This is a genomic window from Anaerocolumna sedimenticola (assembly GCF_009931695.1).
GTDB lineage: Bacteria > Bacillota > Clostridia > Lachnospirales > Lachnospiraceae > Anaerocolumna > Anaerocolumna sedimenticola.
On record NZ_CP048000.1, the window covers coordinates 625,001 to 682,671 of the forward strand.

41 protein-coding genes, 1 tRNA gene, 3 rRNA genes, 3 pseudogenes and 2 riboswitches (2 of these 50 running past the window's edge) are annotated in these 57,671 nt (G+C 36.9%); of the genes and pseudogenes, 10 read left to right on the top strand and 38 right to left on the bottom strand.

The window, feature by feature from the left end; genetic code table 11:
- From Ana3638_RS02675 to Ana3638_RS02740, 14 genes are all read right to left on the bottom strand, one after another.
- Nucleotides 1-992: ribosomal RNA gene (locus Ana3638_RS02675) — 23S ribosomal RNA — on the bottom strand; it reaches 1,967 nt to the left of the window's first position.
- A 206-nt stretch (nt 993-1,198) separates the two neighbouring features.
- Nucleotides 1,199-1,265 (bottom strand) — tRNA-OTHER (locus tag Ana3638_RS02680).
- 113 nt (nt 1,266-1,378) lie between these two features.
- Nucleotides 1,379-1,496: ribosomal RNA gene (gene rrf, locus Ana3638_RS02685) — 5S ribosomal RNA — on the bottom strand.
- Nucleotides 1,497-1,763: 267 nt separating this feature from the next.
- Nucleotides 1,764-3,468, bottom strand: a 16S ribosomal RNA gene (locus Ana3638_RS02690).
- Together the 16S, 23S and 5S rRNA genes with 1 tRNA gene alongside form the textbook arrangement of a ribosomal RNA operon.
- An 898-nt stretch (nt 3,469-4,366) precedes the next feature.
- Nucleotides 4,367-5,272 (bottom strand): deoxyribonuclease IV, encoded by a 906-nt coding sequence (locus tag Ana3638_RS02695; protein WP_202621556.1) that lies wholly within the window; start codon nt 5,270-5,272, stop codon nt 4,367-4,369.
- 493 nt (nt 5,273-5,765) lie between these two features.
- Nucleotides 5,766-7,526: a glycoside hydrolase family 2 protein gene (locus Ana3638_RS02700; protein ID WP_161836677.1), complete on the bottom strand. Its 1,761-nt coding sequence runs from the start codon at nt 7,524-7,526 to the stop codon at nt 5,766-5,768.
- Nucleotides 7,527-7,722: 196 nt separating this feature from the next.
- On the bottom strand, nt 7,723-8,751 hold the full coding sequence (locus Ana3638_RS02705; RefSeq protein ID WP_161836678.1) for a hypothetical protein: 1,029 nt from the start codon (nt 8,749-8,751) through the stop codon (nt 7,723-7,725).
- Entirely contained in the window at nt 8,751-9,578 is an 828-nt protein-coding gene (locus tag Ana3638_RS02710) for a carbohydrate ABC transporter permease (RefSeq protein ID WP_161836679.1), read from the bottom strand. Before Ana3638_RS02710 ends, Ana3638_RS02705 begins: the two co-directional genes overlap by 1 nt.
- Nucleotides 9,575-10,468 (bottom strand): carbohydrate ABC transporter permease, encoded by an 894-nt coding sequence (locus Ana3638_RS02715; protein ID WP_161836680.1) that lies wholly within the window; start codon nt 10,466-10,468, stop codon nt 9,575-9,577. The genes Ana3638_RS02710 and Ana3638_RS02715 overlap by 4 nt, the downstream gene beginning before the upstream one ends.
- A gap of 127 nt (nt 10,469-10,595) precedes the next feature.
- On the bottom strand, nt 10,596-11,987 hold the full coding sequence (locus tag Ana3638_RS02720) for an ABC transporter substrate-binding protein (protein WP_161836681.1): 1,392 nt from the start codon (nt 11,985-11,987) through the stop codon (nt 10,596-10,598).
- Between the two features lie 617 nt (nt 11,988-12,604).
- Nucleotides 12,605-13,528 (bottom strand): ArsR/SmtB family transcription factor, encoded by a 924-nt coding sequence (locus tag Ana3638_RS02725; protein ID WP_161836682.1) that lies wholly within the window; start codon nt 13,526-13,528, stop codon nt 12,605-12,607.
- 356 nt (nt 13,529-13,884) lie between these two features.
- Entirely contained in the window at nt 13,885-14,088 is a 204-nt protein-coding gene (locus Ana3638_RS02730) for a cold-shock protein (RefSeq protein ID WP_161836683.1), read from the bottom strand.
- Between the two features lie 314 nt (nt 14,089-14,402).
- Nucleotides 14,403-15,884 (bottom strand): methyltransferase domain-containing protein, encoded by a 1,482-nt coding sequence (locus Ana3638_RS02735; protein ID WP_161836684.1) that lies wholly within the window; start codon nt 15,882-15,884, stop codon nt 14,403-14,405.
- Between the two features lie 89 nt (nt 15,885-15,973).
- Nucleotides 15,974-16,279: a DUF1905 domain-containing protein gene (locus Ana3638_RS02740; protein WP_161836685.1), complete on the bottom strand. Its 306-nt coding sequence runs from the start codon at nt 16,277-16,279 to the stop codon at nt 15,974-15,976.
- 334 nt (nt 16,280-16,613) lie between these two features.
- On the opposite strand from Ana3638_RS02740, the gene Ana3638_RS02745 reads away from it, so the two are divergent.
- Both Ana3638_RS02745 and Ana3638_RS24575 read left to right on the top strand, forming a co-directional pair.
- Entirely contained in the window at nt 16,614-17,750 is a 1,137-nt protein-coding gene (locus Ana3638_RS02745) for a sodium ion-translocating decarboxylase subunit beta (protein ID WP_161836686.1), read from the top strand.
- Between the two features lie 91 nt (nt 17,751-17,841).
- Complete coding sequence (locus Ana3638_RS24575; RefSeq protein ID WP_202621557.1) at nt 17,842-17,988, top strand: hypothetical protein; 147 nt, start codon at nt 17,842-17,844, stop codon at nt 17,986-17,988.
- A 68-nt stretch (nt 17,989-18,056) separates the two neighbouring features.
- Here Ana3638_RS24575 and nox read toward each other — a convergent pair.
- Nucleotides 18,057-19,387 (bottom strand): annotated as a pseudogene (nox, locus tag Ana3638_RS02750) (H2O-forming NADH oxidase).
- Between the two features lie 205 nt (nt 19,388-19,592).
- Here nox and Ana3638_RS24865 point away from each other — a divergent pair.
- The 3 genes from Ana3638_RS24865 (at nt 19,593) to Ana3638_RS02765 (ending at nt 22,117) form a co-directional block, all read left to right on the top strand.
- A complete protein-coding gene (locus Ana3638_RS24865) occupies nt 19,593-20,255 on the top strand; it encodes a hypothetical protein (RefSeq protein WP_246240729.1) in 663 nt (220 codons plus the stop codon).
- Nucleotides 20,186-21,172, top strand: a complete 987-nt coding sequence (locus tag Ana3638_RS02760; protein WP_161836688.1) for a DUF4474 domain-containing protein — start codon at nt 20,186-20,188, stop codon at nt 21,170-21,172. Before Ana3638_RS24865 ends, Ana3638_RS02760 begins: the two co-directional genes overlap by 70 nt.
- Nucleotides 21,173-21,316: 144 nt before the next feature.
- Nucleotides 21,317-22,117, top strand: a complete 801-nt coding sequence (locus tag Ana3638_RS02765) for a metallophosphoesterase (protein ID WP_330587822.1) — start codon at nt 21,317-21,319, stop codon at nt 22,115-22,117.
- A gap of 236 nt (nt 22,118-22,353) precedes the next feature.
- Here the strand turns inward: Ana3638_RS02765 and Ana3638_RS02770 are convergent, their stop codons facing one another.
- Nucleotides 22,354-23,013, bottom strand: coding sequence for a Crp/Fnr family transcriptional regulator (locus tag Ana3638_RS02770; protein WP_161836689.1), 660 nt, complete (start codon nt 23,011-23,013; stop codon nt 22,354-22,356).
- 455 nt (nt 23,014-23,468) lie between these two features.
- Here Ana3638_RS02770 and Ana3638_RS02775 point away from each other — a divergent pair, with 455 nt between their 5' ends.
- Nucleotides 23,469-24,173: an ATP-binding protein gene (locus Ana3638_RS02775; RefSeq protein ID WP_161836690.1), complete on the top strand. Its 705-nt coding sequence runs from the start codon at nt 23,469-23,471 to the stop codon at nt 24,171-24,173.
- A 322-nt stretch (nt 24,174-24,495) separates the two neighbouring features.
- Here the strand turns inward: Ana3638_RS02775 and Ana3638_RS02780 are convergent, their stop codons facing one another.
- The 5 genes from Ana3638_RS02780 to Ana3638_RS02800 form a co-directional block, all read right to left on the bottom strand.
- Nucleotides 24,496-25,467: a CAP domain-containing protein gene (locus Ana3638_RS02780; RefSeq protein WP_161836691.1), complete on the bottom strand. Its 972-nt coding sequence runs from the start codon at nt 25,465-25,467 to the stop codon at nt 24,496-24,498.
- A gap of 254 nt (nt 25,468-25,721) precedes the next feature.
- Nucleotides 25,722-28,262 (bottom strand): cation-translocating P-type ATPase, encoded by a 2,541-nt coding sequence (locus tag Ana3638_RS02785; RefSeq protein ID WP_161836692.1) that lies wholly within the window; start codon nt 28,260-28,262, stop codon nt 25,722-25,724.
- A 142-nt stretch (nt 28,263-28,404) separates the two neighbouring features.
- A riboswitch (NiCo riboswitch) is annotated at nt 28,405-28,490 on the bottom strand.
- An 81-nt stretch (nt 28,491-28,571) separates the two neighbouring features.
- On the bottom strand, nt 28,572-29,747 hold the full coding sequence (locus Ana3638_RS02790; RefSeq protein WP_161836693.1) for a cation diffusion facilitator family transporter: 1,176 nt from the start codon (nt 29,745-29,747) through the stop codon (nt 28,572-28,574).
- A gap of 181 nt (nt 29,748-29,928) precedes the next feature.
- Nucleotides 29,929-30,020, bottom strand: a riboswitch (NiCo riboswitch).
- Between the two features lie 95 nt (nt 30,021-30,115).
- The gene (locus Ana3638_RS02795; RefSeq protein ID WP_246240732.1) at nt 30,116-32,011 is read right to left on the bottom strand and encodes an ABC transporter ATP-binding protein; all 1,896 of its coding nucleotides are present in this window, start codon (nt 32,009-32,011) and stop codon (nt 30,116-30,118) included.
- On the bottom strand, nt 31,971-33,725 hold the full coding sequence (locus Ana3638_RS02800) for an ABC transporter ATP-binding protein (RefSeq protein ID WP_246240735.1): 1,755 nt from the start codon (nt 33,723-33,725) through the stop codon (nt 31,971-31,973). Before Ana3638_RS02800 ends, Ana3638_RS02795 begins: the two co-directional genes overlap by 41 nt.
- 192 nt (nt 33,726-33,917) lie before the next feature.
- Between Ana3638_RS02800 and Ana3638_RS02805 the strand changes: the two genes are divergently transcribed.
- Together Ana3638_RS02805 and Ana3638_RS02810 are read left to right on the top strand one after the other, a co-directional pair.
- Nucleotides 33,918-34,469, top strand: coding sequence for a prolyl-tRNA synthetase associated domain-containing protein (locus Ana3638_RS02805; RefSeq protein WP_161836695.1), 552 nt, complete (start codon nt 33,918-33,920; stop codon nt 34,467-34,469).
- A 259-nt stretch (nt 34,470-34,728) separates the two neighbouring features.
- A complete protein-coding gene (locus Ana3638_RS02810; RefSeq protein WP_161836696.1) occupies nt 34,729-35,190 on the top strand; it encodes a YaiI/YqxD family protein in 462 nt (153 codons plus the stop codon).
- Between the two features lie 74 nt (nt 35,191-35,264).
- Here the strand turns inward: Ana3638_RS02810 and Ana3638_RS02815 are convergent, their stop codons facing one another.
- From Ana3638_RS02815 to Ana3638_RS02835, 5 genes are all read right to left on the bottom strand, one after another.
- Nucleotides 35,265-36,887, bottom strand: a complete 1,623-nt coding sequence (locus Ana3638_RS02815) for a dipeptide ABC transporter ATP-binding protein (protein ID WP_246241065.1) — start codon at nt 36,885-36,887, stop codon at nt 35,265-35,267.
- A gap of 8 nt (nt 36,888-36,895) precedes the next feature.
- Complete coding sequence (locus tag Ana3638_RS02820) at nt 36,896-37,690, bottom strand: ABC transporter permease (RefSeq protein ID WP_246240738.1); 795 nt, start codon at nt 37,688-37,690, stop codon at nt 36,896-36,898.
- Nucleotides 37,691-37,871: 181 nt separating this feature from the next.
- Nucleotides 37,872-38,810: an ABC transporter permease gene (locus Ana3638_RS02825; protein WP_161836697.1), complete on the bottom strand. Its 939-nt coding sequence runs from the start codon at nt 38,808-38,810 to the stop codon at nt 37,872-37,874.
- A gap of 60 nt (nt 38,811-38,870) precedes the next feature.
- A complete protein-coding gene (locus Ana3638_RS02830) occupies nt 38,871-40,442 on the bottom strand; it encodes an ABC transporter substrate-binding protein (protein ID WP_202621558.1) in 1,572 nt (523 codons plus the stop codon).
- A gap of 283 nt (nt 40,443-40,725) precedes the next feature.
- Nucleotides 40,726-43,164: a GH36-type glycosyl hydrolase domain-containing protein gene (locus Ana3638_RS02835; protein WP_161836698.1), complete on the bottom strand. Its 2,439-nt coding sequence runs from the start codon at nt 43,162-43,164 to the stop codon at nt 40,726-40,728.
- A 692-nt stretch (nt 43,165-43,856) separates the two neighbouring features.
- Here Ana3638_RS02835 and Ana3638_RS02840 point away from each other — a divergent pair.
- Entirely contained in the window at nt 43,857-45,596 is a 1,740-nt protein-coding gene (locus tag Ana3638_RS02840) for a DUF6583 family protein (RefSeq protein WP_161836699.1), read from the top strand.
- Nucleotides 45,597-45,828: 232 nt separating this feature from the next.
- Nucleotides 45,829-46,560, top strand: a complete 732-nt coding sequence (locus Ana3638_RS02845) for a hypothetical protein (protein WP_161836700.1) — start codon at nt 45,829-45,831, stop codon at nt 46,558-46,560.
- A 291-nt stretch (nt 46,561-46,851) separates the two neighbouring features.
- Here Ana3638_RS02845 and Ana3638_RS02850 read toward each other — a convergent pair.
- From Ana3638_RS02850 to Ana3638_RS02905, 12 genes and pseudogenes are all read right to left on the bottom strand, one after another.
- A pseudogene (locus tag Ana3638_RS02850) lies at nt 46,852-47,022 on the bottom strand (IS5/IS1182 family transposase); the annotation flags it as partial.
- 353 nt (nt 47,023-47,375) lie between these two features.
- The gene (locus tag Ana3638_RS02855) at nt 47,376-48,191 is read right to left on the bottom strand and encodes a M55 family metallopeptidase (protein WP_161836701.1); all 816 of its coding nucleotides are present in this window, start codon (nt 48,189-48,191) and stop codon (nt 47,376-47,378) included.
- Nucleotides 48,192-48,344: 153 nt separating this feature from the next.
- Complete coding sequence (gene asd, locus Ana3638_RS02860) at nt 48,345-49,433, bottom strand: aspartate-semialdehyde dehydrogenase (protein WP_161836702.1); 1,089 nt, start codon at nt 49,431-49,433, stop codon at nt 48,345-48,347.
- Between the two features lie 340 nt (nt 49,434-49,773).
- Nucleotides 49,774-50,241, bottom strand: coding sequence for a MerR family transcriptional regulator (locus tag Ana3638_RS02865; protein ID WP_161836703.1), 468 nt, complete (start codon nt 50,239-50,241; stop codon nt 49,774-49,776).
- Between the two features lie 181 nt (nt 50,242-50,422).
- The gene (gene dusB, locus Ana3638_RS02870; protein WP_161836704.1) at nt 50,423-51,400 is read right to left on the bottom strand and encodes a tRNA dihydrouridine synthase DusB; all 978 of its coding nucleotides are present in this window, start codon (nt 51,398-51,400) and stop codon (nt 50,423-50,425) included.
- Nucleotides 51,401-51,537: 137 nt separating this feature from the next.
- Nucleotides 51,538-52,311, bottom strand: coding sequence for a type III pantothenate kinase (locus Ana3638_RS02875; protein WP_161836705.1), 774 nt, complete (start codon nt 52,309-52,311; stop codon nt 51,538-51,540).
- A 176-nt stretch (nt 52,312-52,487) separates the two neighbouring features.
- On the bottom strand, nt 52,488-52,820 hold the full coding sequence (locus tag Ana3638_RS02880; protein WP_161836706.1) for a DUF6145 family protein: 333 nt from the start codon (nt 52,818-52,820) through the stop codon (nt 52,488-52,490).
- A gap of 28 nt (nt 52,821-52,848) precedes the next feature.
- The gene (locus tag Ana3638_RS02885) at nt 52,849-53,769 is read right to left on the bottom strand and encodes a LiaF transmembrane domain-containing protein (protein ID WP_161836707.1); all 921 of its coding nucleotides are present in this window, start codon (nt 53,767-53,769) and stop codon (nt 52,849-52,851) included.
- A 133-nt stretch (nt 53,770-53,902) separates the two neighbouring features.
- On the bottom strand, nt 53,903-54,754 hold the full coding sequence (locus Ana3638_RS02890) for a biotin--[acetyl-CoA-carboxylase] ligase (protein ID WP_161836708.1): 852 nt from the start codon (nt 54,752-54,754) through the stop codon (nt 53,903-53,905).
- A gap of 121 nt (nt 54,755-54,875) precedes the next feature.
- Nucleotides 54,876-55,810: pseudogene (gene argF / locus Ana3638_RS02895) on the bottom strand (ornithine carbamoyltransferase).
- A gap of 94 nt (nt 55,811-55,904) precedes the next feature.
- The gene (locus tag Ana3638_RS02900; RefSeq protein ID WP_161836709.1) at nt 55,905-57,092 is read right to left on the bottom strand and encodes a patatin-like phospholipase family protein; all 1,188 of its coding nucleotides are present in this window, start codon (nt 57,090-57,092) and stop codon (nt 55,905-55,907) included.
- A 115-nt stretch (nt 57,093-57,207) separates the two neighbouring features.
- Nucleotides 57,208-57,671, bottom strand: partial view of an LTA synthase family protein gene (locus tag Ana3638_RS02905; RefSeq protein ID WP_161836710.1) — the 3' end only. It continues 1,411 nt past the right edge of the window; 464 of the gene's 1,875 nt are visible here — the last part of the coding sequence; its start codon lies beyond the right edge, outside the window; it ends in the stop codon at nt 57,208-57,210.

Genomic DNA, 57,671 nt, shown 5'->3' on the forward strand with positions numbered 1-57,671 from the left:
CTCGTGTAGTCTGACTCCTGATCATCATCTGTATGGCATTCGGAGTTTGATAATCTTCGGTAAGCTTTGACGCCCCCTAGGATATTCAGTGCTCTACCTCCATCAGACTAAATCAAGGCTAGCCCTAAAGCTATTTCGAGGAGAACCAGCTATCTCCGGGTTCGATTGGAATTTCTCCCCTACCCACACCTCATCACCACCCTTTTCAACGGATGTGTGTTCGGTCCTCCACCACCTTTTACGGCAGCTTCAACCTGGACATGGGTAGATCACCCGGTTTCGGGTCTACATACACTGACTAAATTCGCCCTGTTCAGACTTGGTTTCCCTTCGGCTTCAGTCTTTTCGACCTTAACCTTGCCAGTAAATGTAACTCGCCGGACCGTTCTACAAAAAGTACGCGGTTCACCTTTAAATAGGTGTTCCACAGCTTGTAAACACAGGGTTTCAGGTTCTCTTTCACTCCCCTCCCGGGGTTCTTTTCACCTTTCCTTCACAGTACTATGCACTATCGGTCACTAAGTAGTATTTAGCCTTGGGGGGTGGTCCCCCCGACTTCCCACAAGGTTTCTCGTGTCTCGTGGTACTTCGGATCCCGCTCGCTGTCTTCCGGTTTCGCTTACGAGGCTTTCACTCTCTCTGGCTGGCTTTCCCAAAACCATTCTGCTACCGTACGACTCACTTGTTGCGGTCCATAACCCCGAAGAATAAATTCTTCGGTTTAGGCTGTTTCCATTTCGCTCGCCGCTACTTTGGAAATCGAGTTTTCTTTCTTTTCCTCCGGGTACTTAGATGTTTCAGTTCCCCGGGTTCCCTCTATTAAGCTATGGATTCACTTAATAGTAACGGAGGAATACTCCGCCAGGTTTCCCCATTCAGAAATCTGCGGGTCAAAGGATATTTGCTCCTCACCGCAGCTTATCGCAGCTTATCACGTCTTTCATCGGCTCTTAGTGCCAAGGCATCCACCCTGCGCTCTTATTAGCTTGACCTGTTACGTCTCTGCCTAGCGTGACAGATTCGTTGGTCTTTGGTTTAAATATTTTTAGATGTCTTGTCTCATAATCTTTCGATTATAAATCAATTTAATGTGTAGTTTTCAAGGTACAATCTATTCCCATTACTGGGTTTCGTTTCTTTTGAAAGATGAGATTGGATTATATAGTTATAATCGAATATCTTCTTATGATAAGAAACAAGTAGTTTAATGAGAATTGAACTCATGCCTCCTGTTGCCAGGCGCTCTTCCACTGAGCTATAAGCTATTCTATTTAATTTTACTTATTTATCTGTTTCGCTAATCAAACAATGTTTTTAATTAAATAATGCTGTTCTTATATTTCTGCAACATTAACGAAACAGTGACTTATTTTTTATAATCCGGCAGCCACCTACTCTCCCATACCGTCTCCAGTATAGTACCATCGGCCGCTTACGTCTTAACCATCGTGTTCGGGATGGGAACGGGTGTGTCCCATAAGCGCATCACCACCGGAAATTTTCTTTATTAAATTCATTCATGTCAACGTCGGGTTATTATCTTATCAAATTAAATTCATAAAGTCAACTTGTAGTTTTTACCAACTTATTTATTTTAAATTAACATATTAATAACATTCACTTTGACACACCAGTCACGGATCTACGATTATATCAACTCACATACCGTAAGTCAACTTGCAGATTATTCCATGTACGACTGATTAATGACACAAAATCCTTAATAACTCAACAGTAAAACAACCCTTACTCCAATTCCTTAGAAAGGAGGTGATCCAGCCGCACCTTCCGATACGGCTACCTTGTTACGACTTCACCCCAGTCATTGGCTCCACCTTCGGCAGCTCCCTCCCTTATCACTAAGCACGACTGACTTCGTATTTCTTTGCCACTCAGCATCTATCATGCTTCCTGGTACGTTACATACCTCTTAGTATGTTACATTCCTCTTGGCATCGTATTCTTTTTTCGAATATAATTGAACTCATTTCATTCGTTCAATTATCACGACGTCATGCTTACTGATAAGGGTTGGGTCACTGACTTCGGGCATATCCAACTCCCATGGTGTGACGGGCGGTGTGTACAAGACCCGGGAACGTATTCACCACGACATTCTGATTCGCGATTACTAGCGATTCCAGCTTCATGTAGTCGAGTTGCAGACTACAATCCGAACTGAGATGACCTTTTTGGGATTTGCTCCACTTCACAGCTTCGCTTCCCTTTGTAGTCACCATTGTAGCACGTGTGTAGCCCAGATCATAAGGGGCATGATGATTTGACGTCATCCCCGCCTTCCTCCAGGTTATCCCTGGCAGTCTCTCTAGAGTGCCCGGCCGAACCGCTGGCTACTAAAGATAGGGGTTACGCTCGTTGCGGGACTTAACCCAACATCTCACGACACGAGCTGACGACAACCATGCACCACCTGTCTCCTCTGTCCCGAAGGAAGACCGACGTTACTCGGCTGTCAGAGGGATGTCAAGACCTGGTAAGGTTCTTCGCGTTGCTTCGAATTAAACCACATGCTCCACCGCTTGTGCGGGTCCCCGTCAATTCCTTTGAGTTTCATTCTTGCGAACGTACTCCCCAGGTGGAATACTTAATGCGTTTGCGACGGCACCGAAGCCCTTTTGGGCCCCAACACCTAGTATTCATCGTTTACGGCGTGGACTACCAGGGTATCTAATCCTGTTTGCTCCCCACGCTTTCGAGCCTCAACGTCAGTTACAGTCCAGTAAGCCGCCTTCGCCACTGGTGTTCCTCCTAATATCTACGCATTTCACCGCTACACTAGGAATTCCACTTACCTCTCCTGCACTCCAGTTACATAGTTTCAAATGCAGTCCCAGGGTTGAGCCCTGGGCTTTCACATCTGACTTACATAACCGTCTACGCTCCCTTTACACCCAGTAAATCCGGATAACGCTTGCCCCCTACGTATTACCGCGGCTGCTGGCACGTAGTTAGCCGGGGCTTCTTAGTCAGGTACCGTCATTATCGTCCCTGCTGATAGAGCTTTACATACCGAAATACTTCTTCACTCACGCGGCGTCGCTGCATCAGGGTTTCCCCCATTGTGCAATATTCCCCACTGCTGCCTCCCGTAGGAGTTTGGGCCGTGTCTCAGTCCCAATGTGGCCGTTCACTCTCTCAAGCCGGCTACTGATCGTCGCCTTGGTGAGCCGTTACCTCACCAACCAGCTAATCAGACGCGGGTCCATCTTATACCGATAAATCTTTTCGCACTGCTCCATGCGAAGCTGTGCGCTTATGCGGTATTAGCAGTCGTTTCCAACTGTTATCCCCCTGTATAAGGCAGGTTACCCACGCGTTACTCACCCGTCCGCCACTCAGTCACTTTAGCTTCACCCCGAGGGGATCCGCTAAAGTGCTTCGTTCGACTTGCATGTGTTAAGCACGCCGCCAGCGTTCATCCTGAGCCAGGATCAAACTCTCAAATTTAAGTGTTAGGTTTTGTTTGCTAACGAACTGACGGGCATATCGAAAGCTTGCTTTCGGATATGTTCGGCTGCTTCGTTTTACAAGGTCACGGCCACGGTAGCGAACGACGTTGTCGTGAGCTGTGGTTGTGACTGCAAACAAAACAACTTAATTAAGTTGTTTAATCTTTTCAGAATTAACATTGGCTGTTTTAAATCTAAGATTCAAACAATCGTTAATTTCCGTGAAACATTCGCTTCCTTAGAACCGAAGTTTCATTTTACTGTTTTTAGGTTGTACCAATCATTTACACAATTGATACCGTTCTTTGATGATAAAATCATCATGAAAATTTTATTAGAATTTTCAGGGTTGTTTCACTGTTCAGTTATCAAAGTTCATCGCTCTTCAGATTACTACCAAAGGTTATTCCCTTATGGATTTGTTTCTCTGTTTTTCGAGCGCTTATCTACTATAACATATCCAGAATTGTTTGTCAACAACAATTTATTTCTTTTATTTTCTGAATATTTCTTGCTATTGTTTTAGCAAGGAAGTAAATATTATCATGTTGTCATACTTTTGTCAACAACTTTTTTCTTATTTCTTATTGTTTTTACTGCAAGACTTTTTTTATACTTATGATGCAGTTTTACAAATATAACACTTTATAAATTGTTTGTCAATAACAAAATATTCATTTTATTATCTGACTATTTTGTCCTATTCTTAAGGACGGAAACATAGGATAACATTTTACGACATTTTTGTCAACACCTATTTTTATATTTTTTAAATAATTTAATTATTTTCTTTTGTTTAATTAAATCTCCATTACCATTAATAAATGGTTAGTCTCAAAGTTATGCTTTTACAATATATTGTTATTTAAGATTATACCCTAATTTAATTACCATAATCATCTATATGTGTCTAATATATCCTTAATTAAATTGGGGTTATATTCTTTCTTTTTAAACATATCAATTTCTAACTTATAAGGAGGAAAGGATTTTTTCATATTGTCCGGATTAGTTACATAGGGAGTCTCCAATATTTTAGGTATTTCTTCAAATTCTTTATGATGCACAATATAATTCAGGGCATCAAAACCGATTTGACCCATACCTATATTTTCATGGCGGTCCTTTTTTGATCCAAGAGTATTTTTACTATCATTGATATGAAAAACGGCAATTTGATCTTTACCTATTAATTTATCAAATTCTTCAATAACCCCATCAAAGTTCTGAACAATATCATAACCCGAATCAAAAGTATGACAGGTGTCAAAACAAACACGCAATTTATCATTATATTTTACACCATCATAAATGCGGGCAATTTCTTCAAAGCTTTTACCAACCTCGCTGCCTTTGCCTGCCATGGTTTCCAGAGCAATATTAACTTTTGTATCTTGGTCCAGGACTTCATTAATTCCCTTTATAATTTGAGCCGTTCCAACCTCTGCCCCTTCTCCTACATGGGACCCTGGATGGAGTACCATACAACTGCTGTTTAAAGCTTCTGCCCTTTTTAATTCTGAAGCCAGAAATTCAGTCGCAAGAGAAAAAGTGTCATCCTTAACCGAATTTCCTAAATTAATGATATAAGGTGCATGTATGATAATATCCGAAATTCCATATTCTTTCATATATTCCAATCCGGCATGAATATTTAAGTCTTCTATTTTCTTACGTCTTGTATTCTGTGGTGCACCGGTATAAATCATAAATGTATTTGCGCCATAACTATCTGCTTCCTTGGCAGAACCAAGTAGCATTTCTTTTCCGCTCATTCCGACATGGGAACCAATCTTCAGCATCTAAATTCTCCATTCTCTTTTCTGTATTTTTTTCTTGACTATTTTTTTATTAATTAGACATTATTAATTTCATTTATTATTATAAAAATTATTGCACTGTAACAAATTACATTTATAGATTATTAGCGAATTTAATTTAATCTAATAACACTTATATAATATTAGCTATATTCATAGAAACCAATTGCTTTTATATTAAAACTATGTGTACCAAAATCCAACAATCAAATATTTAATAAATTAAAATCTGAAATAATAAGCAGTTGGGACGCACGATTTGGCTATCTTAATAGTATTTAATAAACGCAAAATATATTTGGATAAGTATCTTCCTTAACCTATTATACCAAAACTGTCAATCCAATATTATAAAAATCCTCCCTTTAGGCAGATATTGTGGAAACATTTTCTCTGCTTAAAGGGAGTACGGAAGATAATAGTAATGTATAGACTTTAATATTTTAATAAAAACAGTATTATATCTATATTATTTTTATTTCTTTAAATTGACCTTTCTGATTTCATCCGGATTAACTTTAAAATTCCTGTCCATATCCATCAATCCGTTTATTTCCTGCTGCACATCAGAAACTTGTGTATAGCAGTAACCACATATAAAGGGAACCCGTTTCAGTGCTGTTGTAATGTTATCAAATCTGCGGATAAAATCTTCTTCCGTATTCACTTTGTTTCCATAACCCCAACCACTGTCATCATTATTAAATGCAATTCCGCCATACTCGCTAATGATGATAGGCTGTCCTTTATATTCATAACCATTTGCCATAGCCGATTTATGCCTGCTGTGATAGATTTCCGTTGAAAGAATAGCTTCTTTATGATTTATATACCGGTTATAGAATACCTCTCCTTCTTCTTCGTAATCATGAAGGGTAATAATATCGGAAATAGTGTGCTCCCAACCGTCGTTTACTATAACCGGACGGAATTTATCAATTGATTTCGTTAGATAATAAATAGCCTCCGTAAAATGCTGATGCATGGTATTTACTTCTACCTGAGGAATACCCCAGGATTCATTAAATGGTGTCCAGGTTATGATACATGGGTGATTATAATTTTGTACTACAATATCCATCCATTCTTTTGTAAACTGATGTATTGCATAGTCTGAGAACTGATAACTGGCAGGTACTTCACTCCATACCAGCATACCTTTTACATCACACCAATATAAAAATCTCTCATCTTCCACTTTCTGATGTTTTCTTAATCCGTTATAGCCAAGCTGGTGTATTTTATCAATATCTTCTATGAGAGCCTCTTCATCAGGAGGGGTTAAATGGGAATCTTTCCAATAACCCTGATCTAATATAAGACGCTGGTATAATGGTTCCCCATTTAATAAGATATTGGTATTTTCAATACGTATTTCCCTCATTCCAAAATAGGAAGCTACTTCATCTAAAACTTCGCCATTTTGAATCAAACGGAAACAGATATCATAAAGATCCGGATGATCCGGAGACCAGGTTTTAATTCCCCAATCAAATGTTTTGGAATAAACATTTATTTTAGTTAATACATTTTTATCTAATACAGATAACAATTCTCTGTTTATTAAATTTTCCCCAAAGGAGATGGTTACTTCTAATAACAAATCCGGTTTGAACTCTAACGTATTTACTTCAAATTCAAGATCCAATAAACCCTCCGTGAGCAATGGAGTCATTTTGACTTTAGTAAGAGAGACTTTAGGTACATATTCTAGCCATACGGTCTTCCAGATACCGGTTGTCTGCACGTACCAGCAGCCGAAATTATCCGGCATCCAGCGTTGTTTTCCCCTTGGCTGCTGCCTGTCAAAGGTGTCTTCAGCCTTAACAACTACGGTATTTTCACCAGGAGTTACAAACTTTGTAATATCAAAAGTGAATCTTACATATCCTCCGGTATGCACACCTGCAAAAGAACCATTGACCCAGACCTTGGTAATGTAATCACTGCCTTCAAAATGAAGCATTATCTTATTACTTAAAAGCTCCTTTTCACTTAACGATATTATTCTTTTATACCAAATATTTTCATGCTTCTTTTCATCCTGAATACCGCTTAACTTCGTCTCATAAGTAAATGGAACCTGAATTTTTGTATCCGGCTTAAATTCCATATACCATTTTTCATCTTCTCCGCAATTTTTATCATCAAATGCAAAATCCCAGGATCCATTTAAATTCACCCAGCTGTCGCGTACAAATTGGGGCCTTGGATAATTTTTTATGTAACTTCTCATGTATTTCCTCCACTATTATATATTGTATCAGGGAATTACGAATTCCAAATCTGCCATATAATTAATAGAAATCCAAAACTTCTGCGGTATTGCGGACTAGACACCGTTCTGAAATCGTATTAATTATAAAGTATATAAATACAAAAACACTTGTTTCGCAATCACCCCTGTGTATTATGTAATGTTCTAAAATTTATCAATTATTTATATGGTAAGAACTGTTTTTATTTTTATAAATAAGATATACAATGTAATTAAGTACAAATAATAAAAATACGTAAAACCCTAATGCAAAACGAAAATCTTTATACCAAAAGGCGGAACCTTTAAAACTAAAAATAAAAATATTACTTATTAAAAGGTAAAATAAAGAATTAGTTCCGACTTTTTTTACATAATTTATACTATATAAGGGCATTTTGGATTTTCCAATTTTCTTAACAGCAAAACAGCAAAGTACATAATAAAAATAAATAAAAAATGCTCCGCCTATAACATAAAGTACGGACGGCGGGAACCGTTCCGGCATCATTTGTTTACGAATGAAATAAACAACCGTAGGTAAACTTATAAGAAAGGTTCCTGCAAAAAGGTACTTATTAAACTTCAATCCATATTTACTAATTACTATTCCTGCTGCAAAATAGACCAGATACTGTATGACCGGGAATGTAATATAATCATAGGAACCTAGAAATAATGCTGCCTGAGGAATGGTTATTTTATGGTACGGTATAAAACATGCCGCCAGACTGATTACGGCAATTACCATAAAGCCATAGTAATTCAGCCGATTAAACACGGGAAACATAACTAAACCTATTATGATCACAGCAGAAAAAGAAACCAAAAATTCCGACCAGCCTCCAAACTGCCTGATGCTTATAACATCCCTGATTAAATCCATCCGGAATATCTTATCTTCTACAAAAGCAAAATAAGCAATGCTGGATAAGTAAAATGCAAATAAAGTCCTTAAAGCATTGACTAACATCTTTTTCCATACTATCTGAAAATGTTTCGCAAAGTAAGCACGATAGCATACAAAACCATAGGCAAATAAAAATCCCGGAAATGTTGTCAGATTTATATAATTCACTATGTTTCCCTGATAAATTTTTTCTTCCTCACCAAAAAACTGGATGCAGTGTGCAAATATCATTAGCAGCACTAAGATACCCTTAAACAGATCCATCTCTGCACTATATTTCTTTTCTCCCTCCATCACCCTTTTACTCCTGTCATGGTGATACCGGTTACTATCTGTTTTTCAAACAGTATGAAAAGGATAATCGCAGGCAGGGAAGCTACCATATTAGCGGTCATTGGCCGGACATAATCCACGGTATATGTTCCGGCAAAGGTGGGAATACCGATCGGAAGAGTGAACTTTTCACTGCTCATGGAACAGAGTAAGGGCCATAGATAATTATTCCAGCTTCCTACAAATGCAAATATAGCGACTGTAACTAAAACTACTTTGGATAAAGGAAGCACAATCCTGGTGAATATGGTCAATTCTCCACCGCCGTCTATCCTTACCGATTCCAATAATTCATTGGGAATTCCCCTGAAAAAGGTTATCAAAATAATCAAATTCATTGATCCCGCTATGGTCGGAAATATAAGACCTGGATAAGTATCGATTAAATTCAGTTTATTGGCTGTAATAAACAGCGGAACAATCGTTGCCTCACCCGGGACCATCAAACCTAACAGGAAATAAACATAGATCAGCCCTTTTCCTTTCATATCTATTTTAGCTATGGCATAAGCTGCTAAGGCTGATAAAAGTACTACCAGGATTGTGGATAACACCGAAATAAATAAACTGTTAAACATCCAGGTTGGCACATCACTATGGAAAATGATACTGGGGTAATTTTCTATTGTATAAGGGGGTTTAAACCAGTCCCATATATTCTTAATTTGTTTTCCTTCTCTTTGAAACGAAACCGCTAAAGACCAAATAACAGGTGTTACAAAAATTAATGCGATTAGGACAGAAAGAGCTGTCAGAATGAATTTACCTAACTTAAATTTCTTGTTCATGCTTTCTCCCCCTTACCTTGAATTTTCAGCTGAATTAATGATAAAACTACTAAAATAAGAAACAGTACATAGGAAATTGCAGAAGAATATCCCATATCATTTTTTTCAAATGCCGTCTCATAAATATATTGGATCAAAGGTCTGGTATTGGTTCCCGGACCGCCTCCGGTGATCATATAAATCTGCCCGAATACTTTAAAGCAGGCAATAACCTGCAATAATAATACAAGGTAAGTGGTTGGTTTTAACAAAGGCAGAACAATAGTAAATAACTGAACTCTTTTGGAAGCACCGTCAATGTCTGCCGCTTCGTAAAGCTGATCCGGTATATCCTGTAATGCAGAAAGATATATCATCATACTAAATCCCACCGTCCACCAGATCGTCATGGCTGATATGGTTGCCCAGGCAAGATGATTATCCTGCAGCCACTGCAGTTCTACAGCCGGACTTAATACTCCGATACTATGTAAAAAGCTATTTATAAATCCACGGTAAGGTGCAAACATGTAAATAGCCGTAAAGGAAGCGACTGAAACAGACAATACGTTAGGCAGATAATAACAGATTCGAAATAATTTCCGTAACTTACTGACTCTATTCGCAAGTAAAGCTAATGTTATTGCACATATAATTAATGCGGGTACGGTTATTAAAGCAAATACAGTTGTATTACGTAAAGCTCCCCAAAAATATTTATCATGTAAAAACTTGGTATAATTATCTAATCCAACAAATCTTATCTTCCCCATAAGTCCCCATTTATGAAGACTAACATATACTCCCTGTATCATCGGCCAAATGGTAAATATCGTATAAAAAACAAGAAACGGCAATATAAACCCGGCTGCTACCAGTGCTTTTCTGATTTTCTTAGCTCTGCTGCCCATGCTTTTACCTCCTGATATTCTCGTAACTGTAATTATGATGAAAGGGCTGTGGTAAAACCCACCCTCTTTCTAAAACAAGATTCCGAATCAAGTTTTACAACAGCCTCTTTTATTTTTTATACTACAATTAATTCAAATTCGATTCTAATTCACCATATAAACTATCAATTGCAGCAGCAGTATCTGTCTGTCCAGTCCAGATAGTATTAAGGTTAGTAATCATTGCATCTTTCATTGAATAGAAATTAGGATTCTTTGATGGTAAAATCGCAGTTTCCAATGCACTCTTGTAACCACTCCTGTAATCCAGGGACAGATACTCCTGGCTCTCCAATACGGATTTATTTGCCGGTATCTGCCCGGATTTAGCCCAGGTTGCTGCACCTTTGGAGGATACATAATTAATAAATTCCACAGCAGCTTTTGTTTCTTCTTCCGTTCTGTCTTTATTAAAAGGAATAATCAAAGTATGGGAATCAGCCCAACACGCACTATTATCAAAAAGCTGAGGAAATGCCTGCGCACCGAAATGTAAGTTTTCGGTCTGTTCAAATGCTCCGACAGCCCAGGTACCGCCGATGAAAAGTCCTGCCTGGCCGCCCTGGAAGAATTTCTGATGATCGTCTATCCCCTGACTGATATATCCTTTATCAAATAAGCCTTTAACAAAATCAGCAGCTTTTACTGCGATGTCTTTATTCATGGTCACTTCCGTTCCCTCTTCGTTAACAAGAGCCGTTCCGCCCATTTGGAAATAAGTTGCCCACCATAAACGGTAAGGATCATCGCCGGAATTAGTCATTGCTATCGGTGAAGCACCTTCCGGAAGAACACCTTTTATTTTATCAAGAATTGCATATAAGTCATCCGCACTTGCAATATCAAGCTGGTTATTTGAATTAAGCGCAACTCCTGCTTTATCTAATATATCTTTATTAAAATATAAGATTTCTGCATGGGTATCCAACGGCATAGCATAGGTAGAACCATCAAATGTTACACTTTCTTTCGATGAATCTGCATATTGGCTCCAGTCAACTCCGATTTCCTTAGCATAATCATCAATTGGGATTACAACGCCCTGTTCAACCAGTTCAGGAAGTTTTGAAACATGGGAAACACCGATATCCGGACCTTTCTTGGCTGCTACGGCAGTCTGAAGTTTAGTATAATAGTCTCCCCATACCAGCATAATCGATTGTACGCCCATAGCCGGATTGGTTTTATTATAATCAGATATAATGGAATCCATGAAACTTCCGTCACCGCCGCTGAATAGTGACCAGAATACTAATTTACCTTCATCTACTTTAACATTCTCCGGATTGTTTACGGTTCCGTCTTCATTAACATCCACGGTTGCCGCATCAGATGAACCTTCTTTGGTATCAGTAACGGTACTTTGATTTTTTGCACCATCGGTATTCGCCGTACTGTCGGTTTTACCACCGGAACACCCAGTGAAAGAAAAGGCGATAAGACTTACTGCTGTTAATACACATAACAATTTTTTCTTCATTAAAATACCTCCCTTTGAAATTTGATACAACAATATTTTTGTTCCTACTAAACATCCCCCTTAATAATACACTTTATGCCGGCACGCGTATTTTCTGTTTATAACATAAATATTGTTGAATCATGGTCTTTTTTTGGGAACAAAATTAATATTTTAACATTTTTATTGTTCCTTAATTCATATCTTAAGTCATATTACATAAAATGTCAAATATTATTTGTATTATTTTAACTATTTTATATAACGAATCGCAGTATTTAAACATTATTTATGTTATTCTAAATTATGGAAATTTGTTTTTTACAGATTTTTTGTTTAATTCTCTTTAGATTAATTCTTAGGCAGTTAAAGTACCTCAATATTACCCGGGATAAATATCAGTTCACTAACACTTTCCCGCCCGAGCGGATTACTCAGCAAACCGGAAGAAATACACTTTGAAAGTTTCATCGGTTCGTGTGCATTTATTGCAAGCAAGCTTGCTAATTCTTACTTTGCTATCGCAAACAATAAAATAAGACGTACAAATCATCACTGATAATGTACGTCTTTCATTTTCATAATAACAAATAATAAAATTAATATAATTAGTGATAAAACCGGAATTATATGCTTATTTAACAATACTCAACATTCAGTATTATATCCTGTGCATAATCTCCGTATTTTCTACCGAATAGATTAAAACCGCCCACATATCTTGCCTCCGGTTTATTTCCGATTCTCACGGTAACAGACGATTGGTTCATAATCTCAAGTTCGCTTATTTTACGATCTTCCGCTTTCTTTTCATTTATATAAGAGCCTTCCTGATTAATTTCCCAAGTCATTAACAATCCATGCTGCGTATTGCCTGATTCCCAGGTAACAGGATTCAGACGTCCCCTCCTGGCCCCAAAATCCCCGGGACTTGTCCACGTACCGCATTCCAATCCGTTTATCCAAACTGTTATATCGGATTTCCAATCCTCTCTGTAACTTGGGGCTTCCGAACAGATCTCCATGGATAAGATGATTTTTCTAGGGAGCCTGCCCTTAGGTACCAGGTTTGGAAACCGATACTCCAAATATCCTCCTGAGCTCCATATAATCTGTGCATGTATACGCTCCGGCAGATAAAAACAATATTCCGTATCTTCCATTCCTATAATTTTTTCTTCATCTGCAAGTCCGCAGGTCGGTATTACATTGCATTCGGAAAAAGCACCAATAGGCATTTCCACACTGGCAGTTTCATTAATATTATAATTTCTGGCTATTAAGCTGATGTTAACAAAATCCCTTTTTCGGTTGCATAATTTCATGGAACCTCTTGTTCCAGGCTGTTCTTCCAGTCTTATCAGATTGGCCTTTTCTAGTACTTTTACATGAAGCGCTGCACTGGATGCAGGTATATTGAGTTTTTTGGCAATTTCATTTATGATTAACCCCTCATGATATAATAGCTTTAATATTTCTATACGTACCGGAGAGGATAACGCTTTGGCAACCTCACACAGTTCCTCTTCATTTTCCATATTCAATTCGACAATTTTTGCCACAATAGAACCTGCCCTTCTTAATATTTTTGCAAAATTGTACCTATTCTTTCTAATTATATCATAGTTATTCCAGTTTACAATGTTCTTTTATATCGACTTTAATATCATTTTTTTAGAAATTTCTATAGAACGAAGTGACAGCGGGCTGACACTTTCGCGCCAGCGCGGGACCCCGTAGCAATATCCTTCCTTTCCGCAAGGTGCGCTTCCCGTATGATAGTACTTTTTATTTAATAGGGAAGTGCGGAGGACTTTCCTGTTAAATAGAAAAAGACCGGCAATTATAAAAAATAAGGATACTTTTATAACCGTCAGTCTTATAAATTCATTATTACATTATTACTATACTTTTGGAATTATGCTATATCAACATTAGTTGCCTGCATACCACGTTCACCACGTGTAATATCAAATGTTACTTTTTGTCCTTCTTTAAGTGTTTTAAATCCTTTTGATACTATTCCTGAAAAATGTACAAAAACATCTTCTCCACCGTTATCGTTTGTAATAAATCCAAATCCTTTTTGTTCATTAAACCATTTTACCGTACCTTTATTCATAAAGATACCTCCTTAATTTTTTTATATTTTGCCTGCAAATAAAAAATCACATATTTTTGTAAATCTTTAAACGGGTTAAAGATTTACAAAAATATGTGAAATCTATAAAGACATCTAAAATATAATATACATAATACTATATAAAGCTGGAAAAGTCAATACAAAAAGTAAATAAATGGAATACTATTTATCAAATAATACTCCATTTTTTTGCATATATTTCTATTCAATTAAGCGTTGAATTGTTTCAGCTATGACAGGCCCAATACGCTGATAATATTTTGTTTAGACATAATAGCTAAAACCGGTCCTGCTCAAATTGAACGTATAATATATAAATAAGCCTTTTCTTTCTTAGAAATCTCATACTCCTGTTCCAGGCGGTATTCTCTTGGATTTAAAAGCTTTTTCATATATTCGGGATTATGGGAATATAAAACCATGATACCATTCTTTTTTAATTGTACTTTTGCTTTTTGAAAAAATCTGCGGTATAACTCAAAAATCTCCCGTTCTTCTTTATGCCCCATAATTCTCGGCATATCCGTGAAAATTTCATCAAAAAGATATTCATGTTTAAAGTCAAAGAAATCCCGGTTGATGTAATGTATTATAGCATGTGCTGCTTTCGCATTCTCCTTGGCTTTTTCAATAGCATTGCTATAAATATCAAGACCATAAATCGTATTAGCCCGTACTAATTTATGCCTTTCAATTAACATGGTCCCAACCCCGCAGAATGGGTCCAGAATCTGTGCTCCCTCCATAAGATAATCTTTCGCCAAAGCAGCAATGAGGGCAGCATTCACGGGCTGTATACTTGTTGCGATTGCATTTTTTCGGTAAGAAAATCTTTCATCTTTTAAAGTATATAGTTTTAACAATATGTTATAGTTACCTTCTTTATTTTCAATCAGTCTAATTTCAAACTCGTAGTTGGAAGTGCTGTTGATCAGCTGTCTGCCGGTTAACCTTTCTATTTCAACACCAAGTTTTTTTGCGAAAGCACTTTTCTTGTCCAAATCTGCTTTACTTTTTAGTTCGATTCGAAAATAATATGGTGCACCTCCCTCATGCCTTGCTTTCATAAATTCTAATAACTTACTTTTTGCAATAGATTCTGCCGCTTTACTAATATCACTGCTGCAGGTTTTTAAGTCATCCTGCATAAATAATAATTCACTGTAAGTTCTTATTGGTAATATGGTATTTATATCCTTGGTTTTTACTATAACACCCGCATTAAATTCTTTTGCACCTTCATCCTTTATCTGATCCATTGTAATTTTGATAAAGTTACGGTTCGTCAGAAGCACCAATCGGGACGGTACCTGAAATCCGGTAAAAATATGCTGTTTTATACCTTCCGCTGATATGATTAGTTCGGATAAAGTTCTTATTTCCTCGTTTATATGTTTTTTATTTGTCTCATCCTGATTCATAACGCTTAATACAGAAAGTTTCTCTTTCAATTCAGGAATCAATTTTTGATAATTAAATCCTTTCAAAGCAGTTAAGTAAGAGCTCCTGACAAACAGCTGTGTTTCGCTCCGATAAGCCTCTATTAATTTATCCAGGAAAGCAGGTATTCCTAACTCTCCCATTATCAATGCTGTATTTTTTCTTACCTTTGCATCTTCATGTTTTAAAAAATCCTCAAAAATATCATAATCCGTACCAATTTGATAAAGAAGTGCAGTTTTGTTATGGCCTTCTTTCAGCTCAGAACGTAATTGTATTAAATTCTGCCTAATATCTGCTTTCTGTTTCAATTTTTCAAATGTATCTCTAATCATGAATCTCCTTTACTTAACATTTATAAAAGTTACCTTTATAGTAATTAACTGTCCATTATTATTTTTTATTTACTATTATACCAAACTAATTATTTATCACTTTCTTTATTTTTATCGCTTTCTCTGTTTTTTTCCCTTTCCATAATAGTAACTACTATGGTATCTCCCGGTTGTTTTCCGATTTTCTGCCGAATATCTTTTCTGATTCCGATAATGTGCCCCGGAGTATTCATTCTTACTAAGCTGCCATCATATGGCTCACCATCAAATGTCGCCGAAACCGGAACTCTGCCTTTTCCAAATTCTTTTTTTACGTCGAAAGGTATTTCCACATATGCACCGTCTATGTCAGGTACTTTTTTAATTTCGGCACTAAATTCATAAAGTTTACCCATTTCTACTTCTCCTTTGATTATTATTTTTATTATATCATAAAGTTTAATAATTTGTAACAAATGAGGAATTCTTTTAATAATAGACGCTTGTTTTCCTTCATTTATATTGACTTCTTTTATATTTTATGGTACTTTATTTGTAATTAGGTATAGGCGCATAGTCATCATAGCTTTGCATTATTTGACATGTTTTGCAGTTTATGAATGTAAATCCGGATAGATTATTCGGATTTAATTTAATGACAAATACCTGTATCCTTATAATAGGATACGGGTTTTTTAATGCTAAGAACCTATATCTCTAAATTGTACAAGCACGAAGGGAGAACTTGCTATGGATTTTTTATTATCGGGAATTTCATCTGTTACAATCCCACAATTAATTATGTATGCAGTAGGCATAATTCTAATTTATCTGGCAATTGAAAAAGGATATGAACCATCTTTGTTATTGCCTATGGGATTTGGTGCTATTCTTGTCAACTTACCGTTATCTGGTGTTTTAAATCAGACCTTAAGCGGTATTGGAGAAACACAAGGTATTATTCAATGGCTTTTTAATGTAGGTATTGAGGCATCCGAAGCTCTGCCAATCTTATTATTTATTGGTATCGGCGCTATGATTGATTTTGGTCCGCTTCTTTCAAATCCTATTATGTTATTATTTGGTGCGGCAGCACAATTTGGTATCTTCTTTACCTTATCTGTTGCAACTTTATTAGGTTTTGATTTAGCTGATGCTGCTTCTATCGGTATTATCGGTGCAGCAGATGGTCCTACTTCTATATTAGTATCCCAAATTATGAATTCAAAATACATTGGTGCCATCGCAGTAGCGGCATATTCCTACATGGCATTGGTTCCATTGGTTCAGCCGGTTGCCATCAAATTAGTTACTACCAGAAAAGAACGTTTAATCCGTATGCCATACAATCCGGTTTCCGTATCCAAGAGAATTAAAATCATATTCCCGATTATGGTTACTGTAATCGCCGGTTTCGTTGCACCTATGTCAGTAGCTTTAGTTGGTTTCTTAATGTTTGGTAACCTGCTTCGTGAATGCGGTGTATTAAACAGCTTATCTGAAACAGCTCAGGATTCCTTAGCTAACCTGATTACCTTATTATTAGGTATTACCATTTCTTTCAGTATGAAAGCAGACGCTTTTGTAACCTGGCAAACTCTTTTAATCATGGGGCTTGGACTTGTAGCATTTATCTTTGATACCATTGGTGGTGTAGTATTTGCTAAAATCATTAATCTGTTCCGTAAAAATAAGATTAATCCTATGATTGGAGCAGCCGGAATATCCGCATTCCCTATGTCTGCACGTGTAGTTCAGAAATTAGCAATTAAAGAAGATCCTACGAACCATATATTAATGCATGCTATCGGTGCTAACGTTTCAGGACAGATTGCATCCGTTGTAGCCGGCGGTATTATCATTAGCCTTGTAAGCAGACTTTTATAATAAAATTAAACTACGTAACATTATTTCCGCAATATAAGCTATGTATGATTCATAACTTTTAATGGAAACTTATCCGGAAAGGAGTTATCTTATGCTTGAAAATTTTATGTTATCCCTAGGTATTATGTGGCAGGGAATGTTCGGTATATTTGCCGTAATCCTTTTAATTACATTTTTAGTTATGTTTATTCAATGGTTTGAGAAGAAGTTACCGGAAAAACCTTCTAATAACGAATAATAACTAAAAATAAGAGGTGTTAAAAATAACTCAAAAGAATTATTTTTAACACCTCTTATTTTTTGTAATTATTCAGCCTTTAGAGCTGCCATAGCTATATAGCTGTAAGGCTGATTGAAATGCGGCAGGAAGAAAAGATCAAGCAGCTTTAATTTGTCGATAGTGACTTTCTCCTGAATTGCCAGAGAAAACATATGAAGTCCCATGGATATATCATACCCGGAAGCCATCTGTGCTCCTAATACTACTCTGGAATCTGCATCATAAACGATTCTGATTTTTACCGTGTTGTTTTTTTCAATAAATGCAGGCTTCTGCAAATCTTCAAAATCCGTTGCCACAGCATTGATTCCTAATTTCTTTGCTTTCGTTAAAGTCAGCCCGGTTGATAACATATTATATCCCCAGATACTGATACCGTTTGAACCTTGTACCCCGCTGATTCTATTGGATTACCGCAGCAGTTATGAGCAGCTACGATACCGGAACGTACTGCATTGGATGCAAGAGCAATATAATTAAAATCATTTATGGAATTATCGTAAACCGTGGCACAATCTCCAATTGCATAAACATCAGGAATGCTCGTCTGCTGGTGTTTATCTACAATAAAGGCACCATTGCGAAATGTATCAATTTTACCCTCTCCCAACTTATTATTCGGCCTGAAGCCTATTGCAAGAATGACCATATCCGCTTTATAACTGCTTTTATCTGTTATTACCATCTCTACTTTTTTATTGCCTAAAAGCTTTTGCACTGTTTCCCCAAAAGCTAAATGTACTCCGTTTTTCTCCAGATTCTTTTTCATACCATCTGTAAATTCCGGATCATAATAACCTGCAAGGCAGGTATCTACACAATCTATGACGGTAACAGACTTTCCGCACCGTTTAAAAGCCTCTGCAAGTTCTACACCAATATAACCTGCACCTACCACAACTACATTTTGTATGGTGTCATCTTTTAATTTCTCAATTACATCCTGAGCATTCTGATATAGCTTAACCATCTGAACATTATCTAAATCTTTTCCTTCTACATTAGGTATAATAGGGACCGAGCCGGTGGCAAGTATGAGCTTATCATAAGTTTCCTCATATTTTGTACCGTCTTTACCGGTTGCATAAACACATTTTCTATCGTAATCAATAGAATCAACCGGGGTCTCCATATAAATTCTTGCACCTTTTTCCTCCAGTTTTTCTTTGGTGGAATAAAATAAACCTTCCGGACCGCTTATCTGCTTTCCTATCCAAAGTGCCATTCCACATCCTAAAAAGCTGATATTATTATTAGCATCAAAAGCAATTACCTCATGACCTTTATAATTGTCGAGGATTGTATTAAGTGCTGCAGTTCCTGCATGATTAGCACCAATAACAATGATCTTACTCATAATTTAAGCCTCCTTATATTTTTATAGTTTATGAATTAAGAGTATTTACTTTTATATTAATAACAGTTACTAATATTATTATAATCTAAAATTATAAAATTACAATAGTAAATTTTTAATATTTTGATGTACTTGCACAGTTCTTTTAACATAGAGAAGCTCTTTCGAATATTATAATATAAGCTAATATGAAAGGAGTTATTTTATGCTAAATTATGGTAATTTAATAAAAATTTTTCAGCCTTTGGGTATTATTATAAATTCTGAATTTATTCTTCCGATTATTTTACTATCTGCTTTTGCAGTAATTTCCGGAGCCGGAATCTGGGCTGCCTTTTATTACAAAAAGAGAAAAAAGAAAGACATGGTCTTAAGTGTTGAAAACCTTGATTATATAGAACGCTTAAAAAGACTTATTTTACCGTTGATTCCTGGTTTACACAAGATACCTAAGGTACCGTTGCCCGGTCTGCCTGATTTTCCTAACCTACCGGATACACCCCATTTACCGGATAAACCTAAACTGCCCGATTTCCCTAATTTACCGGATACACCGAAACTACCCGATTTCCCTAACCTACCGGATACGCCTAAACTACCCGATTTCCCTAACCTACCGGATACACCTAAACTACCCGATTCGCCCAATCTACCAGATACACCGAAATCACCGAATTCATCTGACCCATCAAATCCACCGAGCCTTCCTGACATTCCTTTTGATTTAGATGCCTTAAATAATGATTTAAAACCGTTTGGTTTTGCTTATTATCCCCTCAGGATTATTTTTATTCCATTATGTATGGTTGGCAGAGTGAATGCGGTTATTGCATGTTATATGATGAGGGTTCTGCGGGTTTTAGCATGATTATTGATTGTGAGCCTGTTTATTTTAAATACGGGGGAAAAAAATGGCTCATTGAATTTTGGAAAGGCCAGTATGGTATGACCAGCGGATGTGAAATCGGTATTTATACAACAACGGGTCCAATCCTTAATATTCCCGGAGTCTTTAACGGTACCTTTTATAATTGTGCCAGTAAAGAAGATCATCTTCCGTTAGCCTTTTCCTTAAAGAAAAACGGGAAAGAGCTTTTCCATCGAAAGGAACTGCATTGGTGGCTTACCGGATTCCGCCTGGGTGAATTCTCATGGCCGCACGAACTTACCGTAGATATACAGATAACTTTAAAAGATAAGGAAATGTTAGATGCTTTCGTGGGTGGTATGTTAAAAACCGGTTATTTTATGAGTGATCTGAACATATCAGGTACTACGGTATCCTTTGTATATGCAACGCCTCATTCCGAACAGCCAAGAACCAGAACAGCTTATATTGAAGATTATATGCAAACCAACAACATCCGAAATTGTACTGCATACAATATGGCCACCTCAACTTATAATAACACGGTTTCAAAATTAAAATATGTAAGATATGCAGCACCTAAGTTATATCACAGGATAATAAATATAGGAAGCACCAAGGAAATATTTAAGAGTTATGAAATTATCAGAAAGTATTTAGACTTAAAGGAACCGGTTAGAAATATTGATAAAAAAAATGGAATCTTTCTTCATGAACTTCCCGAAGAAAATAATCAAAGTACCGGGGCTGTAACATATCCTACTGTATCAGAACAGGATATCCCAGATACAGAACAGGATATTCCAAATATTGAGCAGGGTATCCCAAGTATTGAACAGGATATTCCAAATATTGAGCAGGGTATCCCAATCTCAGGTTTAGGTATCCCACAGGAGGATTCTAAATTTACAAAATGAGGTGAATAAAGTATAAGCAGGGAGGATTAAAAGAATGTCTAGTTACTCACGCCTGAACAAAGTATTCAATTCTGCCGAACAAATACCAATAGATGATTCCTCAAAAATAGTTTTAATGAGTGACTGCCATAGAGGTGACGGTAATTGGGGGATAATTTTTTAGGTAATCAGAATTTGTTTTTTGCAGCTTTGGATTTTTATTACAGAAAAGACTTTACTTATATTGAACTTGGTGATGGGGATGAATTGTGGGAGAACCGTAAAATTGACCGGATCATATCCATACACAGTGATGCTTTCTGGCTTATGTCAAAGTTCTACAAGGCAGGAAGATTTTATATGTTATACGGGAATCATGATCATGTGAAGCGCAATAAGGACTTTGCAAATGACAATTTAAAATCTTATTATGATGAAAGTATAAAAAGACGGGTATCGCTGTTTCCAAACCTAAAAATTCACGAAGGTCTGATATTAAAATATAAAGATTCGGATAATCTCCTATTTTTAACCCATGGGCACCAGGCCGATTTCTTAAATTACAATTTGTGGCGATTATCCAGATTTTTAGTCAGGTACCTGTGGCGTCCCTTAGAATTAACCGGTGTTAGAGACCCAACCAGTGCGGCAGAGAATCATACCCGAAAAGAAAAGGTAGAAAGAAAATTAGTTCATTGGACTAAAAAGCAAAACCAGATGTTAATTGCCGGACACACTCACAGGCCAGTATTTCCTCAGGTAAATGAACCGCTTTATTTTAATGACGGCTGCTGTGTTCATCCACGTTGTATCACTGCAATTGAAATCGATAACGGCAGTATAGTCCTGGTAAAATGGGCAGTAAGGACCAGAAATGATAGATCTTTATATGTAGACAGGGTAATATTAGAAGGCCCGGTTAAATTACAGGATTACTTCGGCGTAAAACCAAAAAATATACTATAACTTCATAATCTGGGCTGTTAAATGTTAGTATTATATGATAAGGTTCAAGTAAATTGTCCATATCAGGTAAACTACTGTTTTGACAGCCCTTTTCTGCTATGTATTTAGCTGCTTTTCAAACCATACTGCTGTTCCCTCTGCACCTGGTTGCTGCTGAGGTACGGCTGTTTAAGAAATGTATGTCCATAACCCCCAGGTTTTTACTGATAAGCCAAAATCATACATTTATTGCATAATTATAATATTGTAAAATGATTTTTATGGTATTTTATTATATCATCGTTCTGCATTCTGCTGATTTCTCTGGACATGGCACTGCGGTCTATGCACAAGTAATCAGCCATCTCATTACGGTTTAGTAGTATTTCAAAGGAGTTAGAGTGATTTTTCTCCGCTTCCGCGGTCAGATAAGCCATTATCTTTTCCCGTATGGTTCGTTTAGATATCAATTCCATTTTATTATTAAGATATAAATTCTTTCTTGCCAGCAGTTGAAGAAGGTTTGTTAACAGGCTGCTATGAAAGCTGCAGGCTTTCGAACAGGGAGTCACTATCCGATTAATAGGCAGCATAAGGACCCGGCTGGGTTCCATTGCTATTACGCTAACCGGGCATTCCTCTATTCCCGCACAAGCAAATGTTTCTCCGAATATTTCCCCCTCAGCCAGGCTTGTTACCAGCATACGGTTTCCTAAAATATCTTCCCGGATTACCTGTACACCGCCAGATAAGACAATACCTAAAGAGATAATCTTTGAACCGGCAGATATGATTGACTGATTTTTTTTATAACTCTTTACATTACTGCCCAAACATCCTAAAATATCTTCGATACCTGATATCTCAATCCCTTGAAATAACGATACCTGTTTTAAAATTAAAATTTCCTGGTTCATATTTTTCACCTAATGTATATCACATGACTGTCCTGTGATACTGCCACAATAAAATTGAGTGAAAAAACCGCATGTGGCATCCTTTCTTTTACTAATTTTCTTTTACTAATTTTCTTTTACTAATTTTCTTTTACTAATTTTATTTCACTTTTTTTCTATTCCGGATTGTAGTATTATCCAAAATATACTTTGTCCGGATTTTTACGTCTTAATTATTAATTATAAATTTTATAAATTACACGGTACATTTCTCTTATACCTAATTACTTGAATTAGTAATATTTTATATTAAATTTGTTGCAAATGCAACCGATATAATGAACTGACTATAGTAAGATAAAGACATGAGATAAGAAACTTATAAAAATAATGAATAAGTAATTGTGAATTTTATTTTTTGTATAACCATCTACTTTCCCAATTACTTATAAAATTTAACTTAAGGAGAATATAGTATGATAAGAAAAATTATAACAATCGATAAAGAAGCATGCAATGGCTGTGGATTGTGCGTTGATGCCTGTCACGAAGGTGCCATTGGATTAATAGATGGTAAAGCAGTTTTACTACGGGATGATTATTGCGACGGGCTTGGCAACTGTCTGCCTGCCTGCCCGGTTAATGCAATAACCTTTGAAGAAAGAGAAGCTTTAGATTATAACGAAGAAGAGGTAAAAAAGAATATGGAGAAAAAGAAAACTACACCACATTTTTCCGGTTGCCCGGGTTCCCAGTCTAAAATGATACAAAGGGATACACATAAACCTGCAGCGGCTCCTGCAGAAGCACCTGAGTCCATGTTAAATCAATGGCCGGTACAGATTAAACTGGTTCCTGTAAATGCACCTTATTTTGATAATGCGAACCTTCTTATTGCGGCCGATTGTACCGCTTATGCATATGGTAACTTCCATAATGAATTTATGAAAAATAAAATTACTTTAATCGGATGCCCTAAATTAGATGAAGGTGATTATTCGGAAAAACTGACTGAAATCTTACTTTTGAATGATATTAAGAGTATAACAGTTGTTCGTATGATAGTTCCCTGCTGCGGCGGCATTGTAAACGCAGTGAAAACCGCACTTATTAACAGCGGCAAAATGATTCCCTGGCAGGTAGTAACCATCTCAACTGACGGTACCCTCGTAGAGATGTAATCCTGTTATTGTAAATGATATTTACAATAATAATTGGACCTCTCCCTACAAAGTGTGTTCAATGTTAATATAGGAGTCTGTTGCTAAATTAGCAATAGACTCCCTTTTATTTCCTATATACTAGATAGAGTTGGCATGCCAGACTCTACCGCTGGCATGCTTTTACTTCAGTGACAAATTACTCAAAGGAATTTATCCTTTTCCATGTACATGTGCTTCCTGCCCGGAGGGTTCTGTTCTTTCATTGGGATAAAAAAGTCCAATTCGATTAATCGAATTGGACTTTTTTATTGACATGAGTTAATTGTTCTGTTCTTATTGTTTAGTTAGAGAATAACTGAGTACAGTATACAGTTCCGTTGCTTTTATATACACCGATACCAATTTTATGGAAATTTCCATTCATAATATTAGCTCTGTGACCAGGAGAATTCATCCAGCCTTCTACCACTGCTTCCGGTGTATTATATCCATAAGCTAAGTTTTCACCTGCTGCGCTTACGTTTACGTTATATTCATCCAGAACAGTTGACCATTGCGTACCATTTGGTCTGGTATGGGAAAATTGCTGTACAATTTCCTGTGCACGTTTATTAGCCGGCGCAACCAGATTCTGTGACATGGTTAATGCGGATAAACCGCCTTTTGCACGTTCTTCATTAACTAATTTTAATACCTGGCTGGCAAAACTGCTGTCATAATTATTTGTGGAAGCTGGTGGTGTCGTCTGAGTTGGGGTTTTAGTGGGGGTTTTGGTAGGGGTCTTGCTCGGTGTAGATGTCTGGGTCGGGGTACTGGTATTTGCTTTACCGTTTAATGCATTTTTAATGATTTCATTAATATCAGCACCATTTGATCCGGAATAAATAATTGTTTTACTTCCATTCTTGCAAGGGGTAGCCTTTACCTGCTTGGATAACTGACTGCCTAATGTTTTACCGTTAACTTTATCGCAGGCTTTTACTTTATAGTAATAAGTTTGGTTTGCTTTTAAGCCGGTATCCTTGAAGCTGTTAGACTTTGTAGTTCCAACACACTTATAGGAACCATTGGGGGATGTCGCGCGATATACTTTATAACTGTCTGCACCACTTACTTTTCCAATGTTAAGATTTGCAGTGGTAGCTGTTGTACTATTGACACTAACGGTTGGCTTACAATTTGTAAAACTTTTTGTAGTGGCCGCAGCAGCTACTGCTGTGTTGTTAACATCGAAAGGATTTAGGTTTCCTCCAAATAGCGTTGATGATACTAATGTTAAAGTTACCATGGAAGTTACTAAAAATTTCTTCATTCGATATGTCCTCCTATCTGCTATCTACAACTAAGTTACTCACTAAGGTTAACATAATACATCTTCCGATTCAACCACTAGTTATTGGAAGCCATCACAAGTATATCCAAAAAACTGCCCTATAAAGCTTTCAGGTTTTTTCGTGTTTTTGTCTGACTATAAACTCTCAAAACACCGTTTTACCTGAATTCCTTATAGGGCGGCCCCTAAAAAGTAAACGAATAATAAATTATTTAATTCTATATTATTAATTTTTATGACTTTTTTCTTATTATTTTAATTAATTCATACCAGAATACCGATATGAATGCAATGAAAACAGTACTAAAGAATAGCTTCAGGTTCAAATGGCTTAGCAGTAATACGGATTGTAAGGGTCCATATAATATAAACACCAGTAGAAAGAAAGTCGCTCCAAGTACAAATAGAATACCTTTTTCTTTTTTAAGCCTGCAAAAGGAGCGGAATACAGATTCCCTCTCAGAGGCATTTACAAGTACAAGAAATAGATTTGATAAGATTAATACGCTAAGACCGATGGACCTTGCTATATCCGGACTTCCTCCTAAGATTACAAGATAATAGTAAAAACTCCCGAATGCCCCCAGAAATATTGCAAATCCTTGCAGAATACTTTTTATGAGTATCCTTTTCGTCAATAGCTGCTCTGCCGGGTTTCTGGGACCATGTTTCATAATATTTACCTCGGAAGGCTGCCGTTCAATTGCTGCCGCACAAGTCGGGTTCATAATTAATTCCAGCAAAATGACATGTAAAGGCAGCAGCATTAAATCATAGGGTAAGATATGCAACAAAGGGCCAAATAAGCAGATTAGCGCTATCGGTATATGAATAGTAAAAACATATCCGATTGCTTTTCGGATGTTGTCATAAATTCTTCTGCCATCCTCAACAGAATCCAGAATAGTCGAGAAATTATCGTCCAATAAAATTAAATCGGCAGCCTCCTTCGTTACCTCCGAACCCCTAAGTCCCATTGCAATTCCAATATCAGCCCATTTTAAAGCAGGAGCGTCATTTACGCCATCTCCGGTCATGGCTACTATATCGCCGTTTGCTATGAAACCCTTTACGATTCGTAATTTTTGCTCCGGAACCACCCGGGAAAATATATTAACTTTTTTAAGAACTTCCGGTAAATCCGATTCGGATATTTCATCCAGTTCATTTCCTGTCATAGGTGTAAGATCACCGGGGAATTGTATCTGTTTTGCAATAGAAGCCGCGGTATCCCCATTGTCACCGGTAATCATTACCAAGCGGATTCCCGCTTCTTTGCATTTTCTTATATCTTCGGATATAGAATCCTTTGGCGGATCCATAAATCCAATTAAACCGCAGAACGTAAATCCATATTCCTGTAAATCCTCCGGTATCTCACTTTCATTATTTATCTCCATGAAACCCACCGCAATAACCCTGAGTCCTTTTTTAAATAATTCCCGGGTTTTATCTCCAATTAATCTGCATTCTTCCGATGGCAGATTACTGTGGTTTATCAGCCATTCCGGAGAACCTTTTGCCGCTGCAACAATTGTATCCTTTCGTTTCCAAACATGTGTCATGGTTTTACATTCCTGATTAAACGGATACCCCTTAACAAAAACTCCGCTAAAAATTTCCTGTTCACTCAACCCCAAATCATTACAATAGGTTAGTATTGCTTTTTCCATAGGATCAAACGGATTATTATCACAGGCTAAAGCAGCTATCTTTGCCAGATTAATCTCCTCACATTGATAATGAAACGTCTCTTCCACACTCATCTGATTTTTCGTAATAGTACCCGTTTTATCAAGACATATTACGGAAACTGCACCTAAAGTTTCTGCCGCGGACAATTTACGAATTAAAGCATGCTTTTTGGTAAGACGTAATGCTCCCATTGACAAAAAAACGGTAAGGATTACTGGAAATTCCGCGGGTATCATAGATAACGTCAGCACGATGCCGGATAAGAGACTTTCTATGAAACGGTCCAAAAGAGTATAATCCGTTAGATTAAAATAAGTGATGAAACTAACTATAAATAATAAAAAGATAGCTATAATCGTACACTGTTTAGTAAGGATTTTCATTTGTCTCTGTAAGGGAGTCAATTTTGGTTTTATCCCCACCATACTTAAACCGATTTTCCCGTATGCTGTTTCATTTCCTGTTTTATTAATTAAAATGGTTGCATTCCCCTGTGTAACCATAGTTCCGGCATAACAATAATCCGATCTTAAATTGTCAAGTGATTCTATGGTAAGTTCTTTAGATTTTTTATCACCGGATACTGCTTGTGCCGGTGTTTTCCATATTTCTCCCGATTCTCCGGTTAAAAGGCTTTCATCCGTGCAAAAATCATGAGAGGTTAATACATACCCGTCTGCCGGTATCCTGTTTCCCTCTTCTGCTAATATAATATCCCCGGGTACTAATTCAACACTGGGTACCCTTGTGACTTTACCGTCACGTATAGCCATAATCATAGGCTGGGATAAATTTTTCAGGGCACTTAAAGCTCTGTCTGTTTTCCATTCCTGTAATACATCCATAACAATAATACAAAAAACAAAGATAAGCATAATGACACCATCATTTGCCTCACCCAGCAGAAAATAAGTAACAGATGCAAGAATAAGAAGTAAAAAAATAGGTTCTTTAACAGCACTTAATATACGATGTATCAGTAATTTTTTACGCTCTGTAACAATTTCATTTTTACCGTACTTTTTCTGTAATTCATAAACTCTGACAGTAGAAAGACCTTCTCCATTTACATTTTTCACATAAGACCTCCCATATGAGTTCTCATTCCGGTATAAAACCGCCTGCTCCTGCTGATAAATCAAACCGGAAGAATTCTTCCGGTTTGTATATGTGCCTGCATTTGTCTATCAAAAAAACACCTGCAGGACACTTGTAGTAAACTACTGTCCCGCAGGTGTTTTCACAACCCGCTGCTGCTTTACAGCCCGGCTCCAAACATAAGATATGGCCTGATCAGTTTGTACTGTAGATATACGCAAATTCTGCGTTTTTGCAGTGCAAAGAGAATGAATAATATAATATCACTATATTCAAAGGCCATCTTTTTGTTACTCGGCAATATAACTATTTTCAATTGTGATTACAATCTGATATCTTTCATCTATTTTGCGAAGAGCTTCCTCAATTTTCAGAAGCAGTTCCTGTTCCTGCTGCTCATTATAGGAGAAAGGCACAACCAGGTCAAATATCAGATTTATATGATTTTCTCCGTTTACAACTCTAAAATCATGAATATTTGATTTCGGTTCCAGATCTTTTACAACCTGAATCACCACTTCTTTCTTCTCTACCACCTTTTGATCATTTATTTCAATAGGATCCATATGGATAACAAGAAATATTCCCATTTCTCTTAATACGTCCCGTTCGATACGGTCTATGGTTTCATGAGCTTCCTCCAAATTTACATCATTGGGTACCTCAGCATGAATGGTAGCCATTGTATGGGAGGGTCCGTAATTATGCACAATAAGGTCATGGCTCCCAATGATACCCTCATACTCTTCCACTTTTTTTGTAATTGCTTCATATACTTCCCGGTCCACCGCTTCTCCCAGGAGAGGTTCCAGGGTTTCCCGGGCAATATTGATACCTGCCAGTATTACGAATACGGAGACAATAACACCCATCCAGCCATCCACCATAAAACCGGTTAACTGTCCGATAATAACGGAAACAATGGTGGTAGTTGTTATCAAAACATCACCAAGCGCATCAGTAGCCGTAGCTTTCATTACATTGGAGTTAATTCTCTTACCAAGTGTACGGTTAAATAGAGATAACCATAATTTAATTAAGACCGAAATGCACAGAATACCAACCAGTATCCAGTTAAATCCCACTTCTTCCGGGTGAAGTATTTTGGTAAAAGCGCTTTTAAAGCAGGTAAAACCAACCTGCAAAATCAAAAAGGAAACGGCAAAAGCAGCAATATATTCAAATCTGCCATGTCCAAAGGGATGCTCCTTATCGGCCGGGCGTTCCGCAAGTTTTACCCCGACCAGGCCAATTATGGAGGATGCCGCATCCGATAAATTGTTAAAAGCATCCGCCATTACGGAAATACTGTTTATAATCAGCCCGATTACAAGCTTTATTCCAAATAATATAATATTGCAGATAATGCCTACAATACTGGTTAAAACACCATAAGCGGTTCTAACCTTAGATTTTTCCGTGCTGGTATAATCTTTAACAAATAATTTCACTAATAATTGTGTCATTTAATTCCTCCCGGGCGAACAATTTATATTTAATATACCGTAGTCTTCTTTTGTTCTGTAGCACGCAATCAAGTAAGAAAATTGGACAAATTAACGAACCATAATTGAATATTTTATTTTGACACTCGAATCGTAACTATATTTAAGTTAGCAGGAAAAAAAACACACCTATGGAACATACTACTGTCCCACAGATGCGTGATTAGTCATCTGTTGCCTTACGGCCCAGCCCTTTGAATCAAAATGATCCATTGCCTGCTCAGTTTGTACTGTAGATATACGCATATTTTGCGTTATGCAGTGCAAAGAGATATTGCTAGCATTATAATATAGGCTGATATGTTTGTCAATCAGAATTTTCCAGTTAACTAAGATTGTAGCTGCAATTCATATAATTTCTTATAGATACCTCCGAAATTCAGTAATTCCTGATGGGTTCCCGTTTCCCTTATTTGACCTTTGTGCATAACCAGAATTTTATCCGCATGCTGTATGGTGGATAAACGATGGGCTACCATAATTGTGGTTCGACCCTCCATTAACTTTTCCAGGGCATCCTGAATAATCTGTTCTGTTTCCGTATCAATATTAGCAGTTGCTTCATCCATTACTAGAATGGCAGGATCATATGCCAAAGTTCTGGCAAAGGACAATAGCTGCCGCTGTCCTGCCGATAAGGTTGCCCCACGTTCCGTTACTGCTTCTTCATAGGTATGGTTTAAATTCTCAATGAAACCGGCTGCATTGACATATTTAGCTGCCTGTTTTACTTCATCATCGGATATGGACTCTTTTTTCAGTCTGATATTACTCTTTATATCACCGGTGAAAATAAATACATCCTGCTGCACCTGACCGATTGCCCCTCTTAGCTGATCCGTGCTCAGTTCCTTAATATCTACACCGTCTATGGTTATTTTACCCCGTTGTATATCATAATATCTTCCGATTAAATTAAGGATGGAGGATTTTCCTGCTCCGGTAGCTCCCACAAAAGCGGCACGCTGCCCCGGCTCAATAACAAAGCTGACGTCCTTAAGAATCCAGTTTTCTTCCTCATAAGCAAACCAGACATGGTCAAATTCGATACGTCCTTTTACATCGGGAAGATTTTTAGGTTCGTTTGTATTAACGATCAGCGGTTTTTCATCAATAATAGTAAATATCTTTTCAGCAGAAGCCATAGCCGACTGAAGGGTTCCAAGCTGTTCCGCCAATTCCTGTATCGGATCAAAGAAAGAACCAATGTATTGGATAAAGATATATAATGTTCCGATGGAAATTGCTCCTTTTAACACGGAATTACCGCCCACCCCAATAATAATTACCAATGCTATAACGGAAAGTATATAGATGGAGGGCCGGAATATGGCAAATACCATCATTTCTTTATAATTCGCATGAAATAATTCCGCGCTCTTACCCTTAAATTCTTCGTATTTTTCTTTTTCCCTGGCAAATATCTGAATTAGTTTCATTCCGGATAAATGTTCCGATAAATACGTGTTAATCACCGTTATTTTCGTTCTTACCTCCCTGTAGGTAGCTCTGGATATGGATTTAAACAGTATGGTAAGACCAATAATTAACGGAAGAAGAAGAAATCCATAAAACGACAATTTTACGTCTATACTTATCATAACAAGGGCCAGTCCGATTATCTTAACAGAATTCTTAAATAACTTTACTAAAATATTGGCATACATCTCATTTAAAGCTTCCACATCATTGGTGATACGGGTTACAATCCGTCCTACCGGTGTAATATCAAAAAAACGCAGGGATAAATTATGTACATGTTCAAATACTTCCTGTCTGATGTTATAAATAATACTCTGACCTGTTAATTGCAGTATCCAGGTCTGCAGGAAATTGCATACAAAACTGCCTATTAATACAAGAAAATAAATAAACGCTATTTTTTTAATGTCATTAAAATTACCGGTTCCTATAAATAGGTCAATTGCCTTTCCTACTAAGATAGGTCGATATAATTCAAAACCGGTTATGCATAATACCAGAATAAAGGAAAACGTCATAAAGTGCCAATATGGTTTCACATAGGTCATTAACCGCTTTAATACACTGCCATGAATGGATCTTTCATAATCGATTTCATTTCTCTTAGCCATATTAATATTCATACCTTTCCAATTTGTGTTTCTCTTTTCCGCAAATCCGCTTTGAGTAGATAAGCCTACAAGCTTTCTTATTTCGAGGAAATCATACTGCTTCCAGTTGTTTTTCCAATTGCTGCTTTTCATACATTTTAGAGTAGATTCCCTGTTTATTCAATAATTCTTCATGGGTACCGTATTCTGCCATTCTTCCTTCCTCCAGTACAAGAATCTTATCCGCATTTTGAATGGTGGAGATACGATGAGCTATAATTATGGTAGTTTTACCTTTCCTGTTATTATTCAGATTCTTTAGTATCTGTTCCTCCGTATTGGTATCTACGGCTGATAAGGAATCATCTAAAATCAGGATTGGAGCATCTTTCATCAATGCCCTGGCAATAGAGCTCCTCTGTTTCTGTCCGCCGGATAAAGTAACGCCTCTCTCCCCGACTAATGTTTCATAATTACCCGGAAAATCCATGATATTATCATGGATACATGCCTCCCTGGCTGCTTCCTGTACTATCTCAATATCCTTCGTGGATGCGCCAAAAGCTATATTATTCTTAAGCGTATCGGAGAACAGGAAATTATCCTGGGGCACATATGCAATATTTTCCCGTAATACTTTTAAGGGAATTTTACGAATATCAACACCGTCAATTGTTATCATTCCAGGTTCCGCGTTATATAAACGCAGCAGTAAATTTGCCATGGCTGTTTTGCCGCTGCCCGTCCGTCCAAGAATAGCCAGCGTACTTCCCTTATCTACTTTCAGGTTTATTCCTTTTAATACCTCGGGCGTTTCAGTTGTAAACCTGAAATTAAGGTGATTAAATTCTATCTCCCCGTCCAAATGATTGATTTTTTGATCGGTTACATCCGGTTCATCAAATACATCCGGCTGTTGTCTGAAGATATTCTGGATTCTTTTTATGGAAGCCATACCCTGAGAGAAGAAAGTCACACTGTCACCGGCTGCAATCATAGGCCATACCAGCATATTTATATATTGGTTAAAAGCAATAAATCTCCCTAAGGTTATGGTGCCCGTGATAGTCAGATAACCTCCGTAAAGAAGAGTGATTAAGCCGGATAAACCGATTACTATATCTAATAACGGCATTATGGTCGCCTGTAGTTTTACCACTTTCATATTTTTATCTTTATTTTCCTGATTTGCCCTTGCAAAGGCTTTTAACTCCTCTCTTTCCTGCACAAAAGCCTTAACAACACGGATACCCGATATACTTTCCTGAACCTGGTCCGTCAAATCGGAAAATGCTTTTTGTTTTGCTGTGAAACGTTTTTCGGCAGAACGCCCGTAATATACGCCGCCAATTGCAATAAAAAGCAAAGGAATTACCGCAAGAAGGGTCAGACGAATATTGACATATAGAATCATTTTGGTTAATACCATAAAGGTCATGATAATGGCATCAAAGGAGGTAATGACAGCCGGGCCGGCAGACATACGGATTGCATTTAAGTCATTGGTAAAATGAGCCATCAAATCCCCTGTTTTATTCTTATTATAATATCCCATGGACAATTTCTCCAGATGGGCAAACATATCATTACGTAATTCATATTCAATTCCACGGGCGGAGCCAAAAATAAAGTAGCGCCAGCCGAATCTGCCCAACGCAAGGACCAGTCCTACAAGTAAAATCTTAATGATTCCCTGAATAACACCGGTTATATCCATGGTTTTATCTTTTAGTCCATCTGTTATTTCTCCCGTAAACTGTGGTATGTATAAATTCATAAAATCTACAATAAATAAAGTTATAATTCCGAGAAGATATTTCCACTTATACTTATTCAGATACAAAAATATTATATTTTTTTCTTTCAAATATAGCTCCCGCCTTCCCAATTTTATAGTTTTTATCCTTAATTGATAGAACGTCCTTATATTATCTAACATTTTTTGGTTTATTTCAATTGTTTTTTATTTTCTGCTTACATTTTTCAATTTATATGTTAAACTAATAATAAGGACAAACGATTATTTATGCAATGAAATGTATACAAAGGAGGCTTTATTATGGCTGGTTTATCTATTGATCCTAACCTTTATACTACAAGGCCGGATTCGGAAGGACGATTGGAAAAAGAGACGAGAGTTTATGATATGTTAGAGAAACTTGAGATTCCTTATATTCGCGTAGATCATGAGGTGACGGCTACGATTGAATCCTGCCTTGAAGTAGAGGTTATGTTGGAAATTGAAATCTGCAAAAACTTATTTTTATGCAATGCACAGAAAACCAATTTCTATCTACTGATGATGCCGGGGAATAAAAAATTCCGCACCGCCGATTTAAGCAGACAAATTAATACTTCCAGACTATCCTTTGCCGCTCCGGATTATATGGAAGAATTCCTGAATATTACTCCGGGTTCTGTCAGCGTACTTGGATTAATGAATGACAAAGAAAACCGGGTTCAGTTATTAATAGACCGGGATACTTTCAATCAGGACTCCGTTGGCTGTCATCCCTGTATCAATACCTCAAGCTTAAAAATTAAAATGGCGGATTTATTGAATAAATTTTTGCCCTATGTGAAGCACGAGCCTATTATTGTGGATTTATAATAAATTTCCAATTTAATATTTTAATTAAAATAGTCATAATAAGTTATCCTATCCGGTATAATGAAGAAAGTAGTCAAAGGTGTTAATCTGATAATAGAATCAATGAATGCAGAATGAATGAGACGCCGCTTTTGCGGCATCATGACTGGATGAGTGAAAGAAAATTAGAATAAGAAAGGATGCCACATATGGATTCTTTCGCTCTTTTTTATTGTGGCAGTATCGCAGGCCGGCCTGCGATATGCGATGGGTGGAAAATATGAAAGTATTAGTAGATGCAGATGCTTGTCCGGTAAAGCAGATTATAGAAAGAGTAGCAAAAAAGTATTATATACCTGTGATCATGGTAATTGATACCAGTCATATCCTGGAATCGGAATACAGTAAAATTATTCAGGTAAGTAAAGCCCCGGATGCAGTTGACATTGCTCTAATTAACCGGACGGAATCCGGAGATATTGTAGTAACACAGGATTACGGCGTAGCTTCCATGGCTTTAGGAAAACGTGCCTATGCCATTAATCAGAACGGAAAATATTATACGGAAGAAAACATAGATCTGCTTATGTATGAACGCCACCTTTCCAAAAAATTAAGAAGAGCCGGCGGCCGCACCAGCTCTATGAAAAAACGTTCAAAAGAAGACGACGAAAAATTTGAAACAGCCTTTTCGAACCTTTGCAGGCAGTGGTATTCCTCCAATTCCGCTCCGGTCAACTAAAAAGAAATATTATAATATTTCCTTGGTATGATTCATGCAATAAATCCATCCCTGCTTTATTATAGTACTGCATCTTATAACACCGCATCTAATAATTTCTTGCTGTAAGGATGCTTTGGATTATGAAATAAATTTTCTACGGATGCAGTTTCCACTAATTCTCCCTGATACATGACACATACTCTGTCGCACATCTGGTAGATAACATTTAGATCATGGGATATAAATAAATAGGATAAATTATATTCCTTTTGCAGTTTCTTTAATAGTTCCAGTATTTGGGCCTGTACCGTGACATCCAGCGCAGATACAGGCTCATCCAGAACTATAAATTTGGAATTCTGTATCAGTGCTGCTCCGATTGCCACCCGCTGCCGCTGTCCTCCGCTCATTTCTGAAAGATACCGGTCTGCATAATTCTCATCCAGTCCAACCTCTCTTAATACCTTTGATACCTTTTCTTTCCGTTCCTTTGGGTTTTTGCTATTGGCTAATTTTAAAGGTTCTTCCAATATCCATCCCACTTTTTTAGCAGGATTTAAGCTGCTGTAAGGATCCTGAAAAACCATCTGAGGTTTTGCTTCTTTTAAATGGATCTCTCCGGTTTTACTCTCTATTAGTCCGACTACAGCTTTCGCAAGTGTAGATTTCCCGCTGCCGCTCTCACCTACAATGCCTAAAATTTCACCTGAATTTATATAAAAAGATACGTTATTTACTATCTGTTTCTTTATTCTCTTTTCAAATAACTTCTTACCTTTTTCTTCGTAGTATACCTTTAAATTCTGCACTTCCAGAATATAACCGGATTTATCGGCATTTAGCTCCGGCCGATCATTTTCAGTTCTTGCAACTTCCTCCGGAATATTCTTTTTTGATTTTTTAAGAAGTCCTGTTTTGGCGGCAATGAGACTTTTCGTGTATTCTTTTTCCGGATTTATAAATAAGTCAGAAACCAGCCCCTCTTCAACAATTTCACCATTTTGCATTACAATAGCCCTGGAACATATTTTTTGTATAACACCTAAATCATGGGATATTAATAGCACTGAGGTACCGTATTCTTCACTTAAGCTCTGTACCAGGGATAAAATCTGAGCCTGAATGGTTACATCCAATGCCGTAGTAGGTTCATCTGCTATTAAAAGCTTTGGTTTACATATCATGGCCATAGCAATCATCACTCTCTGACGCATGCCACCGGATAATTGATGAGGATATTTATGATACAGGTTTTCTACATCGGTTAACCCAGCTTCCGATAAAGCAGACAGAACTCTCTTAATTCTCTGTTCGGCATTTAATTCACTCTCATGAAGAAGCAGCATTTCTTCTACCTGAGAGCCGATGGTCATTACCGGATTTAAAGAGGTCATCGGCTCCTGAAAGATCATCGCTTCCTGTTTCCCCTTTAATTTTCTTAATTCCTCTATGCTAAGCTTTAATAAATCCTGATTTCCAAAAAGTATACTGCCTCCTAATATATTAGCCGCTTTCGATAATAATCCCATTACTGCCAGTGCCGTCATAGTCTTACCGGAGCCGGATTCTCCAACGATTCCAAGAATTTCTCCCTCCTGTAGCCTAAAAGAGACATTATTTACTACTTTATGAATATCACCTTTTTGATGAAATCCTATGGAAAGATGATTAACGGCTAGTATGGCGCCTGCTTTTTTTTGATTCATTTCCGTCATCAAACCCCTCACATCCTTTCATTAATCAAGCTGAAGCCTAATACAGTCAAAACGATCATTAATCCGGGGGCTAATGCATACCAAGGGGCATTAAACAGGTATGTCTGTGCTTCTGACAACATTCTCCCAAGGCTTGCATCCGGCGGCTGAACTCCTAATTGAAGATAACTCATTCCCGCTTCTGCCAAAACAGCGTTATTAAAACCGATGGTAACAGAGGACAATAAAATTAGCTTTGTATTGGGTAAAATATGGACAAACATAATCCGAAAATTACCGGCTCCCATTAATCTGGCATTTTTTACAAAATCCATCTGCTTAAATGAAATATATTCACTTCGTACTACTCTGGCAAAGCTGGGAATAAAGATGATTCCCAATGCAAAAATAACATTGTATTTGCCCGGGCCAATAATACTTACAAATACCAAAGCTAACAGTATACTGGGAAAAGAAGTCAGTCCGTCATTAATACGCATGAGAATTTCATCCAGAATACCTCCGTAATAACCGGTTAATGCACCGATAAATGTACCTGCCATCGCACCGATTGCCACCGTAGAAACAGCTACAAAAAAGGTCGTCTTGGCACCGGACATAACTCGGCTTAATATATCCCGTCCGAAGTTATCCGTACCAAATGGATGCGCCAGGTTAGGTGCTAAATTTTTTACAGCGCCATCCATCTTATTTGGATCATAGGGAGTATAAAAGACACCGGCAATCACAAAGATAAGAACGATACTGATAATTACAATGCCAACTATAAAATTAAAGTCATACTTAAATTTTCCTCTGTTCACCAAGGTTCTCCTTATGTAATTATATTCTAGATATTTGCGAAACGATAGTATTTAAAAACTTTAGGTATTCGCAGTTACCTGGAATCATTATTCCACAAATCACAAACGTTTATTTCTATCCGGCTTCCTTGTATTTCAGATCTGCTTACAGATATGCCACAAATTAAACCCTTGTTAAATTTTACGGACGTACTCTTGGGTCAATCCGTTGATATAAAATATCCACTATAAAATTAATGAGGATTACCACAGCTGCTATATATAACACAATTGCCTGTACTACTGAAAAATCCCTGTTGGAGATAGCAGTAACCAGCATTCTTCCCATACCAGGCAATCCAAATACCTGTTCGATGATTATACTGCCTGCCAGAACATCAGCAATGACCATAGCAATAAAAGTGATAACGGGGATAAAGGCATTTTTTAAAACATGGCGGTATAGAATAACATTTTCCTGATTTCCTTTACTCCTTGCAGTTCTTACATAATCCATCTTAAGCTGTCTTATCAGAGAACTCCTTAAGAATTTAACTACCATTGCGATCTTGGGTATGGCAATGGCGATGGCCGGGTAAATCAAATATCCTATAAATTGACCGAAATTCTCTTTGAAACCAACATATTTACCCGGAGTAAACCATTTTAATACCAGTCCAAACAGTAATGTAATAATAATCCCCAAGAAAAAAGGAGGAATCGCCATCGCCGTATGGGTTAATAAGGTGATAAGACGATCAGATAACCCCCCTTCTTTTTTAGCAGACTCTATTCCAAGGGGAATTGATAAGATTAAAATAAATATGATAGATAAAACAGCCAGCCATAGGGTGACCGGCATACGGTCCTTTATGAGATTACTTACAGGCATACCAAACTGTGAGGATGTCCCAAAATCACCCTGCAGGGCATTTCCTAACCAGCTTACATATCTTACAAATATATTTTTATTGAGGCCTAATTCCTCCCGCAGTGCTTCAATGGCTTCTTTCGTAGCGGAAGTTCCAAGGGACGCTACTGCGCTGTCCCCCGGAATGACCTGAAATGCAATAAAGGTAAAAAAAGAAACAAGCAGGAGGGTTAATATTAATGCCGTAAATTTTTGAATGATATATTTCATATAAAAACTCCTCCCTGTTTTTGTTCTTAAGTGATTACTGAACTAATTTATATTACAATTCTATTCTTCTGCTTTATAATATACAGATGCCATATCCTGAACATAAACCGGATAGAATGTGTATCCTCCCAGTTTCTTATTTATGGCTACCAGTAATGCAGGATCCTGAATATATACGGCTGCAGCATCTTCATTTAACATGGTCTGCAGGGTCTTATAGTAATTGATTTTTTCTTTATCATCCAGAGAAGCAATTGCTTTGCCTAAGATGTCATCATATTGTGGGTTACTGTAATTTAAAAAATTATTTTCAGCTTTGGATTCGTATCGATCCAATACATCCCTTGCAGCCAGTTTCGCATCCAATCCTATAATGGTGGATTCATAATTTCTGCCTACATAGACGTCGCTTATCCAGCTGGCCCATTCAACCTGTTGAATGCTAGCAGTAATTCCGACTTGCTTTAACTGTTCCACGATAACCTGAGCCGTATCAACATGGAATTTATAATTGGACGGTACGGTTATAGTAAAGGAAAAACCGTCCGGATAACCGGCTTCAGCCAGCAAATCTTTTGCTTTCTGCACATCATATGGATATTTATCTGCTAAGTCTTCATAATACTTTGCAAATCCCGGAAACATATTACTTCCGATAATGCTGCCTCTTCCTCCGGCTACCAGATCAAGGATAGCCTGCTTATCAACAGCATAATTTAATGCCTGTCTTACCTTTACATTGTTAAAGGGTTCTGCTTTATTATTTAAATATAAGCCCTGTACCAGATTCATATGTCCTTCTGCAATGGTAAAGGTATCCTTCAACTGTTCTGCCTGGGTATCGGTAAGGTACGGGAAAATATCAACCGAGCCTGCTAATAATTCCATGATGGCAGAATCCGCGTTAGGTATAATTTTAAATGTAACTTTGTCTAAATATGGTTTTCCTGCTTGATAATAGTCTTCATTTTTTTCTACTACAAAACTTTCCATTGGTGTGTAGGAAACAAACTTAAACGGACCGGTTCCGATTGGTGCCGTATCCTGTTTGTCATAGTCTTTCGGAATGATTGCACTGGTCAGATAACCGATTAATTCCGTATCGGCTTCCTTAAGATCCACTTCTACCGTTGTTTCATCAACTTTTTTTACGTCTGAAACGTTAGTAAGCGCCGATTCGACCACAACAGCTGGATCTGTTGTATCTAGCAAACCGGCGCATCTCTTTAATGAATATACGATGTCGTCAGCTGTTACCAGATTGCCGTTATGAAATTTAACATTCCCTCGGAGTTTAAAGGTATATACCTTACCATCCGGGGATATCTCATAACTTTCTGCAACAGCCGGAACTAAATTTCCATCTTTATCAGGCTTTACAAGCCCTTCAAAAACATTGAATAAAACTTCTTTAGTTCCTGCCGCAACTGCTTTGTCTGGGTCAAGACTATCCAAATCCTGTGAAATTCCTACTACTACTGATCCACCGTTAACCGGTGTATCTGAAGACTGTTCATCAGCAGGAGCTTTCTCATCATCCGTACCGGTCTTACCGCCTCCACATCCGTAAAGTGCAATAGATAGTACCAGCATCATGAGCGTTAATAAAGTGAAATGACTTCTCTTTATCATAATAACTCCTCCTTATGAAATTTTATAATTCATAATAAACTTAATTTTTAAAAATTTCAAGGTCTTAAATTAAATTTTTTTATATTAGATTGAATGTTAAAAGTCCGGTATAAAAGTTTCGAAAGAATATAAGCGCTTTATATTCATAAAATTACCCTGATAGGACCTTGGGAACTCAAATCATTATATGTCCCTGCAGAAAAAAAGAAACGCCAAGATCAGTCATCTCTGACGTTTCTTTTTTATACTCATAAGGTATGGTGGAACTCATGAATATCGATTATTACCCTAAAATTACTTCTACTTCATGTTCCATGCCATCACCAAATACAGGCACTATGTTACCGGAAATTTCTTTACCGTCCACTGTCATCTTGCTAACACCAGCAGATACATGATTTGGGTTCTTAATCGTAATCTTTAAGATATCTCCCCTGAAAAGTCTGGTTACCTGATATCCATCCCAGGAAGCCGGTATTGCAGGATTTACCATAAGCCCGTCATATTCCGGAATGATACCTAAAATAAACTGGGAAATAGCGACAAAATTCCAGGAAGCTGTACCGGTTAACCAGGAATTCTTAGCTTCGCCGAATCTTCCTGCATCCTTGCCGGCTACCATCTGGGAATATACATAAGGCTCCATCCTATGGATTTCACTGTATTCTTCCGTATAAGCCGGAGCAATTCTGGTATAATAATCAAAAGCTTTATCACCTCTGCCCACAACTGCTTCCGCACACATTATCCAAGCGTTGTTATGGCAGAAGATACCTGCATTTTCTTTATATCCGGCAGGATATGTGGAGATTTCACCATATTCTACATAATATTTCGTAAAGGCCGGATTATTCAAAACTAAACCGTATTTTGTACCAAGCCTTTCCTCAACTGCATCCAATGTTTTAATAGCCTTGCCGTCTTCGATTCCGCAGCCGCCCATAATGCAGAGGCCTTGGGATTCAATAAATATTTTTCCCTCTTCGTTTTCGTTACTGCCGACTTTCTTACCAAAGTCATCATAAGCCCTAAGAAACCATTCGCCGTCAAAGCCATGTTCCATAATGATATCTTTCATTTTGCTTACTTCTTTATTTGCTCTGTCAGCTTCTGCCTGATTACCAATCTTCTCCATAAGTTTTGCATATTCCTTGCCGATATAAACAAACATACCTGCAATCATAACAGATTCGGCAACCCTGCCGTCTTTACTGGTAGTTGTCTGGAAAGATTCACCCGGTTCCATGGAGAAACAGTTTAAGTTAAGGCAGTCATTCCAGTCAGCTCTTCCGATTAACGGTAAGCCATGAGGGCCCACATTATTAATTACATGATCAAAAGATCTCTTAATATGGTCAGAAAGAGGTGTTGCTTTGGATTCATCGTTATCAAACGGAGTTTTTACATCAAGAATCGTATAATCACCGGTTTCTTTAATATAAGCCACAACTGCAAGGATCAGCCATAACGGGTCATCATTAAAATTACCGCCGATTTCGTCATTTCCCCTTTTCGTAAGTGGCTGGTATTGATGATAGGCACCGCCGTCTTCTAATTGGGTTGAAGCCAAATCAATGATTCTTTCTCTTGCACGGTCAGGAATCTGATGTAAAAATCCCAACAAATCCTGGTTAGAATCACGGAAACCCATCCCTCGGCCGATACCGGATTCGAAATAAGATGCGCTTCTGGATAAGTTAAAGGTAACCATACATTGATATTGGTTCCAGATATTTACCATTCTGTTTAATTTATCATCTTTTGAAACGATGGTATATTTCGATAATAAGCCATCCCAATAGGCCGCCAATTCATCCAGTGCTTTATCAACTGCGGCACCGTCGGAAAATTTAGCGATCATATCTTCCGCTTTCTTCTTATTGATTACATTTTTGGATTCCCATTTTTCTTCTAACGGATTTTCCACATAACCTAATATAAATACAAATTCTTTTGTTTCACCAGGTTCTAAGGATATAGCAAGACAATGGGATGCAATAGGTGACCATCCGTCTGCAACTGAATTGTTAGATTTACCGGCAGCGACAACCTGAGGATTTTCAAATCCATTATAGGTTCCTATAAAACTTTCTCTGTCGGAGTCAAAACCTTCAATTGGTGCATTTACGGAAAAGAATGCATAATGATCCCTGCGTTCTTTATATTCTGTTTTATGATAGATAACAGAACCTTTAATTTCCACTTCACCGGTATTAAAATTTCTCTGGAAATTCGTCTGATCATCCTGGGCATTCCATAAGCACCATTCTATAAAGGAGAATAATTTCACTTCTTTTTTCTTATCTCCCGTGTTTTTTACAACTACTTTATGAACTTCTCCGTTATAATTTAAGGGAACAAAAAAGGTTACTTCTGTTTCAATATCATTTCTTTTTCCGGAAATTTTAGTATAACCCATACCATGACGGCATTCGTACCTGTCCAGTTCTTTTCTTGCAGGAGCCCATCCCGGTGACCAGAAATCACCGTTATCGTATAAGTAGTAGTAACGCCCGCCGCCTAAGTCCAGAGGTACGTTATTGTAACGGAAACGGGTGATTCTCCTTAGTTTGGCATCCTTATAAAAGCTGTATCCTCCGGCTGTATTAGAAATTAAAGAGAAAAACTCCTGTGAACCTAAATAATTAATCCAAGGATAAGGAGTCGTAGGGGTGGTTATTACATATTCTTTCTTTGCGTCATCAAAAAAACCGTATTTCATTCTTAATCTCCTTTTCTACAGATAATTTTCGACATAATATCTGTTGTTTTACTAAAATTTTCGTAATAAAAATATAATATAAAATTTCAGTTCTATGTAATTCAGTATACTCTGAATTCATACGTTGTATATTTTTGTAAAAAGCTGAATTTCTTTATAAAATCAGTACTCTCCTGGTCGTAATTATATACTAAAAACCATGCTATTTCAACTGGTATTATAAAAAAATTAAAATTTTTTTATTTTAAAACCAAATACTTTTTTTACGAAAATTTTCGTATTTTTATAGTAATTGTAGCTATTAATAACAAAATGATTTGTCACGGTTTTCCTTTATTTCCTATATTTCTGTTTTTTCTTCCATTTAGTGATTATAAGGGAATTCTAATGATATTCTAATTGACTTTATTATATACATCTGATACCATTTTTATGTGATTTATAAGGATAAGATGGTTCATCAGTTAACGGCACCCGTTAAAAATTGATTTCAGGGTTGAAGAACTTCTTTTATCCTTTATAAAAGTAGATAATTGCGAAACCGAATCATATCCTATAATTAATATAGTTTCAGAGCTGAAGCCTGCCCTTACGGCAACTGAAGCCAGAAACAAGTATTAAGTGTATTTTATATTCCAAGCCTATATAGTTTTTCGCAATTACCTGCCATACAAAAAATAAAGAGAGGTAAGATGGGAGATATGAATAACAATCCAAATGACGGCAACGAATTTGATGCCAATCCAATTACACCAAATAACGAGGATTCCGGGGATATGAATACAATGGATTCCGTTTCTCAAAGTAACAGTAATGTGACTGAAACATTTACATTTGATGAAGTACCTTATGAGCAAAGTTATGAAACAGCAGCGGAAAGCCCTTCAAAAAAGAAACCGAGCCTGAAAATAATTGCAGGAATTATTATCCTGATTGTGCTTTTAGCCGGTTCGTTAACGGCCTATGCCAACCGTAATACCCTTGCTAATACTTTTGCATTAATGACAAAAAGCCCTGTAGAATATTATTCTTCCATAGAAAAGAAAAATATTAATAAAGGTATTGATACTTTTACCGAATCTTATGATAAATACCTTACCTTATACAGTGACCAGAAAACAAAAGGTATTGGACAGGATACCAGTGTAAAGTTAACAGTAAATCCTCAATTTACCAGTATGATAGGACTTAATGATTTTAAGTCACTGGAAGCAAAAATTACTTCCCTATCAAAAAATAATAATTCAAAATCAACGGTCGGTTTTTCTTATAATGATCAATCCTTAGTTACCTTAAATGCTTTTATTAATTCAGAAACCGGTGAATTATTTGCGAGCGTTCCTGAATTAAGCAGTGCTTACCTTTTATTATCATTAAATGATCTTATGTCCTATTCCGGTGAAACCGCTGATGGACGTAATTACACGGATTATATTAAAGATATGGAATCTCTTTTCAGTAATGAGTCCCTGTCTCCGGATACACTGAATTCCTTATTAAAGAAGTATTCCGCTTTTCTCATTGATAATATTGATAATATAAAGATCGAGAAAAATGTCAAGATAACTGCTTCCAAATCAAATGCTACATATAATAAACTGACATCCGAGCTGAATGGGGAAGATGCTTTTAATATTATGTCCGCAATTTTGAATGAAGCGAAAAAAGATGAGACTTTAAAAAAATTATTTGTAACATTAAATATTTGTAAAGAAGATGAATATGCAAAATTGATTGACGATTCCCTTGCAGGGTTAGATAAAGAGACTATGACAGCTTCCTCCGATTCTGTTTTAGTGAATGTATATGTAGATAAAACCGGAAGGATTATGGGCCGTGAGTTTACAACTGCCGGAGATGAAAATTCTTCAGGCGGCGGATATTATACTGTTTTAAATGATTCGAAATTAAGTTATACTGCCTGGATAAAAGAAAATGGTGCAAATATATTCGAGTTTTCCGGCGACGGTACTTATTCATCCGCTGGTTTTACCGGAGACAGTGTACTTAAATATTCCGAATACAGTGATGAATACAGCGATTATACTAATTATTCATTTAATATAGCTGCAGAGAATGCTAAAATTATAAAAGACAAAGGTTATATAAACGGTAAATATACCATTACCTCCGATCTTTTCATGGGAGCAGAAATAGTGCTTGACTGCACTGCTGATGAAAACCAGCAGAATATGAAATTCCAGGTAATGTATGGCAATATGGAAGCCGGCGCCCTTACTATTACCAGCAAAGAAAGTGCTTATGAAGACTTTACTTTCCCTGATTCTTCTGATCAGGTTTTCGATGGGTTAAACGATATCTATTCCTATATGGGTACGGCTGACTTTGAAGGTTTTATGACCCATGTTCAAGATGTAACCGGACTTGATTTGAGTGGTTTATTACAATCATATTTATTTGGTTCATACTAATTATAAAAAAACAAATTAAATAATTTTATGGTGCAGGACATTGTTATTCTCTCTTTAATATTTAAAAGCGGGCTGGAGAGAAACTTTTGACTGCACCATTTTTTTATGAATATTTTAGAATTAATTACTTTTTTTTGTTGTATGATTATGATAAACTTATTTTAGTATAAATATATATGCAAACAATAATGTTATCGTATTCTATTCCTTATAATGAAAAGAGGTAATCTTTGTGATAGAGAAAAGTAAATTAGAAAATACCGTGCTGGATGATTCTGCTGAAATTTATAAGCCAAGGACAGAACAGACTGAAAAACAGAAACTTAGTGAAATGACTTTTAAGGAAAAAGTGACTTATTTTAATAATTATTACAGGTTAAAGGTAATCGTAATTATATTATTTATTGCCGGTGCCGTTTATATGGCATACAGTATTTTATCTCCCAAACCGGAAACTGTTTTTTATGCAGCGGTAATCAATTCCGCAATGGATGATGAAACAGCTGCAACGGTTCAAAGTGATTTTGTAGAAAAGCTTGGAATTGATCCGAAAACCCAGGAAATAATGATTGACTCAAGCTATCAATTAGGCAGTGAGGGCAATGTATCAGAATTCAGTATATCCGCCCAGCAAAAATTAGGAACCTATTTTTACGCCGGCCAGATTGATGTAATCATTGCACCTGAATCTGTTTTTGCTGATTATGCACGGCTTGGCAACCTATCGAAATTATCAGATGAGTTACCTACCGATTTGTTTACCAAATTAACCGATTCATTCTATTATTCCGAAACAGAAGAAGATAAAACCTCCAGTCCTTATGGCATTTATTTAGATGGGGCTAAAATCTATGATAAAGCAGGTAACCTTGTTGATAAACCGGTATTGGGGATTGTCGTAAATTCTAAGTATAAGCAAAACGCAGTTGAATTCATTCGATATCTTTTTGATATAAATGAATAATTATATTCAATAAATATTAACTTATATAAATCCTTATATATAATCACTTATATAAATAACTTTATAATTACGGATAACTAACCTATAACAACGGATAAAAAACTATAATAACGGATAATAAGCTATATTAACGGATAATAAGCTATATTAACGGGGCTGTCGCTTTAACGATTGAAAAATCGTGAGACGGCAGCTTCCTTTTTGTCTAAAAATACTTTTTTTCATCTATTTCATCTTGAGTTGAGTTGTATTTGTTAAAAATAAAGTACCTTAATAAATCGAAATATAGAACTCCAATCCAGCATCTGCGGTTACCTTTTTGTATTTAAATTTCAGGTATTCCTCCGCCTCTTTTAAAAAAGGAATAAGGGTTGTTGTATCGGTTGGCTGTGGTCCGATCGTAAGCCAGGTAATATATTCAGAATCAACACCATGCTGCAGTTTGAACGCAGGTTTTAATTTATTTTGTAATCGCATACAAATATTTTACCATAAATCCCTTACTTTTCGAAGTTTGGGATTTATTTTTTGATCTAAAAAGCAGGACGGCGCCTCAGAAATCTTGAATGTTTATCACATAGATTTGTAAAAGACTAGCGTGTGATTATTAATCCATTAAGAGACCGTTTGCCGCCATCGGTACTTAGGTTGTGGCAGAATCACTTATCTGCCATGACCTTATGTACCGCTATGTGCGGCAAACGAGTAAGAACGTGTCTCTGTTGGATTATAATGTTGCCATAATAGTATATATTATTGGTAGTCCTATTAAAGTTCCCATGTTCCGCCTTATAATAATGTTGTGAATAAATTAATTAATTACTACTTGCGATCTTAACCATAGCTGTTAATGCTCTATAAACGTCAATAATTGATTTTCCACTGTATGATACAATATTGGGTTCAACTAATTCTGTTCCAGGCATTATTGATGCAAATTCGGCCTGACCACTATTTAAAAAAGTAACCTTCATTTCAGGCGGCTCTTGTAGTTTTATAGGCTCAATATTCGTGGCATTGATTAAGGCAATTTTTACTTTTTCCTTTATTTTTTCAAATACTACAGAGGGCGATAAACATTTTGCTGCATATCTTCCATATGACGTTTTAACTACAACTGTTTCAATTGCAGCATTCACCTCTTTTACTTCCTCCTCTAGAGTGTTGTCGCCTGATACCAAAACAACCGGAACATTAAAGTGACCTGCCACACATGCATTCATATAAAATTCTCCAACATCTTTACTATTTATATTTATGTTTGAAATCACACCTCCATGAAAAGAGTGACTCAAAACCCCGCTTACATTCATTCTGGGATGATATCCGATTAATATTACTGCGTCAAAAGAGGAATCTAATCCTTCCATCATAGCACCCTTACGCGACGAACCTGTAATTAATTGTGCTTTATCGTTTAATGATTCTATAAGTATATTAGTTCCAGCACCATGCAGATCATTAACAACAATTTCTGTTGCGCCAACCTCAATTGCTCCTTCGATTGCTGCATTAACCTCTTTAGTCATAAGTTCTCTTGATCTTTGATAATCCCTCTCCCCGGGTATTACCTGATTAATAGCAACTATTCCGCTTATTCCTTCAATATCTGCTGAAATATAAATCTTCACATTATCACACCTTTCATATTAGCCTCTAATAAAATATTAAAAAGAGAACATTCTATGTTTCCCCAAGTAAATATTATCAAACAATTACAGTCTAATATAATTAATGGTATCATAGAAGAAGAGTTATAAGCAAAATAAACCAGTTGTTATCAATTATTTCGACTTTGCTTCAATATAACCCTGGGCTTTTAATAATTCCGCAGTGAGAACACCACCGCCTGCCGCACCACGAACGGTATTATGGGATAAACCTACAAACTTGTAATCAAATACGGTATCTTCACGTAATCTGCCGAAAGAAACTCCCATGCCGTTTTCATAATCCCTGTCAAACTTAGCCTGAGGGCGGTTATCTTCTTCAAAATACTGAATAAACTGCTTTGGTGCGCTGGGTAAATTCAATTCCTGGGGTAAACCTTTGAATTCTCTCCATGCTTTTATAATCTCATCTTTTGTAGGTTTCTTTTCAAAGCTTACAAACACAGCAGCGGTATGTCCGTCAGTTACCGGTACACGGATACATTGTGTTGTGATGAGAGGGGAAGAAGCCTTAACAATCTGTCCGTTTTCCACTTTACCCCAGATTCTTAACGGTTCCTGCTCACTTTTCTCTTCTTCACCGCCGATATAAGGGATAACATTGTCAATCATTTCCGGCCAGTCTTTAAAGTTCTTACCGGCACCGGAAATAGCCTGGTAAGTAGTTGCCAAAACCACCTTAGGCCCAAATTCTCTTAAGGCATGTAAGGCCGGTGTATAACTTTGTATGGAACAGTTTGGTTTAACCACAATAAAACCTTTACTGGTTCCCAAACGTTTCTTTTGGTCTTTAATAACTTCCAGGTGTTCCGGATTTAATTCCGGTACAACCATAGGAACATCCGGAGTCCATCTATGAGCACTATTATTGGATACGACAGGTGTCTCTGCCTTAGCATAAGCCTCTTCAATTGCTTTAATTTCATCTTTTGTCATATCAACCGCACTAAAGACAAAGTCTACTTCACTGCTTACTGCTTCTACTTCATTTACGTTTTTTACAATCATCTTTTTAACAGCTTCCGGCATTGGCGTTGACATTTTCCATCTGTCGCCCACAGCTTCTTCGTATGTTTTACCCGCACTTCTCGGACTGGCAGCTATTACAACAACCTCAAACCAAGGATGATTTTCCAATAATGAAATAAAACGTTGACCTACCATTCCGGTACCACCTAAGATACCAACTCTTAATTTGCTCATATTAACCCTCCCGATAATGATTCCTTCATATTAACCAAAGACGTGACTATTCAGTCACTGCGATTCTAAAAAACAGCGCAAACACCTATGACACAAAACAGACAAAAAGATGCATATTTTGGGTGAGTGGCTCCAAATTCTTCCATCTTCTCGAGTTTCCTGAATAGCTACTAAACGACATCTTTACGACATTTTGTATTTTTTGTATTTGTATGGCGTACATTTGTCTTTGTAGTAAATATATTACTATTTCTATACATAAAAATCAACCATTTTCTATTAAATATTCATTTTTTGTAAATATTGATGAATAAACATACCACAATCACAATATCGTTGTTTATTTTTCATTTTTTATGAACCGCATTTTACCAATTAACTTTTTAGGTACGGGACCGATTTGTTCATCATCAAAATCCATTTTGATTCTCATGGCATGACTTAATTTGGAAGCACAGTCCGGACATAATCTACCGGAACGTATATCAACATTACACATTTCACATTTAATGAATATGGGCGAGTTTTCCGGGATTTCCAATCTTCCTTCTCGGAGATACTGGTTAATTCTTTCTAAACTGATTCCGGTATTCTCGGATACTTCCATAGCCGGAGCAGTTCCATGTTCATATATATAGTTTTTTACTTTCAGGAAATCTTCCTCATCCGCTTTTCGGCACATGGGGCAATAAAAATGTCCGTATCCTAAATAGGTAAACATTCTCTTACATCGCACACATATCTTGGTTTCACCAACGTTTCCGTCTTCATTAAATTTTGCAGCAATAATTTTTCGGGATTCTCTCATAGGCGGGCCTCCTTTTCTTAAAAACACAGTGTTTACCTATATTCTATTATATCTGTTTTTAAATAATAGTCAATGAAGCCGCTGTACCATATTCCCCCATAATCCTGTTTTTAAATTTTATTTATCCTATTTTTTAAATATATAACTGAATTTCTTTACATATTCTTACGATTTGTACTCTTTATATATCCTTTATCGAGTTCAGGTATTGATTTAACAATTCTTCCAACTGGGAATAATCTTCAATTTCATTCACATGCTGTCTTAACTTTGCTGCAAGGGGATAACCTGTGGTATACCAGGCTACATGTTTTCGCATTTCCCTAATGCCAATATACTCACCTTTATATTGAATGGATAATCTGGCATGGCGTAACATCATATCTACCGCTTCAAAAACATTCGGTTTATCCAGTATCTTACCTGTATTAAGGAATTCCCTTACCTGTGCAAAGAGCCAAGGGTTCCCTCTGACACCCCTTGCAAGCATAATTCCGTCACACCCGGTTTCCAGCATCAGTCTTTTTGCATCCTCCGGTTTAAAGATATCCCCATTGCCGATAACAGGTACCCGTACTGCTTCTTTTACTGCCCTTATTATGTTCCAGTCGGCTCTTCCGCTATAATACTGCTCTCTGGTACGGCCATGAACTGCAATAGCTGCGGCACCGTTTGCTTCTGCTATTTTAGCAATTTCTACCGCATTTGCCGTTGATTCCGTAAATCCTTTTCGTATTTTCACGGTTAATGGCTTTTGGATTGCTGTTGACACCGCATGTACGATTTCACCGACTAATTTCGGTTCTTTCATTAATGCAGACCCTTCTCCATTATTAACAACCTTTGGTACGGGACATCCCATATTAATATCCAAAATATCAAAATTCCGGTGTTCGATACGTTTTGCCGTTTCGCTCATAATATGAGGGTCCGCTCCGAATAGCTGGAGGGAGACTGGCCGTTCTTTCTCCTCAACAGTAAGCAGGTTTTCCGTATTTTTGTTATTATATTGTATTCCTTTTGCACTTACCATCTCGGTATAAATCAAATCAGCTCCCTGTTCTTTGCATAAGATACGAAATGGCAGGTCTGTAACACCTGCCATGGGTCCCAAGATTAAATTACCGTTTATCTTAACATTACCAATGTTTAATTCCATTCAAGTACTCCCTTAAATCACTCTATTTCTTTTCACTAATATTTAATATTTCAGTATTATTAAATATATTAAATACTACCGTATTATTTCAGTATTACTTTTTTTACATTATTATTTCATATAATAATTATAAAATATTACTTAACTTTACATTTGTTATAGATCAACCTTAACCCTTTTAAGGTCAGATTCGGGTCATATATCTGGATTACGTCCGTTGCTTCTGCTATGATTTTTCCTAAGCCGCCGGTTGCGATAACTTTGATTCCCTGAATTCCGGATTCTTCGATTGTCTTTTTTACAATATATTCTGTTTGCCCAATATAACCGTACACTAATCCGGCCTGCATACTGGTTATGGTTTCCTTTGCTAAAATAGAAGCAGGTTTCTTTATTTCAATCTCAGGCAGTTTAGCGGTTTCATTCCATAGGGCATCTGCACAGATACGAATACCCGGACTTGTAATTCCGGCTAAGAAAGAGCCGTCTTCTGAAATTAAATCGTAAGTTGTTGCCGTTCCAAAATCAATTACAATCAACGGACCACCATATATATCGTAAGCAGCAACCGCATCTACTACTCTGTCTGCTCCAATTTCTTTCGGATTAGCCGTAACCATTTTTATTCCTGTTTTTGTGCCAGCACCAACTTCTATCGGTGTAAGGCCCAAATATTTAATTATACTGTTTTTTAAGGAATGCATGATTCCTGGTACCACACTGGCCATAATGACTGCCTCAATATCAGAAATATCCACTTTCCGGTTGTTTAATAATCCACATATGGTTAATCCATATTCATCGGAGGTTCTGGGTGTTTTTGTAGTCATACGAAAACTTGCCACCAGTTCCTCTTCTCTGAATATACCTAATGTAATATTGGTATTACCAACATCTAATACTAATAACATAATAATCTCCTTTCAAACACCAAGCAAGTAATTGCGAAACAAGAATATTATATTTATATCCCCCGCAAATAATACAATTTCAGAGCTGAATTTTGCCAGGAGGGCAAAAGAAGCCAGCAGCAAGTATTATTAGTATGGTATTTTTAAAAATGAAATAGTTTCGCATTTACCTAAAATCAGGCCAAATCTTCCCCTAATAAAAACACGCGGTAGTAAAGTTCCAGTGATTCCAATAATTCCGCTTTATTCCGCTGTAATTCTTTTATTTTTAATACACTGCCTATCTCATCAAATAAAACATCACCCTCATCACTGGTTACATTGAGCATCAGGTTACCCTCCTCATCGAATTCCAGGGTTAATATACCTCCCACATCTTCCGTATAAAGGACACACATAATTTTTAGTTCTTCCTTAATACTTTCCGGCAGAGCTTTAAAATCTTCATTTAAATAATATTTTTGTTCATACGCACTGCTGGCACACAGCACTACTTTATCCAAATACATAGTATTACCTCCAAATGAATTACTCCTGTTATTTGACTTCAATTCCGCCTAAAATACAGGTACCTTTTATAAAAATGGTATGTGTATTATCGGCTGCAGGATATGGTGTTATTACTTTATTTTCTACACCACCTAAAATAGGGGTGCAGTGAATCACTACTTTTATATTATTCGGAACGTAAATATCCACTCCACCCAAAACGCAGGTAGTCTCTATCACAATATCATCATAAATAAACGCATTTCTAAGATCCAGCTGAACATTACCCAAAATGGAAGTAACCACTGCACCGGTAAATTCTTCATTAATAAACTGTACATTACGACCGCTTAATAAGCAAAAATATTGATTATATCCTCTATGATTTATCCCTTGATTATTGTTACTGCTATAATTACGGCTGTTGTTATTCTTATCGGTGTTATTGTTGTCATCATAATACCCAGAATAACTGTTACTGCCGTTACCATTCTTATCATAATAGTCTTCATCGCTGTTACCGCTGTTTTGGTTGTCATAATGATCCTGGCTGTTATTTTGATTATAGTCAGTATTCGTATTATAGCTATTACCTTCCTTATTATCCGTTCCATAATAGGAAGTATTATCCCTGCCGTAATCTCCATCCCCTCTTCTGTCTTTACGAAATAAGAAAGAGCAGCCGACAGCAATAAAAATAAGAGCAAAGATAAGTCTGGGAAAGGTATACCAGTCAATAATATGCTGAACGGAACACAATAACAGAATACCAATTCCAAGTCCAAAAATGGACGCCGACCGATTCTCACTGTTTACCAGGCCGATTGCACTTGGAATTATGATAAAGAGGGTCCACCAGCCCGGAAAAAATAAATTAAAATCAAAAACTCCTATTGCCCGTCCAGCTAACGCAACACCCAGGAGAACAAAGAAAACACCCCATACTGCTTTTGACATTGTATTTTTCATTGATCCACACTCCCTTAAAATACTTACATATCAACTTATATCATATATGGAAAATCTGAATAATTCAAGATAAAGTTATAAATGGGAATCCTTATCCACAAACCGGATTACTTTTTCATCTTTTATCCCCAGGTTACACATAACCATACACTCCCCTGACAGAGACTTCTCCAGACATTACGGTTTTTATAACCGTTTTTCTCTCTCCCCGGATCGTTTCATCGGTCTGTACCAATAATGCTCCAGTTTCATTAATACCAAGGGCAAGTCCTATATATTCCGAATCATTTCCAACAATTTTTACCTGCCGGTTTCTATTGATAAGCATTTCATTATAATCCTTAACATGTTCTTTTAAGTTTTCCTCTTTTTTGAACATCTCATAATACATTTCGAAATATTTCATGACGGAGGCAATCAGGCTGACCCGGTCTATTTCTTTCTTACTTTCCAGTTTTAATGAGGTTGCCGTATTTTTTAATTCATCGGGAAAAGAATCCCTGTTTGCATTAATGCCGATTCCGATTACGATACATTCCAGTTTTTCATTTATAGTACTCATTTCCGTTAATATACCGCAGACTTTTTTACCATTCATAACGATATCATTCGGCCATTTTATAAAGCTGTTAAGTCCTGTAACTTTTCTGATACCCTGATTAACTGCAAGTGCGGTTACCAGGGTAAGCATGGAGGCATGCTCTATACGAATTTGGGGCTGTAATATTAAAGTCATCCAGATTCCGTCACCCTTAGATGTACTCCATTTCCGGCCAAGGCGTCCTCTGCCTGCATTCTGCTGCTCAGCCAATACCAGGGTTCCATGATAACCCGGGGTTTTCCCCAACTGTTTTGCAATAACATTTGTGGAATCAACTTCATTAAAATAAACTACCTTTTTTCCAATACATTTTGTGGTTATCTGTTCTTCTATAAAAGAAGCATCCAACCATTCATATTGCTCATTTGTTATTTCAGTACTCATTTTTTTATTATCCTTTACTATGAATGATAGCTAATTTCTCTATTGTTAATAATAGAGAAAGGCCGCTGCAGAGTCAAGCTTAATCTGCAACAGCCAATCTAATTCTTTAATACACATTATTTTAATTACCTAAAGTAGCAACCATTACCGCCTTTATGGTATGCATACGGTTCTCTGCTTCATCAAATACCACATCGGCATGTTTTTCAAAAACATCCTCTGTCACTTCATTTCCTTTTACCGCCGGTAAGCAATGCAAAAATACTGTATTTTCCTTACCTGTTTTTTCCATCAACTTTTGATTTACCTGGAAAGGTTTTAACAGAGCAATCCGCTCAGCTGCCAATGCTTCTTCTCCCATGGAACACCAAACGTCCGTATAAATGGCATCGGCGCCTTTTACGGCTTCTAATTCATCCGTTATGGTAATGGTTCCCCAGAATCTTTCCCAAAGGTCTTACAGAGCGAAACCAGCTCTTCCCCCGGCCATAGGGATTTTGGTGCCAATATTGTGAAATGCAGCCCTAATTTAGAGGAACCAATCATTAAGCTGTTAGCCATATTATTTCTTCCGTCTCCGGTATAAATCAAATGCAATCCTTTTAAGTGACCGAATTGTTCTTTCAGCGTCAGAAAATCTGCTAAAATCTGCGTTGGATGATAACAATCCGTCAAACCGTTCCATACCGGAACACCGCTGTATTTCGCTAATTTTTCTACGGTCTCCTGTTTGAATCCTCGAAATTCGATGCCGTCAAACATTCTTCCAAGCACTCTTGCCGTGTCTTCCACACTTTCTTTGTGGCCTAGCTGAATATCATCCTTACCTAAATACTCCGGGTGACCGCCTTCATCAATACACCCTACGGTAAAAGCACATCTGGTTCTTGTAGATGGTTTTTCGAATATTAATGCGATATTTTTTCCTTTTAAGCTATTTCCGGTTATACCTTGCTTTTTCTTTGCTTTTAAGTCGGCTGCCAAGTCGATTAAATATTCAATTTCTTCTGGTGTGAAATCTTTTAATGTTAAAAAACTACGACCTTTTAAATTCATGGTTCTACCTCCCCGACGAGATGTTTTTGTGTGTTTATTTATACACTATACTTAATTTTTATACATTTGTCAAGGTAATAGAAACAAATTATTCTTATAAAGTCATCATTTTAATAATCAACATATGAAAGACAGGAAACTGATACCCTCTCCTTGTCATTAGTTCATATTTATCCCTGATTAAAGAAATGAGCTCCTCTTCCGTATAGATTCTGTATTTCGGTATCCTTAACGTTTTGGCACAAAGCTCCAACAGGGAAATATACAATTCATGGTAGGTCCAATCTTTATTAAGTTTTAAAGTTACAGCCAGATTCGGACACACGGTTTCCAGAAACTTTCTTATATTAATCGAAGCATTGGTATAGTCTGCTTTGTAATATTCCAGCATAGCCATCTTTGCAGCTTCATTTATATTAACAAATTGATGGATGCTATCCTCTTCTGTGTATTTCGAATCAATATAATAAATTTTCCCTTTCAGGGAACGAAGACACCGCATCCCATCGTAATAACCCACATCGATATTACGTTTAATTTTATCCGGATTGAATTCCAGAATACCGCCTAAATTAATACGTGGGGCAATCTGTATGATAGTCACGTCCTTTGGAATTTTAATTGGTTTTTCCAAACCAATGCCATAAATACGTACAACAATGATATCCTTATAACCCCTGTTTATTAACATATCAACTGGTACATTATTAAACATACCGCCATCCAGGTATTTCATTCCATGCAGCTTCTCATTTCGAAAAGCCGGCAGGGAGGCACTTGCGATTAAATAGTCCTTCAGATTGCTTTTCTCCGCTTCCTTAGCCGTTATCTCAACTTCCTTTAATTTAGATACCAGAAATGTTCCAAATACAAATTCAATATCGGAGTTTTTAATACTTTCCGCGTCCACCCAGTTTTCGATTAATTTACGCAGCGGACTTATGTCGATACCGCCATCGGCGAGAATCCGGGTAGTATCTTTTGTTAATTCCTTTAGACTTAAATTCTTAAGATTACGCTTCATAAGTTTATCCATCTGTTCGTCATTGACATCCATGATAGAGGAATAAGTCAGGCTCTTCCATAAACTTTCCGCTTCTTCATAATTGCCCATACAAATCAGCGCACCATTTAAAGCCCCGACAGAAACTCCTGAAACACCCTTTATTTTAAGTCCGTTTTCCAAAAAGGCTTTCCATACACCAATCTGATAGGCTCCCTTAGCACCGCCGCCTTCTAAGACAACTCCATATTCTTTATTCACGTCAAAAGTATTACCCATCTCATTCTCCTTTTCATGAAAGATAAGCCCCTATGAGTTAAAAGGGACTGCAGCAAGATTTAATTCCATCAACTTACGTTTAGAATGTTTGCAGCAGTCCCTATTAAGTAACTTTTTATTCTTCAGGCTGATCCACCGTATTGGGTAAATCCCGTTGTACATAATCAGCAATTAAATTTTGATCTAATATTTCTTTTGAAGTTTGTTTTAATGTTATGGCACGATTATAATCTTCCTCATACGCCAAAGCATCCAAGGGTTGATGTGTGTTAATGTCCCAAACGCGGCTTCCCTCAAATACGCCTTCTCTTGATATCTCAAACATAACATTATTATGAACAAAGGAACCTCCAAATAAATAAGCCGTAAATGCAACAAAACCGTCTTTCGCATTTACCAAATCCTGACCTAAAACATAGGGCTGATTTATATCAATACCCATGATATTCGCTATGGTAGGAAGAAAATCAATCTGGCCGCCTGTAGTAGAGACGGTCCTTGTAACTTTGCTTCCCGGAACATGAATCATCATTGGTACCCTTAACATCTCATCGTAATCATAAGGTTTTCCTAAATAAT

Bases quoted from the DNA above. Each gene is read 5' to 3' on its own strand.
- Ana3638_RS02775 (WP_161836690.1), top strand. From the start codon at position 23,469: ATGATAAGAAAAATTATAACAATCGATAAAGAAGCATGCAATGGCTGT.
- Ana3638_RS02900 (WP_161836709.1), bottom strand. From the start codon at position 57,092: ATGGGTAATACTTTTGACGTGAATAAAGAATATGGAGTTGTCTTAGAA.
- Ana3638_RS02735 (WP_161836684.1), bottom strand. From the start codon at position 15,884: ATGATTAGAGATACATTTGAAAAATTGAAACAGAAAGCAGATATTAGG.
- Ana3638_RS02710 (WP_161836679.1), bottom strand. From the start codon at position 9,578: ATGAACAAGAAATTTAAGTTAGGTAAATTCATTCTGACAGCTCTTTCT.
- Ana3638_RS02790 (WP_161836693.1), bottom strand. From the start codon at position 29,747: ATGACACAATTATTAGTGAAATTATTTGTTAAAGATTATACCAGCACG.
- Ana3638_RS02885 (WP_161836707.1), bottom strand. From the start codon at position 53,769: ATGAAAAATACAATGTCAAAAGCAGTATGGGGTGTTTTCTTTGTTCTC.
- Ana3638_RS02795 (WP_246240732.1), bottom strand. From the start codon at position 32,011: ATGAAAAGCAGCAATTGGAAAAACAACTGGAAGCAGTATGATTTCCTC.
- Ana3638_RS02745 (WP_161836686.1), top strand. From the start codon at position 16,614: ATGGATTTTTTATTATCGGGAATTTCATCTGTTACAATCCCACAATTA.
- Ana3638_RS02825 (WP_161836697.1), bottom strand. From the start codon at position 38,810: ATGAAATATATCATTCAAAAATTTACGGCATTAATATTAACCCTCCTG.
- Ana3638_RS02835 (WP_161836698.1), bottom strand. From the start codon at position 43,164: ATGAAATACGGTTTTTTTGATGACGCAAAGAAAGAATATGTAATAACC.
- Ana3638_RS02780 (WP_161836691.1), bottom strand. From the start codon at position 25,467: ATGAAGAAATTTTTAGTAACTTCCATGGTAACTTTAACATTAGTATCA.
- dusB (WP_161836704.1), bottom strand. From the start codon at position 51,400: ATGGAATTAAACATTGGTAATGTTAAGATAAACGGTAATTTAATCTTG.
- Ana3638_RS02740 (WP_161836685.1), bottom strand. From the start codon at position 16,279: ATGGGTAAACTTTATGAATTTAGTGCCGAAATTAAAAAAGTACCTGAC.
- Ana3638_RS02720 (WP_161836681.1), bottom strand. From the start codon at position 11,987: ATGAAGAAAAAATTGTTATGTGTATTAACAGCAGTAAGTCTTATCGCC.
- Ana3638_RS02770 (WP_161836689.1), bottom strand. From the start codon at position 23,013: ATGAACCAGGAAATTTTAATTTTAAAACAGGTATCGTTATTTCAAGGG.
- Ana3638_RS02805 (WP_161836695.1), top strand. From the start codon at position 33,918: ATGGCTGGTTTATCTATTGATCCTAACCTTTATACTACAAGGCCGGAT.
- Ana3638_RS02890 (WP_161836708.1), bottom strand. From the start codon at position 54,754: ATGAGTACTGAAATAACAAATGAGCAATATGAATGGTTGGATGCTTCT.
- Ana3638_RS02880 (WP_161836706.1), bottom strand. From the start codon at position 52,820: ATGTATTTGGATAAAGTAGTGCTGTGTGCCAGCAGTGCGTATGAACAA.
- Ana3638_RS02875 (WP_161836705.1), bottom strand. From the start codon at position 52,311: ATGTTATTAGTATTAGATGTTGGTAATACCAATATTACATTAGGTATA.
- Ana3638_RS02730 (WP_161836683.1), bottom strand. From the start codon at position 14,088: ATGAATAAAGGTACGGTAAAATGGTTTAATGAACAAAAAGGATTTGGA.
- Ana3638_RS02760 (WP_161836688.1), top strand. From the start codon at position 20,186: ATGTATGGTTGGCAGAGTGAATGCGGTTATTGCATGTTATATGATGAG.
- Ana3638_RS02810 (WP_161836696.1), top strand. From the start codon at position 34,729: ATGAAAGTATTAGTAGATGCAGATGCTTGTCCGGTAAAGCAGATTATA.
- asd (WP_161836702.1), bottom strand. From the start codon at position 49,433: ATGAGCAAATTAAGAGTTGGTATCTTAGGTGGTACCGGAATGGTAGGT.
- Ana3638_RS02815 (WP_246241065.1), bottom strand. From the start codon at position 36,887: ATGACGGAAATGAATCAAAAAAAAGCAGGCGCCATACTAGCCGTTAAT.
- Ana3638_RS02700 (WP_161836677.1), bottom strand. From the start codon at position 7,526: ATGAGAAGTTACATAAAAAATTATCCAAGGCCCCAATTTGTACGCGAC.
- Ana3638_RS24575 (WP_202621557.1), top strand. From the start codon at position 17,842: ATGCTTGAAAATTTTATGTTATCCCTAGGTATTATGTGGCAGGGAATG.
- Ana3638_RS02715 (WP_161836680.1), bottom strand. From the start codon at position 10,468: ATGGGCAGCAGAGCTAAGAAAATCAGAAAAGCACTGGTAGCAGCCGGG.
- Ana3638_RS02865 (WP_161836703.1), bottom strand. From the start codon at position 50,241: ATGAGAGAATCCCGAAAAATTATTGCTGCAAAATTTAATGAAGACGGA.
- Ana3638_RS02830 (WP_202621558.1), bottom strand. From the start codon at position 40,442: ATGATAAAGAGAAGTCATTTCACTTTATTAACGCTCATGATGCTGGTA.
- Ana3638_RS02695 (WP_202621556.1), bottom strand. From the start codon at position 5,272: ATGCTGAAGATTGGTTCCCATGTCGGAATGAGCGGAAAAGAAATGCTA.
- Ana3638_RS24865 (WP_246240729.1), top strand. From the start codon at position 19,593: ATGCTAAATTATGGTAATTTAATAAAAATTTTTCAGCCTTTGGGTATT.
- Ana3638_RS02705 (WP_161836678.1), bottom strand. From the start codon at position 8,751: ATGGAGGGAGAAAAGAAATATAGTGCAGAGATGGATCTGTTTAAGGGT.
- Ana3638_RS02840 (WP_161836699.1), top strand. From the start codon at position 43,857: ATGGGAGATATGAATAACAATCCAAATGACGGCAACGAATTTGATGCC.